Source organism: Roseibium aggregatum IAM 12614 (genome assembly GCF_000168975.1).
GTDB lineage: Bacteria > Pseudomonadota > Alphaproteobacteria > Rhizobiales > Stappiaceae > Roseibium > Roseibium aggregatum.
Map to the genome: position 1 here is coordinate 1 of NZ_AAUW01000008.1, position 56471 is coordinate 56471.

Below are 56471 nucleotides of genomic sequence, written 5' to 3' on the forward strand. Positions count from 1 at the left end.
ACTTCGATCCGGCCACTGAAACGGGACCGAAGGACCTGGTTCCAGGCAAGCTGCGCCTTGAGGCGCTCCTTCAAGGTATCCGGTTGAACACCGCCACTGCGAAGCGCCTTGGATAGCTGGGCCGGAGACATCTTCACATTGCGAGCAATGTTGTTGAAAGCGTTGTCGACTTCCGACTTGCTGACGTCGATGCCGACTCGTTCGGCTTCGGCAAGCTTGACCTGGTCGTCAACCAACTCCTCTTCCGCCTGTTTCTTGGCGATGGATGCAGACTTGCGCTGCGTCATCGTTATCAGTCGGGCACGTTGGCTGATGTCGTAGTCGGTAATCGGCACATCGTTGACGATGATCTTGATCGCTGCATGGGAAGGCGTGGCCAGCGGTGCCGCCAGCATCAAAGCTAGTCCGAAGAAAACCGGAACGATACGAAGTCGCATTTAATAACCATCCGTGCTGGCTTGAGGCCAAACCGAAGTTCGTTGTTTTGTGACATGATGTTTCGCATATCATGCCCGAAATTTCAAAGGTTCCCCGCATCATGCCTTTTTTCGTGGCGGCATGATGACCTGTGACCGGCGATAAAGACTAGTTGAGAGCGCCGCTCGAAACCTGTGTCGTGCCGATGGTCCTCAAACCGATACGGAAATAGAGCGTCCGGTTGACTTCATCGCCGTCGTTGCGGCTGCGGTCTTCCGCATAGGTGACAGACAGCGAAAAGCCTTCGTCGTCATACCCGACGCCAAGGCCGTCCTGCACAATATTGCTGTTTTGCAGATCGTACCGCATAGAGCCGAAAATACGCCAGTTTTCTTCCAGACGAAGGCTTGCCGAGCCGAGCAGTTCCTCGCGCGGATCATCGATACCGACATCCGGCTGTGCGTTCAGGAACGCATAGGCGAGGGAAGAAACCACCGGTCCGTAGATACCGCTGGCCTGCGCCTGGATCCGGTTTACGGAGAAATCTTCCTTGTCGAGCCGGGCCTGAGCACCGACCTTGATGCCGTATTGCGTGTCCAGGTAAAGGCTGCCGACGTAATCGGACAGGTTGGTTTCCAGACCGGAATCCTGTGTCGCGCCGAGAATATCCGGAATGGCATACGAGTTGTCGCCGGCAAGTTGATAGGACCGGCCGAACAGGCCGCTGACGTAGTAGCCACTATCCAGTTGGAGCTTGTAGTTCAGACCAACGTTAAGGCGCGTGCCGCCTTCGGCGCGGTCAAAGCCAGAGAACTTGTCATAGTCGAACAGGGTTGTCGTATCGAAGACAATGCTTTGTGCGTCGTCGTTCGGTAGTTCGCCGATCCGTTGTTCGTTCGGACGGGCAACGATCTGAGCCACAGGCTCCAGGATCTGGTTGCCGCCGTCGAACGTCGCAATGAACGGGTAGCGATATTCCAGACCGATCGCCGGCATCGCACGGCCGACGAAGCTTTCGCCGGTCAAGGCGGTTACGTCGGAATCGGGGGAGGCCAGAAAGAACAGATCGCCGCGCATATAGGCAAATGGCGTGAAGGACTGTCCGAGCGGATCGATAAACGTCCGGCGCCAGTTGCCCTTGACGGATACACGCGAGAAGGTGCCGTCGATGCCGCGGAATTTCGCAGTCGATCCGCCATCGATGGAAAAGGCGTCCGTTTCATCCCGTGTCAGCGAGGTGAAATTGGCCGTCAGCGCCAGTTCCCCGGCAAGAATCGGATCTGCGAACACATAGTCATAATCGATGACAGGCAGCACGAGGGGCTGCTTGTCCTGCAAGGAACTTCCGACGGGAGAGAAGCCGTTGGCGTTGAACTGGCTGTCCGTGTAGTCCTCCTGCGAGATCTGATAGGCATAGGCTTTTACCGACAGCGCGTTGCGATCCGTCCTGCCTTCAAGATAAATCGTCGAAGTTTCGCTATTACCACCGAAACTAGAAAAAGAATAATCACTGAAGAACTGACGGTCGCTCTTGTAGGTCAGGTTCCAGCCTAGGGTCCAGTCGCGTGCAATGTTGAACGAGGCCGTGGAATTGACAGCACCGCGCCAACGGTCATCTGCGCGATCTGTCGTGAAATTGTCTGGCTGCGCCTGGAAAAGGCCCGCTGCGGACACGCTGACTTCGCCGGCCACGAACCTGTGCCGGTATTCGACATCACCGAACACGCCCTGCTTTGTCAGCGGGGTGAGGATCGTGGTGACATCGTAATAAGGGCTGAGAGCCCAGTAATAGGGAACGCTGACGCCGTAACCGAGTTTGTCGGAAACAATACCGCTCGGCATCAGGAAACCGGATTTTCGTTTGACGGACGGGTCCGGTATCGAAAGAAACGGCAGATACGCAATCGGCTGACCATAAACCTCGAAGGCTGCGTTTTCGAACCGAATGATCTTTTCCTGCTGATTGTGGATGATCTTCTCGGCCCGCACGCGCCAGAGCGGCGGCTTGTTCGGCGGGTTGGTCGGTTTGGTGTAGACCGTGTAGACACCGTTATCGATGGTCGTGACGTTGTTGCCTTCACGCCGTGCTTGCTCGGCCAGGAAACGGGTGCGCCGCGTCGTATCGATCTGCAAGGCGCGCGCAAAGCCTTCCGAGAAATCCTCTGAAAGGACCATCTCTTCCGTACGCACGACATTGCCGTTCGATTCGATGAAGATCACGTTGCCCGACGCTTTGAGCTGCTGGCTCTTTCGGTCAAACACAATCTGTTGGGCCTGGACGGTGCTGCCGTCGTAATAGACCTGCACATCGCCGGTCGCGACGATGAGGTCGCGGTCAAAATCGTAGGTGATCTCGCTGGACTCGAGCAGCAATTCGGCTTCGGGATCAAGGTTCCCGGCCAGGCTGCTTGTCAGGTCCTGCGCGGCAGCAGGGACTGTGTACCCATGGCAAAGGGTTGCTGCAATGGCGCATACGCTCGCCGCAGCCAACAATCTGCCTTTTTTGGCCCAAGTCTCTGTTGTCAGAAAAACTGGAAAAGTCATCGCTTTATCCGTCTTCCTGATTCAAGAGAATTGTCAAACCCATGAGTACTCCAAATATTCCCGGCGCCCATGCCGCCACCAAGGGAGGGACAATACCCGCGCCCCCGAAGTCCTTGGCAAGTTCGGTTAGAACGTAAAGCACGAACCCGGAAAGGATTCCACCCAGAATCATACTTCCCAAACCGCCAAACCTCGAAACTTTAAGGGAAACCGCCGCTGCTATCAAAATCATAGCGACCAAAAGAAGCGGGCGGGCGAGGAGAGTCTGATACTGCAAATTGTAACGGTAAGCAGGTAACCCAGCGTTTCTGGCCAATTCGATGAAACGCGGCAAATTCCAGAACGAAATCGATTCGGGTGATCCGATGCTTTCGCGAACTTCAGTTGCTGTCAGGAATGTGCTGATCTGATACTGCCCGTAAGGCTGTGGATCCTGTTCGGTCGTATAGACGATGGCATTTTCCAGGTACCAGATCTGGTCCCCCAGCCGTGCTTCATCGGCCTCGATCCGCTCGCGGAAAGTGCCATCCTTGTCGAAGGTGAAAATGGTAACGCCCCGAAGGAGCGTGCCCCCCTCCAGCAATTGCTTGGCAAGCAACACCGATTCTCCGTCAAGGCCGTCCTGGCGAACCCAGACATCGTTTGAGGATTGAAGCAGAAAACTCTGCTCCGAACCGAACAGCCCGGCCGCTACCTCGTCGGACTTCTGCTGAAACCAGACGGCGGCGGGATTGTAGACCGTGATGGAGAGGATGCCGAGGATGATCCCGACGAGGATCGCAGGAAGAGAAAACTGCCAGACGGAGATCCCGGAGGCGCGTGCTACCACCAGCTCAAGCGCGCGGCTCAGCGTTACGAAGGCTGCAATGGCTCCGAAGAGCACGGTGAAGGGAATGACCTGCTCAAGAAGCAGCGGCACCCGAAGCGCGGAAATCATCGCAACGCGCAAGACCGAAAACCCCTCACGGTCACCGCCGCGCCGCACCAGTTCCAGGACGTCGAACAGATAGATCAGAACCGCCGCAAACAGGAAAAGACCGAGAATGGCTTTCAGAAAGCGGCCAGAAAAATACAGCGACAAAGTCCGTCCCAGGATCATGCGACACCTCCTGGTTTGCGTCCGTGCAAACAGTCGCTCAGAGCGTCCAGTCTATCCTGAACGGAGTGTTGCAGATCTGTGAGCCAACGCGGCTGCGAGCCACCTTGTTCCCGGAAAATCGAGATAAGCGCAAGCACCGCGCCGGTAATCGGAACGACATAAAGCAGGCTGAGAAGCACAGTCGAAGTGCCCGAAATTGCGGTGACTCCAAAGCCGGTCGTCCGCAGCAGCACACAGGAGCAAATCGCTCCAAGGACAGCAAAGCCGCGGCCTTGACGCGTGGTTCTTGCCTTGCCCAGAAACGCAAACACGATCAGGCCGAAGGCCAGGCAATAAAGCGGCTGGCTGAAGCGTTCGTGCAGTTCCTGCACCAGTTTGTCCGGGTTCTTCAGCGCGTATTCGTCGTGCCTGCCTGGCGACATCAAATTCAGGGTGCTTCGCTCGCTGGCTTTGTAGACCGGTTCGCCGGCTTCCGGAATGAGGTTTGAAAGATCGAACGCATAGGACTGGAAACGAACGATTGAAATATCGCCCTGCTGTTTCGGCCGTCTTTGTATCGTACCGTTCTGCATGACGAGAAGCGTGCGGTCCGCGGCCTCTACGATCTGGCCAGTGTCGGCCTGATAGGTAAAGGCGGTCTCCGGATCGCGCGTGTCATGCATCAAGAGACCGTCCAGCGTGCCTTTGCCGGAGCGGTTGCGAATGTGAAAGGTCAGCCCGTCTTCAACTGTGATGAAGCGGCCGGGCTTCACGATATTGGCGACAAGATCTGCGCGCACGCGGGTGATCTCGGTGCGCAGTTGTGCCAGGCCTGCCGGAGCCACGTAGAGCGACATGCTGGCGGTCAGCAGCATGACCACAAGGGAGAAGAGCATGACCGGCTTCAGAACCAGAAACCTGGAGCCGCCGCTGGCGTCGATGACGATCAGCTCGCTGTCTCCCGACAAGGAGTTGAGAACGAGTATCAGGGCGATCATCAGGGCAAACGGAGCAACAATGACGATCAGGAAAGGCAGGGCGAGCATCGTAATGCCGATGAACTGGACGATGGTCTGACCCTTTGAGGTCACCAGGTCCAGTTGTCGCAAGGCCTGGGTTGCCCAAACCACTCCCGTCATCGCTGCAATCGTGAGGGTGAAAGCATAGACAGTCCGGCGAATGATGTAACGTTCAATCGTTTTCATAACAGTGCCGGCACATGTCCCTGCAAAAATGACGATAATCGGCCTGGGACCGAATAACACGGAATGTGGTGAATGGCCCATGAATAAGAATGGTAAATATACATTAATTTTTGTCGCCCTTGCCGAAAAGCTGTTGAAACCCCATGATTTGACAGGAAAATCACAATTCACGGGATAGGGCATTTTTTCTTGCCACCGCCCAACCGCTCCGAACAGAAAAAGCAACGGGACCGAAGCATGACCAAGCTTGCAAAACTGAACTTTTCCAAGGCTGAAGCGCCGCAAGGCGGGGTGGCCGTAATCCTGGCCGGCAGTGACCTCAGCCTCGGCCCGATTGCAGAGGAGGTTGTTTCGGGCATCGAGGGCGGCCTGAAGCGTCCGGCCGGTATCGCAGGTTTTTCCGGAAAGAAGAAGACAAGTCTCGATCTGGTCGCGCCTGCAGGGTCCGGTCTCGACCGGCTGATCGTCTTCGGTATCGGCGACGCTGCCGAATTGACCGGTGACGACTGGCGGGCTTTCGGCGGCGCCGTCTTTGCCGAGCTGCAGAAAACTAAGGCCGAAGCAGCGACGGTGCTTCTGGACGCGCCGGGCGATGCGGATCCATCCGGTGCATCGGCTGCAGAATTCGCTATGGGAATTAAGCTCCGCGCCTACGCCTTCGACGCCTACAAGACCGTCAAGAAGGACGATGACAAGCCCAAGAATATGAAGGTGACGCTGTCCGTCGCCGATCAGAAGTCTTCGAAAAAAGCCTGGTCTTCCGCCGAGGCCATTGCCGATGGCGTGATTCTGGCCCGTGATCTTGTGAATGAACCTGCAAACGTCCTGGGGCCGGTGGAGTTTGCCGCAAAAGCCAAGGAACTGGAGGCTCTGGGAGTCGAAGTCGAGGTTCTCGGCGAAAAGGAAATGAAGAAACTGAAGATGGCGGCCTTGCTTGGGGTTGCCCAGGGGTCGACCCGCCCGCCCCAATTGGCCGTGATGCGCTGGAATGGTGGCAAGAAGGGGGAGGCCCCGGTCGCTTTTGTCGGTAAGGGCGTGGTGTTCGATACCGGTGGTATTTCGATCAAGCCGGCAGCGGGCATGGAGGAGATGAAAGGCGATATGGGTGGCGCCGCCGCCGTTGTCGGTGCCATGCACGCGATCGCAGGCCGCAAGGCCAAGGCGAACGTGATCGGTATCATCGGTCTCGTCGAAAACATGCCGGACGGCAATGCGCAGCGTCCCGGTGACATTGTCACCGCCATGTCCGGAACCACCATCGAGATACTGAACACGGATGCTGAAGGCCGTTTGGTCCTGGCAGACGCGCTCTGGTACACTCAGGAGAAATACAAGCCTGCGATCATGATTGATCTGGCAACGCTCACAGGCGCGGTGCTTGTTGCTCTCGGCAATCTCAACGCCGGGCTTTTCTCCAACGACGATGCTCTTGCTGACAAGCTGCTGGCATCGGCCAAGGCAAGCGGCGAGCCGCTCTGGCGCCTGCCACTGTCGAAGGAATATGACAAGATCATCGACACGCCCAACGCGGACGTCAAGAACACCGGTGGCCGCTGGGCCGGGTCCATCACCGCGGCTCAGTTCCTGCAGCGTTTTACAAACGACGTGCCTTGGGCACATCTGGACATCGCAGGAACCGCATTCGGTGCGCCGAAAGACGACATCTGCCAGAGCTGGGCGTCAGGCTACGGCGTTCGTTTGCTGAATCAGCTTGTCGCGGATCACTACGAAGGCTGAGACCAACGTTGTCGGCCCTTCGCGCTGTCTTGGCAGGGAGGGCCGCATCGGGTTCCACTGCCATGAGGCAAAGAAAAACCCGCCGTAAAAGGCGGGTTTTTCGAAATAGACTGTCGACCCTGGATCAGCAGGTCTTGTAGGTCTGGCAGGCCGTTGCCGGTTCAACCAGAAGCCCCATACCCAGTGTCGCGCCTGCAACGACAGCAACCAATGCAAAAAACACAACGACACGCGCAAGCATTCACCAAATCCCTTTTTGCGCTGGCTCCAGAAAACCGGTCACCAGCCACATTACTGATCCATGGCCAAATCAGTTGATCATTGGATCGTCCCCGGGGACGAAACCTAGCCAATCGACATTTTCGAAGGGTTAATGATACGAGTCTTATGGCCTGTCCATGTCATGTTTGTCCCTGGGGAAATTTGGACACACGGGTGTTGCAGGCCTGCACCACATTCCGGTAGGCCAGTGGATAACGGAAAGCGAGAGTGCAAATGAAGCGTCGAAACAGGGTCAAGCATGAGCGTTGAAGTTGTATTCTATCACCTTTTGCACAAGCCGCTGGAAATGGCGCTGCCGCAGCTTCTGCAGAAGTGCCTGGAACGGGACTGGAAGGTCGTCGTCCAGACGGGAACCGAGGAGCGATGCAGCGCTCTGGATGCCCATTTGTGGACCTTCACGGACGATGGTTTTCTTCCGCATGGCACCAAGGCGGACGGGTATTCCGAACACCAGCCGATTTATCTCACGGCAGACCAGGACAACCCGAACGACGCCGATGTGAGGTTTCTGGTCGACAGGGCGACACCACCCCCGCTGACCGCCTACAAGCGTGCGATCTATATGTTTGATGGCAACGACACTGACGCCGTTCAGGAAGCACGTAACCGCTGGAAAGAAGCCAAGGCGGAAGGCTTCGAAATCGCTTACTGGCAACAGACCGAAGCCGGCGGCTGGGAACGCAAGGCCTAGGCTGGCGCGGCTTCAGGGGCGGATGAGCAATTGGGAATAAGTTCGGCCGTGATGCTTTGCGATGCCGGCAGTGGAGGAAAGTCTCATGAAAAAGCTGAAAATGTCCTCGGCGGATATGGTTGCCAAAGCCAGGGCCCGGATCGAGGAAGTCGATACCGGCGCTGCCATTGCGCTAGTGGGTGATCCCGATGTCGTCTTCATCGATCTGCGCGATGTGCGCGAGCGTCAGAAGCTCGGTTTCATTCCCGGCAGTGTTCACTGCCCGCGTGGCATGATCGAATTTTGGGTAGATCCGGAGAGCCCCTATCACAAGGAGGTCTTCTCACAGGACAAGCGCTTCATCTTCCACTGTGCCGCAGGGTGGCGCTCTGCGCTCACAGTCGCAATGCTTCAGGATATGGGCTTTGAGGCCGCACATCTGAAAGACGGTTTCGCGGATTGGGTCGAGCAGGGCGGTCCTGTCGAACAGAAAGACTGAAAGGACCGCCCCGCCTGAATGAACTAGTTGGAACTCGAAATCAGGCGAAGGTCATCCGGATTGGTGTCTGACCCGTCCGATCCGTCACTGGCGTCAGCGGTTTCATCCGGATCGAGCGGATCCGCGCCGTCGTCCTGGGCTTCGGTTGCTTCGCGGATTTCATCGATCTTGCCGACGTAGTCGCCGACCCCGAGAACCTGCTTGGCCCAGTCGAGCATTTCCTCGTCGACGTAGTCGTCGCCATATTCGCGGACACGGTTCTCGTTGGCCATTGCCAGCAACGCTTCTTCAAGCGCTTCGTCAGAGACATCCCCGGAAAGTCCGTCGAGTGTGGTCTTTTCTGCTTCATATTGGGCTTCAGCCGTTTTGAAATCCGAATAGGCGTCGCTTTGCAGGGCGTTTTCAAGCGCCAGTCGTTCGGTTTCGAGAGCGGTCAGCTCGTCTTCGGTCAATTCGGTCGTATCGAGGCTTTCAAGCTCGGAGAGCCGGTCTTCAAGCTGTTGAGCCGTGAGGCCCTCATAGGCAAAGCCATCATAGCTGTCCACATCCTGCAGCAGACTGTCGAACAAGGTACGAGCCGTCAAAAGGTCCTGCTCAAGCCCTTGCAGATCCGCGGACAGACGCTCGTAGGCGAGGTTGTCGTTGATGTAGGCCTGGATTGCGGCCAGGTGCGGGTCGTTGGAATTGAGATAGGCGTGGTAGTTCCGGTTCAGGGAATTCAGCCGGCCAAGTTTGGCGTTGAAGTTCTTAGGTTTGCCTGCCGGGCTTGCCTGCGGAGTTACGGCAATGCTCGCCAGTGTAGCGCGCTCGGCTTTGGGCAGCCGGTGGCTTGCCGTGCCGCTCTTGCCCTTCGAGGCGGTCTGACGCTTGCCGGACGTCTTTGAGTTCTCGGTGCCGAAAACGGAATTCAGGAAGCCTCCGAGGCCGTTCCCGTTGCCGTTGTTCGATTTGGCCTGCTTTGAACCGTTGCCGCGGTTGAAAATGCCAAAGCTCTTGTTGCCGTTACCGTTGGAAGCGGAGTTTCCACCCCGGTTGGAGTTTCCGCTGTTGCCCTTGTTGCCGGAATTTCCCTTGTTTCCGCCACCGTTGCCATTGCCGCCGGAATTTCCGTTGCCGCCACCGCCGTTTCCATTACCATTCTTGGCAAATGCCTTGTCCACTTGGAAGGAAAGGTGAGGCACGTCGGGGGAAAGGGAAGGCGCAACCACGAGCGCAGTAGCACCGAGAAAAAGTGTGACGGTTCTGGAGAGGGGCATTGCATATCCTGATCGGAGGCGTGCGAAAAATCTAACCCTGCGAAAACACTCGCGGCTGTACCGCAAAGGTGCCGTCAGGGTCTGAATGTTCATTTACGACAACCCGTCAGAATTTATTTGTTTTCACCTCTGGTCAGATTTTTCAGCCACTTAGCTTTGCTTTAGCTCAGACGAGCGAGTAACTGCGGCACCTTGCCGATATGGTCCAGCCGATAAAATCTGTCGTGACCACGCGGCTCGTCCGCGTCTTCCAATGCCCAGGTGAGTTCATAGGGAACATGAACGCCATAAGCACCCGCATCCAGCGCCGGCAGGATGTCCGACTTCAGCGAGTTGCCGACCATCAGAGCTTCGCCTGGGCCGCTGCCGTGGCGGGAAAACAGCGAGCGGTAAGTCTCGTCGGTTTTTTCCGACACGATCTCGATTGCATCAAAATAGACATCGAGGCCGGAAGCCGTCACCTTGCGCTCCTGGTCAAACAGATCGCCCTTCGTGATCAGCACCAGTTTGAAAGACGACTTTACCTTCTGCAGTGTCTCTTCCACGAAGGGAAGCGGTTCCACGGGGTGTGTCATCATTTCACGCCCGGCTTCCAGGATCTCGGCGATGACATCCGCAGGCACCTGCCGGTCTGTCACCTCGATCGCCGTCTCGATCATGGAAAGGGTAAAGCCCTTCACACCGTAGCCGTAGTGAAGGACGTTGCGTTTTTCCGCAGCCAGAAGCCGTTCGGCCAGATGATCCTTGTCGGTATACTCGCCAAGCAAGGCTGCAAAGCGTTCTTCCGTCAGCCTGAACACACGTTCATTGTGCCAGAGCGTGTCGTCGGCATCGAAACCGAGTGTCGTGATCGTGGCCATCAGGAAGCCTCCTCGAATTCAGCGGACAGTTCCAGCCAGTCCTCCTCGGTCTTGATCAGCTTCTTCTCGCAGAAAGCCCGTTCCTTGGCGAATTTGGCAGCCCGTTCGGGGTCTTTGGCAAAGAACTCCGGATCGGCGAGCGCTTCATCCAGCTTGATGATCTTGTCCTGAAGGCGCTTCATTTCCTTTTCGGCGGCATCGATCTTCTGTTTCAGCGGCTTCAAGAGTTCGCGTTTGACGGCAGCATCGCGGCGTTTTTCCTGCGCGGTTGCCTTGTCGGCTTCCTCGGCGGCCTTGTCGCGGGCTTTCTGGACCGCTTCGGGTCCCTGAAGGATCAGCCGGCGATAGTCTTCCATGTCGCCGTCATAAGGCTCCACCTTGCCGTCGGCCACCAGCCAAAGCCGGTCGGCGCAGGCCTCGACGAGATGCCTGTCGTGGCTGATCAGGACAACTGCACCCTGGAAGTCGTTCAGCGCCATCACCAGCGCCTCACGGCTGTCGATATCCAGGTGGTTGGTCGGTTCGTCGAGGATCAGCAGGTGCGGACCGTCGAAGGTTGCCAGTCCCAGAAGCAGGCGTGCCTTTTCACCGCCGGACAGGTCTTTCGCGGGCGTATCCATCCGATCTGTCGGAAGGCCCATGCGGGCAACCCGGGCTCGCACTTTTGCCTCGGGGGCATCCAGCATCAGTTCGCGGACATGCGCGACAGCACTTTCCGCCGGTTTGAGTTCATCAAGCTGGTGCTGGGCGAAAAACGCGATCTTGAGTTTCGATGCCTTGGTGATCTCGCCGTCCATGGCGCCCAGACGGCCGGATATCAGCTTGGCGAATGTCGATTTGCCGTTGCCGTTGGCTCCCAGCAACGCAATCCGGTCATCGGTGTCGATGTTCAGTGTCAACCGTGACAGGATCTTGGTATCGCCATAGCCAGTCGACACGCCTTCCAGTTTCAGGATCGGCGGTGCAAGCTGGTTCTCCGGATCGGGGAAGTGGATCGGCTTGCTGCTCTCGTCGGTGAGGGCGGCAATCGGCTGCATCTTTTCAAGCATTTTCAACCGGGACTGCGCCTGCCGCGCCTTGCTGGCCTTGTAGCGGAACCGGTCGACAAACGCCTGCATATGCTTGCGCTGGGCGTCCTGCTTTTCTTTGGCCTTTTCGGCCAGGATCATCGCTTCGCGCCGTTGCCGGTCGAAGCTGTCATACCCGCCGGAATAATAGGTCATCTTGCCCCGGTCGAGATGGACGATGCTGTCGACGGCTTTGTTCAGAAGGTCCCTGTCGTGGGAGATCAGAAGCACCTGATGCGGGTAACGGGCGACATAGTTTTCCAGCCACATCGTGCCTTCCAGGTCGAGATAGTTCGTCGGCTCGTCGAGCAGAAGAAGATCGGGCTCGGAAAACAGAACCGCAGCCAGCGCGACACGCATGCGCCAGCCGCCCGAAAACGACGAACACGGCCGCTGCTGCGCGGCGGCATCAAAGCCGAGACCGGACAGGATCGCACCGGCTCTGGCTTCGGCCGTGTGGGCGCCGATGTCGGCGAGCCGGGTGTGGATCTCCGCAATCCGGGCCGGATCTGTCTGCGTTTCTGCTTCCGCCAGCAACTGGCTGCGTTCCTTGTCCGCTGCCAGCACGACTTCCATCAGGGTTTCTTCCGTTCCTGGCGCTTCCTGTGCCACCTGACCGATGCGCGCACGCTTCGGGATCTGCACAGAGCCTGTCTCGGTGGCAAGATCACCGGTGATGATCTTGAAAAGTGTCGATTTGCCCGCACCGTTTCGACCGACAAGACCTGTCTTGGCCTTGCCGGGAAGCGTAACGCTGGCTCTGTCGATCAGGAGGCGGTCTCCGATCCGATATGTAAGGTCCGTAATCTGCAACATGAGGCGGATGTTTGGCGGAGCGCCCTCGAGGATGCAAGTGGAAACCGGAGCAAAACCTCGTTCGGGCGGCGGGCTGTGGCATTGCTGCACTTTTGAGCCCGCCGCGCCCTGTCTCAAGGTTCCAGGAAGGCAAGAATTTCCGCCAGGATACGTTGATGTTGCTCTTCGCGTTCCTTGCTGCCTTTGATGCATACGATTTCGTCACCCGGCTCATATTCTTCCAGGATGGCAAAGCCTTCCGGCTTGCACACACCCATGAAGTCGAAATGTCCGGCATTAGCCAATTCCACATGGTGGACCTTGTCGGCCGGCAGGGCAGCGGCCAGCGCACGCGACTCGATTTCCTGATTCAGCATGTCGGCACGCTGCGAACCCAGAACGAGAACCGGGATGTCGATGGCGCTCAGGCTGTCGCGGGAAAGGACCGGCGTTCCGCCAAGATCCAGGCTGATGACCTTGGTCAGCCGTGGGTCCTTTCGGGATTTTGCCATCTCGCTCCGGTCGTCCTCCGTTTTTGCGATGGACCAACCGGTCAGCACCTGGCAGGCAAGCGGCAGTTCCTCACCCGAACACTCACGCTCATACCGGTCAGGTTCGAATTCAGCACCAGCTAAAAGCAGGACTGTGAAGCCGCCGAGGGAATGGCCGGCCGCATAGATCCGTTCCGGGTCGATCCTGTCCTTGTAAGGGCTGTCCTCGATCAGGAAGCTGATAAGGCGAGACAGGTCGACGGGCCTGTCCCAGAGCTTGCGGGTTTGGTCGGGATCGCGCAGGAAAGAGCTGGTGCCCGGATGATTGACCATGGCAACGAAATAGCCGCGCCGGGCAAGTTCGGAGCCGAGCCAGGCCTGGTTGAACGTGTTGCCGTACATACCGTGCGATACGACAACGAGCGGAAATATGCCTTCGGCGGCTTTGCCGTCAGGATCGGCCAGCGCCATTTGCCAGACTTTGCTCGTGTCTGCCCGGGGCAGAATGTCTGGCGTTGCGGTTGGATACCAGATGTCACCTTCAAGGGGCCGGTCCTTGCGTGCATCCCCGATGGTGATCTTGGTGACACCCGGCCCGTAGCGAAGTGTATCCTCGGCAAGCGCACCTGTCGCGAGACTCAGCGCACCGGCAAGTGACGCAGCAAACCAAAACAGCCGAATGGGCCGAACGAGGCGGTTGGATGACGGATACATGGAACCTCCAGGGGTGTTAGCAGGAAGTCCTTGAGATGCGCTTCGCCAGACCTGTTGACAATTGCCTCGGAGGCGATGTCCTGTCCTCAAACGTGATAAAGGACAGGATCTGCAAGGTGTTTTGTCACCACAGCCGAGCGCTTTGGACCAAAGATGATCAGCATTCCGGTGTCTTTCCTGCTTGCCGCACTGTTCGCAGGGCTCGCCCTGGCGACCCTGGCCTGGCGGTCTCTGCCTGGACATGCACGCGGAATGTTTGCCGGCGTGTTTTGCCTGATGGCGGTCGAGGCGTCCTTGGTTGGAATGCGTTTTGCCTATGGGCATTTCGAGTTTCTTGCGGTTCAACGGATTCTGCCCGTGTGGATAGCGCCGCTCATTTATCTGGCCTTCATTTCCCTCACGGTTACCGCCGAAAGAGCCCGGCAACTGATTGCATGGAACCTTGGGGCGGCGGCCATTTTGACGATAGCGTTGAATTTGCCGGTGCCGGTGACCGGGTATGTCGATGGGGTGATCGGGATGAGCTACGTGGTCTATTCGCTGGCTCTCGCACGGATCTGGATCAACGGGCAGGACGTCTTTGCCGAAGCGCCGACCAACATGGGCGGTCTGCTGCACAAGCTGCTTCTCTTCTCCATATTGGTCATGGTGGCCACGCTCCTGATCGATGCTCTCGTCGCGTATCTGTTTGCCCAAGAAAGACAGGGGGCAGCAGCTCTGGCAATTTCCGGGGCAAGCCTGTTTTTCCTGGTGATCGCAGTTGGAGCCGCCATCGGATTTCTGGGCACTCGGTTCGGGCGGTCCGGGAATACTGGGAAGGAGTTTGCTGCAGGCGATGCGCAGCAGGCAGAACTGGTTGAAGCTGCCAGAAGGGTTCTGATCGCTCAGGAGTTTTTCAGAGACCCTTCGCTAACACTCACGCGCCTTGCCCGCCGGGTGGGCGTGCCGGACCGGGATCTGTCCAGGGCAGTCAATGCCGTTGAGGGTGTCAACGTCAGCCAGTTCGTCAATCTGGTCCGCCTTGCCGAAGCGGAGCGACTGCTGGTGACGACGGAGGAACCGATCGGCAAGATCCAGGAACAGGCCGGGTTTCTCACCCGTTCAAATTTTTACCGGGAGTTTCAGAAGGCGTATGGCGCGGCGCCAGGTGTCTACCGCAAGAACGCTCAATCCGCTTTCTGAGCGTTTTCATCCTCGTCCGGTACGCTTAGATAGATCTCCGCCAGACCGGCAAGCAACTCGTGGCAAAGGATGACTTCACGTTTGTCCGGATCCCAGAAGGCATTTTCCTCGCCGCAGGCCGCCGCGCGGAAGGTGACGGACCTGGGCAGATCGTAGAACGTGTCGAATTCTTTGGCGACCAGTTCCATCAGCCCGCTTTCCTTCAGAAACAGGGCCATAGGCCCCATATCCCGGGATGCCGGATCATGGACAACCTTGATCTTACCCCCGGGCGTATCGCTGTCTCTCAGGTAGGGATCGGTCACGGATTCCCAGGAAGCTGACGCCTGTTCATAGTCGAACGCGCAGCTTTCGATCCGCTCTTCGGGCAGATCCAGATCTCGGGCGAAGTCCAGAAAGGCGTCCTCATCGGCGCCCACCATCAGACACAGCATCTTGTAACCGCGCTGCTGGTCCAGATCGTGTTCATCGTAGAAAACGAGATCGTCGTAATTTTCTTCCGCGATCAGGAACCAGCCGATCATCGCCTGGGTGAGGTAGAGGTCCATGTCGTCGGTGTCAGCCCCGAGCATGGAAACGGTCGCCAGATTGTCGACTGCGTCTTCTTCCTGCGCCAGAACGGGAAGTTCCAATTCCGAAATCAGCATGTGTCCGCTCTCGTGGTAGAGCGTGAACAGCGTGTTGCCTGCCACGAAGACAAAAAGCTCTTCAAGCTGTTCGGGAGAGAGAGCTGCAAGCTTTGCGGATAGCGTGGGGTATGTCTGCGGAGTGTCGCTTGCCTGTGCATTGGCAACTGCCGGCGCGGCAGCAAAGCTGAGCCAGAGCGATGCGGCTGCGCCGAAAAGGAGCGTCGGCAAGAGCGCGAAGCGTTCGATCATGGTGTCATTCCCGAAAAAGAGCGCCGCAAACCAACCGCGCGAGCTTTGCCACTGCAAGCCAACTTAGGCAGCCGCCTGAGTGTTTGCCAGCACCATATTCAGACACAAAGCGGTTACCGACATCAAAATGTCATGCCCTGGCCCCCTTGCGGGCGTGACAGTGCCCCGGTATTAAGGCCGCGAAATTTTAAAAATCCGGAACCGGCACTCCGCCGGTCCGCTGCTGAAACGAGAAAGATGAAACCATGGCGATTGAACGCACGTTTTCCATGATCAAGCCGGACGCCACCAAGCGCAACCTGACCGGCGCCATCACCGCCAAGCTTGAAGAAGCCGGCCTGCGCGTCGTTGCATCCAAGCGCGTTTGGATGTCCCTGCGCGAAGCAGAAGCATTCTATGCGGTTCACAAGGAACGTCCGTTCTTCGGCGAACTGACCGAATTCATGTCTTCCGGCCCGACCGTCGTTCAGGTTCTGGAAGGCGAAAACGCCATTTCAAAGAACCGTGAAGTCATGGGCGCGACCAACCCGGCTGACGCTGCAGAAGGCACGATCCGCAAGGAATACGCGCTGTCCATCGGCGAAAACTCCGTTCACGGTTCCGATGCGGCTGAAACCGCTGCCGAAGAAATCGCTTTCTGGTTCTCCGGTGTCGAACTCGTCGGCTAATCTTCGGACAATCAGTTGACTTTAAAGCCGGTCCCCTGGGGCCGGCTTTTTTCGTTTTCCAGCCTGTCTCCCGTTACATCACGTTACACTTTGATGCGATTGTCTGACAGCGTCTTGCTCTCTTAAGCCCCATACTCTGCTTGTGGGCGAAGAGATCGGGAGAAAGCGATGCGCATATCCATAGCGCTTGCCGGCGTATTGATTGCGACACCGGCTGCCGCGCATGACAGCACGTCACCGCTGGCGGGTGAAGAAGCCGTCGAACATGCCCATATTGCAGACGAGATCTGGAACCTGTTTTTGCCGAAGGCGGAAGCCTCGGCCGACATTTTCCGTCGACGGTAACTACCGCCATATCCATGCCGATGGCTATCCGGTGCAACCACCCGGGCAATTTCCCAACCGCGGCAACCCGCACGCCATTTCAAGGAAGAACTACAATCTGAAAGTCCCTCTGGTTCCACACAAGAACGCTGGCGCGACCAAGGCGCAGGAGCGGTGTTCGGCATCGCCGTGAACGGTGTCGTCATGGATCCCGGCACTGCGGAGTACTGGCAGAACGACCGGCGGTCAGGGTGGAACTACGAGGCGCTGGGCGGTGCCTGCAAGCTGGGGCTCGACAAATACAATGCCCACGTCCAGCCGAATGGCACCTACCATTATCACGGCATTCCGAACGGGGTCCTGGCTTCGGAAAATGGCACGTCGGTTCCTGCCTTGCTTGGCTTTGCCGCCGACGGCTTTCCGATCTACGGCCCCTATGGGTATTCCGATCCAAAGCAGACCTCAGGCCTGAAGACGCTGAAGAGCAGCTACAGTCTGAAGTCAGGCACCCGGCCGGGCGGACCGGGCGGCCGATACAATGGCAAGTTCACACAGGACTGGGCCTATGTTGCCGGCGCCGGCGACCTCGACCAGTGCAACGGCCGTTTCGCGGTTACGCCGGAATATCCCAAGGGCACTTATCACTATGTGCTCACCGATACGTTTCCGTTCATACCGCGCTGCTGGATGGGCAACCCCGACAGCAGTTTCCTGCGCCTGAAGCGCGGCGGTATGCGGGGAGATCTTCAAAACGAAAACAACCTTCCAACGGTCGATTTTGCCGCGCTGTCGGACAACAGCAAAGCTGCGGCCACGCTTGTCCAGGCCCAGGGCGGGCACCCGCCGAGATTTTTGCCGGGAGGCCGTCCGCCGCCTCCGGGGCAGGGTCCGGGATTTGGTCCGCGCAATGGCGGCCCGCAACCCGGCGGACGCCCGGGTGCCGGGCAAGGAGGACGGTCGCCCTGTAGCGGCAGTTGACTGGAAACAGAAAGTGCGTGGCCGCCACGCACTTTTTTTGAAAGAATAACATTCAAGAATTCGAACATTATAAAGAAAGGAAAGAACATGAAAACGATCACTCTCGGAGCGGCTCTCATTCTGGCAATCTCCGGCGCTGGTTGGGCCGCAGAAGGCCCGGGCGCTCACTTCGTTGAAAACTGGGACCTGGATGGCGACGGTGCAGTGACGGTTGTGGAAGCGCGTGAACGGCGCAGCGACGTCTTTGCCAGCTTTGACGCCAATGAGGATGGCTTTCTGGATGCGGAGGAATACGTCCTGTTCGATGAGGCAAGAGCGCAGGACCAGGCTGCAAATGAACCCCAGGGAATGGGGCGGGGAGCCGGCAACCCTGCAAACGGCATGGCGCTGGACGTCAATGATACCGATGGTGACGGCAAGGTCTCCGAGGCCGAATTCCTCGATAATGCACAGGCATGGATCGAAATGATCGACCGCAATGGCGATGGCGTTGTGACCATGGCGGATTTCGGTCAGCGCAGGTAAAAATTCCCGCGTCGATAGCGGGTAAAAGCGGCCATCTGACTTGACAGGTGGCCGCGCTGGGGGAACCTTGCCGGCCTCACGTTCGAGGAAATTCAGTAAGGCATCATGACCCAGCAGCCGCCCAAGAGCACTTTTTCCGCCTGTCCGCACGATTGCCCGTCGACCTGTGCGCTCGAGGTGCATTTCTATCCGCATGGAGACGTGCGACGGCTCAACGGTGCCAAGGACAATGATTATACCGCAGGCGTGATCTGCGCCAAGGTCGCACGCTATCCCGAACGGCTCTACCATCCAGAGCGCCTGTTGAAGCCGTTGCGGCGCACCGGCAAAAAGGGAGAGAGCTGTTTTGAGGAAATCTCCTGGGATGCGGCGCTGGACCTGATTGCCGAAAAGTTTCTGGCAGCAGAAGCTGAATTCGGCGCCGAAAGCGTCTGGCCCTATCACTACGCCGGAACGATGGGCATGGTGCAGCGGGACAGCATTCACCGGCTCCGCCACTCCAAGGGCTACTCGCGCCAGTTCGACAGTTTCTGCACCAACATGGCCTGGACGGGCTACGTTGCTGGCACCGGCAAGCTGGCAGGCCCTGATCCGCGTGAGATGGCTGTTTCCGACCAGATAGTCATCTGGGGCACCAACCCGGTTGCGACCCAGGTCAACGTGATGACCCACGCCATTGCTGCCCGCAAGAAGCGAGGCGCGCGTATCATAGTCGTCGATGTTTATGAAACCGAGACGATGAAGCAGGCAGACCTGGGCATCATCCTGAAGCCCGGCACGGATGCCGCGCTTGCCTGCGCTGTCATGCATGTGCTGTTTCGTGATGGTTACGCTGATCGAGACTATCTGGAAACCTACACGGACTGTCCGGCCGAGCTGGAAGCGCATCTGAAGACCAAGACACCGGAATGGGCTGCGGCGATCACGGGTCTCGACGCCTCCCGGATCGAGGAGTTGGCGCGCCTGATCGGGACAGTCAAGAAGACCTATTTCCGCCTCGGCTACGGCTTCACCCGGTCTCGCAACGGGGCCGTCGGCATGCATGCCGCCAGTTCCATTGCCGCAGTCACCGGCTGCTGGAAGGAAGAAGGCGGCGGGGCCTTCCACAACAACGGGGCTATCTACCGTCTCAACAAGGAAATGATTGAAGCCGGTTCGCTGAAGGATCCGGCTGTGCGTGCCCTCGACCAGAGCCTGGTCGGCCGCATCCTGACGGGGGACGAGGCGGCGCTGCTTGGCGGTCCTCCTGTCAAGGCAATGCTGATCCAGAACACCAACCCGGCGTCGGTGGCACCGGAACAGGATCTGGTGAAGCAGGGCTTCGCCCGCGAGGATCTCTTTACCGTTGTCCACGAACACTTCCTGACCGAAACAGCGCAGATGGCTGACATCGTGCTGCCGGCAACCCAGTTCCTGGAGCATGACGATCTCTATAAAGGGGGCGGTCACCAGTATCTGATGCTGGGGCCAAAAGCTGTCGAGCCGCCGGAAGGGCCACGCGAGAACATATTTGTTATCAATGAGATCGCCCGGCGCGTTGACTCAAAATCTCACCCCGGGTTCGATATGAGCGCGCGCGACCATATCGACTGGATGCTGCGCAACTCCAACTATGGAACGCTTGCGGATCTCGAGGCTGGAAAGTGGATCGACTTGCAGCCCGACTTCGAGACGGCGCATTATCTCAGCGGCTTTGGTCATGCCGACGGCAAGTTCCACTTCAAGGCTGACTGGGGCCGGTCGACAGCGCCCAACAAACCGGAAGACGGAACTGTTTTTGGCCCCTGGCAGACAATGCCCGAGCTACCGGACCAATGGGACAGCATCGAACTTGCCGACGAGCAGCATCCGTTCCGTCTGGTGACATCGCCGGCCCGCTCGTTCCTCAATTCGACGTTCAACGAGACAGACGGATCAAGGAAGAAGGAAGGCCGACCGGAAGTCTGGCTGCGTCCGGAAGAGGCGGAGCGCTTTGGCATTGAAGACGGTGCCAAAGTGAAGATGGGCAACCGGCGCGGCGTCGTCACGCTGCACGCGCGGCATGTCGCGACCGTCGCACCTGGAACCGTGATCTCGGAGGGTATCTGGCCGAATGATGCCTTCGAGGACGGCCGCGGCATCAACACGCTTACCGGTGCCGACCCGGTGGCACCTTATGGCGGCGCGGCGTTTCACGATACGGCGGTCTGGGTGAGGTTGAGCTAAGTGTTATGCTAAATGTTCAAGTCTAGCTCTGAAATTAACGCTTTTGGTGTAAAAGACGAGTACTTTAAGATTAAATTCTCTGAAAATTCAGATGAATATCCATATTTTCTGTCACTTGAAAATCCATAATTTGTCAGCATTGATTTAAGCCTTCTTGATCTTTCTTCTTCGTTTCTTCCCCATATACTTTGTATGATTTTCATTTTGTTTTTAGAGGTGATGTTAACATGATTTTTAATCACTTCTCTCAAGTAAGGCTCCGGATTGAGTTGGTTCAATTGAAGTTCATCTAAAACTTCGATGTATTTATGAACCGCTCTGATAATTGATGTAATTTCTTTCAAAGTTGGCGGATTTTCCTTTCTAAAGTCATTCACCAAGCGACTTGTGTCCATGCCTTGAAAGGTGTTTTTATACCATTGTAAGTTTTCTTCTAGAGTGTTCAAGTGTACGGTGTCTAATCTTTCTTCGCTAGTGGAGTGTACAAGTTCATTTCTCCAGAAAATCATAATATTAATAAGTGCGGTTAGGCAGATATTTGGTTGAGAATAGTATTTATCTAGACTGTTGAAACGTTTGGCTACGCTTCTTCCTGATGTGTCGATTGACTTCTTTGGGGTTTCACATTGAATTAGGGCGGGTTCTCTGCGTGACCAGATTATGTACGCGTCAAGAGAGTCGGTTGCTCGCACCAAGGCCATTTCTAAAGTCATTATTCGGCTTCTTGCCGCGGAAGTAGCTGCGTCTTTTGGAGCCCAAGTTGTTCTAAGGTGTTCCGGGCACTCGGTGATGAGTTTATTTTCAACCGCGTCCAAACCAACTAAAATTGTAATTATGAGATGGTTAGCTTGACCGAGAAGTTGCTTGAAGCGACTTCTTGCGGGAGTTTGATTAAGATATAAATTCATTTCAGCAATTTCTTGGTGCATCGGACACGATTTGAACGCGTATCTATCACTTTTATAGAACCCTCCTCGGTGAGAGGGTTCACTGAAGGTGATCGCTTTACCAATTAAGCTACCGATGCTCATCCTATTTTATTTAGAGGCTTGCGTTCGGTCAATATTTCTCCCCAAAGATTTAATTTTTCTGAAGAAAAAGGCGGTGCATCCCCGTCCGATGTCACCGCCTGCCTCGGAAAAACCAGATCCTTGCCCGGCTTGGGGCTTCCGGATGTCAGACCTGGCTTTCCGGGGATTGGGAAACGGGCGTGGCAAGCTTGCCTTCTTCCGCCTTGTAGAAATACTGGCTGGAGACCAGCCATCCCTTGAGTGGCCTCAACAACGGGATGCAGGTCACGAGGATCAGCGGCAGGGTCGTCACCAGATGCACCCAGTAGGGGGCAGTGAAGGCGATTTCGAGCCAGATCGCAAAGGCGACCGCTGGAATGCAGCCAAAGCAGATGACGAAAAACGCGGGCCCGTCCGCAGGGTCGGCAAAGCTGTAATCAAGCCCGCAATGGTCGCATTGCGGTTTCAGCTTCAGGAAGCCGTCGAAGATCGAACCTTCACCGCAACGCGGGCAGCGGCCCTTGATGCCGGTGCGGATCGGCGGAATTTTCGGCCAGCTTTGTTGAGTGGTCATGGAACACCTTTTCCTGCGAGAGGTCTTCCGGTAAGTGCCGGAGACGTTTATCCAGTCAATTAGAGAATGATTGGATTTATTTGCAGTCAAAGATAAAGCAATTTGCCGACATGGCAAGTCACTCGCCTGCGGCAGATTGGCCGGGGGCGTACGCAGTCATTTTGGTTTCACTCAGAAGTAGGTGGAGGTTTTGTCCGGCGTTGAGGCCAGCGCTTCGGAAATGACCCTCAGCGCGCTGTCGATCTGTGCACGGTCATGTGGCCCGCCGAGACACAGCCGCACGGCTTCGTCGGCTTTGCCGTTGATTGTAAATGCATCGCTTTCGACAACGCCAACCGGCTGGTTTCGCATCTGGCTGACGAAGGCCGGGCGGGACCAGCCATGCGGCAAGGAAAGCCAGAGGTGAAAGCCGTCCGGGTCGGCCTCGAACTTCAGGCCTTTCAGATGGCGTGCAGCCAGTTCCTGCCGGGCCGCGCTTTCGCTGCGAATGTGCCGAAGCAGGGCCTTGGCGGTGCCGTCTTCGATCCACCGCGTGGCGAGGGCTGTGTTGAGAGGTGAAATCATGATGCATGACGTGCGTTGCGAGCGGCTGAACTGCCAGGCCGCGCTCCGGTCAGGTGCAAGGACATGGGCCAGCCGCAGGCCAGCTCCAACGCTTTTGGAAAGAGAGCCGATATACCAGGTCACGTCCGGAGCGAGGGCGGCAATCGGCGGCATTTCCTTGCGGCTGAGCTGGCCGTAGGGGTCGTCCTCCAGGATTGGGACAACGTGGCGCTGCGCGACGGCTGCAAGGTCGCGGCGCCGCCGCTCCGTAAGAGTTCGGGTGGTGGGATTGTGAAGGGTCGGGTTGAGATAAAGCGCTTTCAAACGCCCATCGAGACAGGCGTCCTGAAAGGCGGCAGGGTCGATGCCTTCATCATCGCTCGGCAATCCGCGCAATTCCAGGCGAAGTTGCCCGCAGATGGAGCGGATCCCGGGATAGGTGACGGCTTCACAGGCGATCCTGTCGCCCGGTTCGCAGAGCGTTGCAAGAATATTGGCAAGGGCAGCCTGAGCGCCCGGAGCATACAGGATATCTTCCGGAGCGGGCTTGAGGCCAACACCGGCAAGCCATTGCGCTGCCGCCTGCGGATCCGGGTCTTTCTCGGCAATTGTCTGGTAGCGCAACAGCGGGATGAGATCGGCTGACAGCGCGGTAACGCCTTCTCGCATGCGTGCGATCAGGTTCGGATCGCTGACTTCCGGGGGCAGGTTCATTGAAAAATCGGGTGCTGACAGGCGTCTGGCGTCACGTGCCGCAAGGCCACCGCCCAGCTTGGCGCCGTTGAGATGCCTGTCCGGACTGGTAACGAAAGTACCGCTGCCGACCATGGAGGAAATCACACCGCGCCGCCGCGCCTCGGTATAGCCGCGGGCAACGGTCGTGAAATCGAGCCCCAGCCGGGCCGCCAACTGGCGTTGCGCGGGCAACCTGTCTCCAGGGGAAAGGCGTCCGGCGCGGATATCCGCTTCTATGGCGTCAGCGATCGCGGCATAGCGCGGGGCATTGCTGGCGGAAAGATCCGGGCACCATTCGGTCATGACGAATTGTCTTTCAAATTGACTGGATAATGACTGTATACAGATGAGGGGGCTGATTGTCATCAGTCATTCGCACAAAGTGCGTCGACCTGCGGGGGCTTGCGCAAGACTGGCGATAGACGCACCGCAGTATGCCCGCGAACACTGGAGGCTCCGGGGAAGGCTAGTGTTTTTCGCGCGTCATGCCGCCCTTTGGAACAAAGCGCCATGAAGATCCGATTGGTCAGCCGCGGTCGAGCACTTCCACTGCCAGAACCGTTGGCAGGTGGCGGGCGATTTCCTGCCAGGTTTCGCCTTCGTCCAGACTGGCGAAAACCGAGCCGGAGTTTGTGCCGAAGTAAAGCCCGGCAGGGTCCCGTCTGTCGCCACCCATCGCCTGACGCAGAACCGTGAAGAAGCAGGCTTCCTGAGGCAGGCCGCTGCGTTTGTCCCGCCAGGTTCTGCCGCCGTCTTCTGATTTCCAGACGGCTGCTGCCGCGCCTGGCGGAAACCGGCCTTCGGTGTCGCCATTCAGCGGCAATGTCCAGAGCGTGTCCGGATCACGCGGGTGAACCCGGATCGGAAAGCCGAAAGTGGAGGGAAGGCCGTCGGTGATATTGTCCCAGTTGAGCCCGCCGTCTGCGGAGCGCCAGACGCCGTGGTGGTTCTGCTGATAGAGCAGGTCGCCGGTGCCTGGCGCGCGCATCATGTTGTGAACGCAATGGCCCGTTTCGCCGTCACGTGGGGAGGCGGGGTGGTCGTGTCCTTCACAGGCGGCGGCGTTGGACAACCGGTTGCGCCGCTCCCAGGTGACGCCGCCGTCCTCGCTTGCAAAAACGCCCGCGGCGGAAATGCCGATCCAGAGTTTGTTCGCATTGTCCGGATCGGAAACGATCGTGTGCAGCACCAGGCCGGCTGCACCCGGGTTCCAGCTGTCTGCGGACGGGTGATTGGCAAGGCCTTCCAGATGCGTGAAGCTTTTGCCGCCATCGCGGCTGGCGAGAAACCGTGCCGGTTTGGTGCCGGCGTAGAGCGTGCCGTGAGCATAGCCAAGCGACCAGACCTGCGAGAAGTCTTCACCGAAAGGCAGCTCCTGCGGCGTCCAGTTGAGAAACTTGGCCGTTTCAGGATCGTTGGCTGCCCAATCGTCGATCGTGCCCTTGGTCAGCCGGGTGACTTCCCAGGTCTTGCCGCCGTCGACCGAGCGCCAGACGCCGGCACCGGACCATTCGCCGCCGCCACCGGCCCAGATCGTGCCGCTGTCCGCGTCGCCGACCACATGATTGATCGGCCATCCATCGCAGAACGGACCACTCACGGTCCAGCCTTCCCGGTTATCTCCACCGTCCAGCAGAAATGCACCCTTGGTGGTCCCGACAAGTATAGTCACACCCGAAGTCATGGCTTGCCTCCTCGAAAGAGACGCTGAGATTAACACGAGTTCGGTTGGGAGTAGATGGGGTCCTTTGCTCCTATTGCGAGTGGTTGGGGCTGGATCTGCCAGTCTCAAAGGCAACTGGTTCTCTCGCTCTCGTATAACTGGATCTTTTCGCAATACCAGTGACGCGCTAGACAGATGGAACCTGCCGGTAGCAAACTACCGGTCCCTGCAAGTCGTGCCTTTTCCGGAGTTGACCATGCCTGAAGACCTGAGCCGCTGGACAGCGCGTCCCCGGCCGGAGCACACGCCGATAGACGGCCGTTACGTTACCCTCGAGCCGCTTGATCCGGAGCGTCACACGTCTGGTCTTTTCGAGGCTTCCAACGTGCCGGACGGAGATGAGAAATTCCGGTGGCTGCCTGAATATCCCCCCGAGACGGAAGAAAGCTTTCGTCCCTGGGTGGAAACGGCAGCGGCCAGCAAGGACCCGCTTTTCTTTGCCGTCATTGACAGGGACACCGGCAAGGTCGCGGGCCGTCAGACGCTCATGCGGATCGATGCGGCCAATGGCGTCATCGAAATCGGCAATATCTATTGGGGACCGCTGATGTCGCGCCGGCGCGGAGCAACGGAAGCGCTTTACCTGTTCATGAAATATGTCTTCGACGATCTCGGCTATCGCCGTTTCGAATGGAAGTGCAACAACGAGAATCTGCCGTCCAAACAAGCCGCCCTGCGGTTCGGTTTCACTGAGGAGGGCGTCTTCCGGCAACACCTCGTCGTCAAGGGGCTCAATCGCGACACCGCATGGTTGTCGGTCATCGACAAGGAATGGCCGGCGTTGAAAAAGGGCTACGAGGCCTGGCTGGCGCCGGAGAATTTCGGGCCGTCCGGAGAGCAGAAACGCAAGCTCGGCGAGTGTCTTGCGCAAGCGGCGGCAAGCCGTCAATCATGAGTGCACGGCGTTCGCCGGATTCGCTTCACGAGACCTTTCGATGACTTCCAGACATATCGGCATCTTGCAGCCCGGACACGCTCCAGACGAACTGGCGGAGAAGCTGGGCGACTACGACACCTGTTTTCGGCAGTTGCTGGCAGACCGAGGGTTTTCCTTCACGACCTTTGATGTCGAGGCAGGCGAGTTTCCGGAGGGGCCGAACGTGGCGGAGGCCTGGCTGATAACCGGGTCCCGCCACGGGGCCTATGAAGACCATGGCTGGCTTGCACCGCTGGAAGATCTCATCCGTGCCATTCACCAGAGTGAACGTCCGCTCATCGGTGTGTGTTTCGGGCATCAGATCATCGCACAGGCCCTTGGCGGTCGGGTAGAGCGGTCAGAAAAAGGGTTCACTGCCGGGCCGCAAACCTATCGGGGGTTCGGCCACGAAACGCTGGTGCTCAACGCGTGGCATCAGGACCAGGTGACCATGGCCCCGAAAGGGTTTGAAGTGGTTGCGCGAAGTGAAGGCTGCCCGATAGCCGGGCTGCATCTGCCCGGCCGCATCCTGACCTGCCAGCCGCATCCGGAAATCAGTCCGGATTATCTTGGCGGAATCCTTGACCTGCGTGGATACGTGCTGAACGATACGCAGCGCGCTGACCTGCCGAAACGGATCGATACCATGCCGCTTGATACGGGCAAGGCAGCTGATCTCTTCGCAAGGTTTCTGAAAGGCGAGGAGCTCGGCGCACTGATGGTGGATGCCGTTGAAGCTTGAGCGTCATCGCAGGAAGGCGGAGCCGGTCACGATGCAATGAAGCGCATAAGTAGAAACTGCATTTCGATTAAAACATTAAATTGAATTCCCCCGGCTTGCGGGTGTTAAATGAAGGTGCGGATCGGCATTCGCGCGTCATTGCAGACACAGGCATTTTGAGGGGCATCATGCGCAAGACCATTTCCACTGTCGACCGGACCGCCATCAGCGGATATCCGACCTATTGTGATGGTTATGCCCGGCCGGGCAATCTCGGTAACGGCTATGTTTCGGTGGTAAAGGTGGCCACGGGAACGGTCGAGAAAACGGACGATTTTCTTCTGGACGGTATTGTCGCCTACGACAGGGCAGAGGCGAACGACGCCTATATCGGCCAGATCAACATGGAAACAGCGTCTTCCTTCTGCGGCATCGCCGGCAATGTCTGGGGCTATGATCTTGCCTACAACAGCGCGCTCGACAAGCTGAAGCCCATGTTCAGCGCAAAGCAATATGACGGGTCTGACTTGCCGGTCTACGACGCCGGTCCGCTGATCGATGCCGGCATCGCGTTGTTCGGAACGGAACCGCACCGGCGTTTTCCACCAGCCCCCGGCGCGCATGTGATCTGCGCCAACAAGAGCACCACAAATTTACGCCCGCGAGACCGGAAGCCGGATCCCGACAAGGGCGAGGCCTATGGGGTCTGGTGCTACATCGCTCTGTCGATTACGCGTGACCGCTACAACTCGGCGGATCTGTTTATCGAGGATGCGGGCACCTGGACGAAGAGCGACAATGAAGCCGAGCTGAAAGCGTTTCTGGAGGAGCATCAGAAATCCGTTGCGTGGAGCATCGTTGCCTGCGGCAAGGACCAGTCCGTGCTCTATGACCGGACCTTCATGGCCTACGCCTATGTGATCATGAAGCCCGGGTTCGTCGGCACGGCGCTCACTGTCGCGCCCTATATCACGCTGGCCCAGCGGGCGGTTCCGGCCCCGGGTTTCAACGCGCTTTACGACCTGACCTTGAGCGACTGGGAGCATGCTGTCGGTCTTGCCTGAGCCGGGTCTGTCGACTGGTCAGAGGCTCAAGAGTTTTGTCCGAGAATGAAAAAGGCAATCGGCCGTCTCCGTCCGATTGCCTGACTTGTCTCGACCGAAATGGAAGTGTTGGCAGTATCAGTGGCTCTTTGCTGCGGATTTGCCTCTGACGAGCCGCCAGAGCGGCACGATCACCTTGGTGGTGATCGGGATCAGCACCATGCCGAAAGCGAGTCCGAAGATACCGTCCAGGGTCGCGGTGACTGCCCAGGTGACGAAGCCTTGAGTGACCTGGACTGCGTGAGCAACATTGTGGGCGATGTCATGGATTGTGTCGTAGATCACGCCGAAGCCCAGAACATCCATGCCATGAAGTACGATGGAACCGCCGACCCAAAGCATGGCAGCGGTGCCAACAATCATCAGCAGCTTCATGAAGCCGGGCATGGCTTTGACGATGGCGCGCCCGACGGCGCGGGTCGCGGACAGGCGGCCATAGCGCGTCAGCATCAGGCCGAAATCGTCCGCCTTCACCAGCAACGCGACCGAGCCATAGACGACGGTGGTAATGCCGATGGCGACCAGTGCCAGCGCCGCGGCTTCCAGCCAGATGGTGCTCTCCGGAATCTCCGAGAGCGCGATCGTCATGATTTCAGCGGACAGGATGAAATCTGTCTTGATGGCGCCTGACACCTTCTGCTCTTCCAGGTGCAGGGGATCGGGGACGAAACCTTCCGGTTCGTCCACGTCGTGATGGTGCGGCTTGAAGATGTGATAGATTTTTTCTGCGCCCTCGAAGCACAGATAGGCGCCCCCCAGCATCAAGAGGGGCGTGATAACGCCGGGCAGAAATTCGTTCAGGACAAGACCGGCGGGCAGCAGGAACAGCAGTTTGTTCTTGATCGAGCCTTTCGCGATGCGCCAGACAATCGGAATTTCGCGCGCGGGCGAAAACCCGGCGACATATTTCGGAGTGACAGCTGCGTCATCGATCACGGCCCCTGCCGCCTTCGCACCAGCCTTGGCCGCCTGGCCGATCACGTCATCCGCGGACGCTGCTGCAATCTTTGCAATCGCGGCAACGTCATCGAGAAGGGCAAGCAATCCGCTCATGGCAGCTCCAGGTCAGTGTCCGTCCGGAGAGGAACCTTACATGGTTTTGTGGCCGGTGCTGCCAGCTTTCGTTTTTTCCACAATACTGATGAGAAAGGGCGCCGCGTGGACCAGGAAGTGCGGCGCCATAGCCCCGAGATCGGCCTTCAGCGGAGAAAGCGGTGAGATGGCTATACGGGGTGCGGGCAGCGCCAGGAGCGCTGGTCTCAGGCATGACGCCTGCCTTGTCCTCGCGCGCGTTCTTGAGAAACCTGACCGGTCTTCACTGGCGCATTCCGCTTGGCGTTGCCGTTCGTCGAGAGTGGGGACGAGTGCCGCGGCTGCAGGGCTTCCGTTGAACTGATCGCGAGCTGTCAGGCGCCGTCGCAAAGAGGTCAACACTGTTGAGTTTGTTGCTGCCGAATTCTCATCGAAACCCGCTTCCCTGGTATGACAAATAGGGGGAATAGGCGCCAATTCAGCGCAACTTGCTTTTGTTGAAGGCGAAAATTAGTAATATTATCAATCAGCAAGACGCTGAATAAAATGGAGAAAATTGAAAGAATTATTAAAGTGACGTTACGGCGTTGACACTGGTTAATTCTCTCAGTAGGTATTTCTTGGTCCAACAAATAGATTGCATTGGTCGGTCGGACGACGCACTCAGGAACAGGTGATGGAAGTGGAAACGGGTGGATCCTTGATGCGGTCGGGTCAGGCGGGTGAATCCGCGGTAGATGCTGTCGTGCAGCAGATCCGCGACCTGATCGCGAGTTCCAGGTTGAAGGTGGGCGATAGCCTTCCGACCGAGCGGGAACTCTGCGCCCAGTTCAACGCCAGCCGGAACACCGTGCGCGAGGCGATGCGTATCCTGAAGGCCTACGGGCTTGTGGATGTGCGCCCGAAAATCGGTGCCACCATCATCGACAACCGCATGTCACGCGCCTTCGAACTGTTCTCCTTCAACACGATGGAGCTCTCCCGCAAGTCCTTCAGCGACGTGCAGGCGCTGCGCGGTCTCCTGGAGGTCGGCTCGGCCGAAATACTGGTCGACAAGGTCAACCGGAGCGATCTGAACGAGCTCAACGATATCAATGCGGAACTGGCGGCCAACCACGACCTGAACGAGGCTTCCGAGATCGACTACGCCTTTCACGTTCGCCTGGTGTCGATCCTGGACAACGCAGCCATTCTGGATGTCTACGCGGTCATGAAGCCGGTGATCCTGCGGATCATGCAGAAGGGCAAGACCCGCAGAACCTTCATGACCGAAACCTTCAGCGAGCATCAGGGTGTGATCGATGCGCTCGCGGCCCGCGACAGGCTGGCCTTTCAGTACCGGTTGCGCACGCATCTGATGTTCGGCGCGCGCCACTTCAGTCAGGAGATGGAAGCAACGGCCTGACAGGCTGGCCGGTGGAGCAGAAGACAACAAGCGGTGGCTGGGGGCGTCGACCAGCCAAGAGGAGCCGCGACTTGACGCAAGTACGGGAGGAAGTGCGATGAATAAGAAGTTGAAATTGACGACTGCGCTGACGATGGCACTGCCGGCGTTTGTTCTGTCCACGGCCATGGCTCTTGCGGGCCCAGCCGAAGTGTCCGGACCCGGTGTGAACCCTGAGTGTTTCGCGCCCTGGTCAGCAGACACCAAATTCTTCAAATGGGATGCAAAACCTGGTCCGTACCGGATTGCCGTCGTCAACGGCTTCGTCGGTAATACCTGGCGCATTCAGATGATCAAGACCGCAAAGGCCTTTGCCGAGGATCCGTCGCTGAAGGAGAAGATCTCGGAGTTCAAGGTCGTCTCGACAGGCACGGACGCGCCGGCCCAGTTGGGTGCCATTGAGGATTTTATCAACCAGGGTTATGACGCGATTGTCACCATTGCCGTGTCGCCCGATGGTTTTGACCGGGTCATTCGCCTGGCCGACAAGAACAACGTCGTCATCGTTCCGTTCGACAACGTGCTCGACACCGACAAGGTCATGCAGGTCAATGAGGACCAGCTCAAGATGGGCCGCATGTGGGCGGAGTTTACCGTCAACGAACTGAAGAAAAAGGGTGTGACTTCCGGCAAGATACTCGAGGTGCGCGGGCTGCCGGGCAACTCCGTGGATCGTGACCGCTCCATCGGCATCAACGAGGTTCTGGATGCTTCGGGCGGAGACTGGGAAGTGGTGCAGGTCGTCGGTAACTGGGATGATGGCACCACCCAGAAAGTGGTTGCCGATGCGATTGCCGTTCATGGCGAGTTTGTCGCCGTTGTCGGGCAGGGCGGTTCCAACGGCGTCGTCCAGGCGCTGAAGGATGCCAATCACCCGTGGGTTCCGGTGGCCGGGGAATCGGAAAATGGTTTCCGCAAGGCGATTGCCGAATATTCCGACGACGGACTGAAGGGCATTTCCATCGGCCAGTCACCGGGTCTCGTCGCCATTGCAATGAAGGCGGCGGTCTCCGCGCTGGAAGGCAATGTCATGCCGCAGCTCATCTCCGTTCCGCTGCCGGTCGCGACATACGACCAGCTGGAAGACGGCAAGAACTACTGGTCGGACCTTCCGGACAACTTCTTCACCGTCAACGAGTTCCCGCCCTGCGGCGTCAACATTTCCGGTCCGGAAATCATGTCGCAAACCGAAGAAGACGTGAAGTAACCCGCAAGAGCCAACAGAACCGGTCCCGGGCACGCCCCGGGACCGGTCCGAAAACCATGGACCGGGCTCAAAGCAGGGTGAGCGCACGCGCATGACTGAAGCGATTGTTGAATATCGGGGCGTTTCCAAATACTTCGCCGGGATCCGTGCCCTGGAAGGGGTCGATTTCAAGTGCCGGCCCGGTTCCGTGCATGCGATCCTGGGCGAAAACGGCGCCGGCAAATCCACACTCATCAAGATCATGGCCGGCGTGCTGCAACCCGATGCCGGCACGCTTCTGATGGAAGGCAAAGAGGTTTCCTTTGCCGGGCCGCAGGCCGCGGTCAATGCCGGGATCGTCTGCATGTTCCAGGAACTGTCGCTCATTCCGGATCTGTCGGTCGCGGACAATATTTCCATTTCCAGCCCGCCGCGTCGTTTCGGACTGATCGACCGGCGGGCGCAGGTCAGCCGCGCCGAAGAACTGCTTGCCCGCGTGCGCTGCGAGGATGTCGATCCGAACGCGCTGGTGCGCGAATTGTCCCTGTCCCGACGGCAGATGGTCGAGATCGCCAAGGCGCTCGGGCGGAACCCCAAGGTGCTTATTCTCGATGAGGCGACATCGGCCCTGACGGCACGGGATGTGCGCACCGTTTACGGTCTTCTGGGCGAGTTGAAGGACGCCGGGGTTGCGAGCCTCTTCATTTCCCACCGGATGCATGAAGTCGAGGCGTTGTGCGACACGCTCTCGGTGTTTCGAAACGGCCGGCACATCGAAACCTTCCAGAAGGGAGAGAAGTCCGAACGGGAGATCGTGCGCCTGATGATCGGCCGGGATGTCGACGCTCAGTTTCCGCCGAAACCGGACCGGACAGGGGAGGCGTCAACAACCGAGCCGATCCTGGAGGTGACAGGACTGAAGTGGGGGAACCGGCTGAACGGCATAGATCTTTCCCTGAGGCGCGGCGAAATCGTCGGGCTTGGCGGACTGGACGGGCAAGGTCAGAAGGAACTGCTGCTGGCTCTTTTCGGTGTGCTGAAGGATGTCGAGGGCGATGTGCTCATCGGCGGGCAAAAGGGATTGCCATCCTCGCCGGCCACGGCAAAAAACGCTGCAACCCGCATGGCTCTGGTTCCCGAAGACCGCAAGACGGAGGGGCTCATGCTGGACATGTCGATTGCCGACAATCTGCTTGTCTCCAGCTTCGGGAAGATTTCCAGGGGTCCGTTCATCGATCCGGGCAGGGCGGCGGCCGAGATCCGCAAAGGCATCGCGAAACTGCAGATCAAGATCGGCTCCGCCGATGACCCGGTCATGACACTGTCAGGCGGCAACCAGCAGAAGGTGGTGCTTGCCAAGTGGCTGATGATCGATCCCGACATCATCCTGCTGAATGATCCGACCCGGGGCATCGATGTCGGCACCAAGCAGGAGATCTACCGGCTCATGCGCGAGCTTGCGAATGAGGGCAAGGCCATACTGTTTTATTCTTCCGACTATGCGGAACTGATCGGCTGTTGCGACCGGGTCTCCGTTCTGTACGGCGGCCAGGTCGTCAGCGAGCAGTCAGGCGACGGGATAACCGAGGAAAGCCTTGTCGCAGCCTCTCTCAACATCGGCGTAGAGGCAGCATGAAACAGAGTTCGACACGGTCCTCAGACCTGAAGCGCTGGTTGTCTCAGAATACCGGATTTGCCGCCGCGCTGTTGCTGTTTGCGATCCTTTTCCTGACCTACAACGTACTGCATCCGCGCGGTTTCTCCTCGGCGGTTGCCATTCAGAACGCCAATGAGACAGTCGCCATCGCCTTTGTTGCCATGGCCCAGACCCTGCCTGTGCTCATCGGTGGGCTGGATCTTTCCGTCGGTGCCGTGATGACACTGACCAATTGCGTTGCCTCGGAGCTGTTGACGGGGTCGCCGCTGCAAATTCTTCTGGGCGCGGTCCTGACGTTGCTCACCGGAACGCTGTTCGGTTTCATGAATGGCTGCATCGTCGTCTACGGACGCATTCAGCCGATCATCGCCACCCTGGCAACAGGAGCGGTCGCCATCGGACTGGCCCTGCTGATCCGGCCGAAGCCGGGCGGCAATGTCGATGATGATCTGAGCTGGGCGCTGACCAACTCCGTCTGGGATCTTGCCGATACCTATGGCTTTGCGGATGGGGGAGAGGCCTGGTGGCTGCGGCCCTTTGCCGACATCCCGGTGCCCTTCCTTCTGGTCGTTGTTGTGGCGGTCATCGTGTGGGTGCCATTCCGCCGCTCTGTCACGGGACGAACCGTTTATGCCATCGGCTCTGCGGAAGGCGCGGCCTATATGTCCGGACTGCCCATCCAGCGTGCTAAGATCACCGCCTTCACACTTGCCGGATTTCTGGCAGCCTGCGGCGGCCTCTACCTTGCCATCCAGACCTCATCTGGCAATGCGGATGTGCAGCAGGCGGGCGCCTATACGCTGAACTCCATCGCAGCGGTGGTGCTTGGTGGCACATCGCTGCTTGGCGGAACCGGCGGGGCCATTGCCAGCCTTGTCGGCGCGATGATCCTCAGGGTCATCTCCTTCTACTTCCGCATCCTCGATATAGACCCGCTGTTGCAGCCCTTGATCGAGGGGCTCGTATTGCTGACGGCCGTTTCCTTCGGGGCGTTCCGCACGCTACGGGTCAAAAACCAGCTCGACTTGTTCAGGTAGCCAGGCATGCAGATTTCCCTTTCCAAAGAAAACCGGCCGATTGTCGTTGCCTCCCTGTTCGTGGGCGTCATCCTGATTGCCGGGACCGCCTACACGCTGTCGACAACAGGCACGGCTCCGCTGCTATCGGTCAACTATCTGCTGCAGCAGCTCCAGACGGGTTCCTTCTTGGGGATCTGCGCGGCCGGAATGATGATGGTCATACTGCTGGGCCATATCGACCTGTCCATTCCCTGGACATTGACCGCAGCTGCCATGACGGCGACTGCAGTTGGCGGAGACCTCGCCATTCCGACTGCCCTCGGCGTCGGTGTTTGTGTCGGTCTCCTCAACGGTATCGGTGTCGCCTGGCTGCGCATCCCCTCGATGATCTTCACCCTTGGTGTCGACACCGTGCTGCGTGGATTGATGGTTGCCCAGACGGGTGGGTTCGCACCTCAAGACAGGGCGACGCCGGTCATGCTGTTTCTTGCCAAGGACAGGATCTTCGGCATTCCAGCCGCCATTCTCGTCTGGGCGGCGGTTTCAATCGTGATTGCTACGCTGCTGACCCGGACAGGCTTCGGCAAGTCACTGTATGCCACCGGCTCACGGGAGGGGGCGGCCTATCTCTCAGGGATACGCACACGTTGGGTCATCATCGGAGCCTTTGTCATATCCGGTGTCTGCGCCGCGATCGCCGGTGTGCTTCTGACCGGTTATTCCGCCAAGGCCTACCAGGGCATGGGCAACGCGTTCCTGCTGCCGGCGATTGCCGCGGTCGTTCTCGGCGGTACGCATATTCTGGGCGGCAAGGGCCGATATGTCGGCACGCTTGTGGGTGTCATTCTGATCGTGCTTCTCAATTCCGTTCTGTCGATCATGCAGATGCCGGAAGCAGGCCGGCAGATCATATATGGTGCGGTGATCATCGGCATGCTGTTGGTCTATGGCCGCAATCAACGCGTCACGTCCTGAAGATGGCTTGCGTCGCCCTTTCGGGTTTTTACGGGAACGGTTTCCGGCAGTAACGCTTTCCTACTGGGCCGCCTCAGGCGAGAGCTGCCAGCGAAGCGAGTTCCCTTGGAAGCGGGACTGAGGGATGAGAAGACATGCCTCTTTTCTTCGGTACCGGGCTCGGGACAGCGGACAGGAGGCGGCGCGTATAGGGGTGTTCCGGGTTCTTCAGAATTCGGTCTGTCGGTCCGGTTTCGACAATCTCGCCCTTATACATCACCGCAATGCGGTGACTGACCCGCTCGACCACGCCGATATCATGTGAGATGAACAGGAACGACAGGCCCTCCGTGCGCTGCAGTTCCAGCATGAGATCGGTGATCTGCCGGGCAATGGACACATCCAGCGCGGAAACCGCTTCGTCCGCGATGATGAGCTTCGGCTCCACCGACAGGGCACGGGCGATGCACAGGCGTTGGCGCTGTCCGCCGGAGAACTGGTGCGCAAAACGATTGATGGCGTCGCGCTCAAGCCCGACCCTTTCAACCAGATCTGCAGCGAGCTCCTTCTGGTTCTTGCGTGAGACCATGCCGTGGATCCGGGCCGGTTCCGTGATCAGCTCATGAACCGGAAGCCGCGGGTTGAGGCTCGCATAGGGGTCCTGAAACACCATTTGCATGTCTTTTCGTGTTTCCCGGAGCGCCTGTTTGGAGGAGCTATTCAGGACCTTGCCGTCAAGCCACACCGACCCGCTTTCAGGCTCGATCAGATGCAGGATGGAGCGCGCCAGGGTCGACTTGCCGCAACCGGATTCGCCTACCAGGCCGAGCGTCTCACCATGGGCCACCTTAAGGGAAACGCTGTTCACAGCCAGAACGCCATCGGACTTTCTGGAAAACAGGCGGGATTTACCGGCAAAGCGAGTCGACAGACAAGCCACTTCCAGCACGGTGCCGGTTCCGGCTTGCCGGGTACTGCTGCCGGACCCGGGTTTGGGTGTCGCTGCCATCAGTGCCTTGGTGTAGGCAGCCTTCGGCCGTTCGAAGAGATCGTGAACGCTCGCTTCTTCCATCATTTCGCCGTTGCGCAGGACGACCACCCGGTCGGCAATTTCAGCAACAACGCCCATGTCGTGGGTGATGAACAGAACACCCATGCCGATCTCGGCCTGAAGGTTCCTGATCAGTGTCAGGATCTCCGCCTGGGTGGTGACGTCTAGTGCCGTTGTCGGTTCGTCGCAGATCAGCAGTTTGGGCCGGCAGGCGAGGGCCATCGCGATCATCACCCGCTGACGCAGACCGCCGGAAAGTTCATGCGGATACTGGTGGAGCCGCCGCGCCGGTTCCGGAATGCGCACCTGATCGAGGGCTTCCTGCGCGGCTTGCATGGCCTTGCGCCTGTCGAATTTCCGGTGGCGCATGAAGACCTCGCCAACCTGGTCGCCGATTTTCAGAACCGGATTGAGAGAGGTCATCGGTTCCTGAAACACCATGGAAATGGCATTGCCGCGCAGCGCGGTCAGTTGCGCATCCGTCAGGCTTCGCAGATCGTGGGAGCTGGTACCATCGTTCAGGACGATGCGGCCCCCGCCAATCGTTCCACCTTCGCGTTCGATCAGCCGCAGGATCGATAGCGCCGTGGCCGATTTGCCGGAACCGGACTCCCCGACCAGCGCAAGTGTTTCCCGCGCATGAATGGCAAAGGAAATCCCCTTGACCGCTTCATGGGCACCGAAAGAAATCTTGAGGTCCTGAACGTCCAGTACCGGCTTGGTCATTTGAGGTCTCCGCGGCGTCTTGCTGCAAATTCCGGGTGCTGGTTGAAATCCGGCAGCGGCGGTGTCCAGCGGTCGGCATGCGGTTTGAAGGAGTGGGCAATCGGATCGAGCCCCTGCACCTGCCAGGAAACGGTTTCGCCGAGTTCGATCAGCCCGAAGGCACCGGCGGGTTCGCCCTTGGTGGTGAAGCTTTCGGTGAGCGACTGCTGTGTCAGGTGGGTAATGCCGTCCACCGTGGTGATTGTGTTCCAGTGAACGTGGCCAGACAGGCAGACCACCGGATGCCGGGATTGCGCCAGTGCCGCGCGGGCGCGCTCGGCCATCGGGTAGGTCGATGCCGACGGATTGCGCTCGAAATAGTAATTGCCGATCTGGCCATGACCTGACACCGGCACGTGGCTGAGGACCAACAGCGGCCTGTCCGTGTTCTGTGCAACCCGTGACAGCCACAAGAGATCGGCTTCGTGCAGGATGAAACCGGAATGGTCCGGCGTGCGATGGATCTTGCTGTCCGCGCGCCACAGGGCAATTCTCCAGTCGCCCGCATCGATGGTCGTGTGGGCGAGCGACTGACCGAGGATTTCCTCGTTGTCTGAAACGTCCAGGTGATCGCGGTCGTGATTGCCGTTGATGTGGTAGATCGGAGCGTTGATTGCCTTGAAGGCCTCAGCGACCTCGCGCTCCAGCCGAAGGTCCGTGTCCCGGTCTATATCGGAAATACGGTCGCCCAGATCGACGACGAAGTCGGGGGCGGCATCATTGGCGAAACGGGCAAACTCGGCCATCAGGTCGAGGGCGGTGTCACCGCGTTTGGTTGCGGAAGGTTTGCCGTGGTGGATGTCGGCGACGACTGCAATACGTACGGACACGTTGAATTTCCTGAATTGATCGGAGGTTCGGGAAGGCGCCGCCGGCGAACCGGCGACGCTTCTTTGCTTAGTTGAAGGAGATGGACCCGGCGCGGAAGTCGAGCACGTAGGGGATGTGACCCGGCTTCGGTGCCCAGTTGACGTTGGTCTTCATCGCCCAGCTTTCATAAGGACGATACAGCGGCAGCACCGGCGGATCCTGCTTGATGCGTTCCATCAGCTCGGCATAGGCCGCGCGGCGCAGCTCGACATCACCGGAATAGCGGAACTGCTCCCAGCTCTTGGCGTAGTCTTCGTCGGTGTTGAACCGACCTTCGGATTCAGACGGACCGTTCGGAGCCCACATGACGCCGAAGCTGCCGAACGGGTCGGCGAAATACATCGGGTTGGACCAGTTGCGGGTCATCATGTCCGGAGAGTTGCCGCTCCATTTGTCCTGGACGTTGACCTTGCCGTTGATGCCGACTTCGGCCCACATTTCCATGATCGCCTGGGCAGCCAGAAGACCGTTCGTGTAGTAACCCGGAGCGGTGTCATAGGTGAGCTCGAAGCCGTCGTAGCCTGCTTCCTTGAGGAGCTCGCGGGCTTTTTCCGGATTGTATTCGAAGGTGGTCAGCTCCGGCTGGTAAAGTTCTCCGAATTCCTCAAGCGTATGCGTCGAGGGTACCACCGCCTTGCCGCCCCACAGGGCCTCGTTGAGCGTGTCGCGGTCGATAGCAAGCGACAGGGCCTGGCGGATGCGGGCGTCCTTCAACTTCGGATGGTTCACGTTCATGATCATCACGTGGAAGAGCGCGGTGGCGCTGCCGGCGGCCTTCATGTCCGGATCGTTCTCGATGAGCTGGAGCTGGTCCGGTGCGATGTTCGTGACAATGTCGGCTTCACCGGTTTTCAGCGCCGTAATGCGCGACGCGGTTTCCGGCATGTGCCTGACCGTGACCTTGTCGAGCGGTGCCTTTTCACCCCAGAAATCGTCGAAACGTTCCCAGACAACCGTTTCGCCCGGAACGAATTCGGAAACCTTGTAGGGACCTGTGCCGACAGGCTTCAGGGAAAAGGCTTCAAAGTCGTCATGCTCCAGCTTGTCCGGGTCGCCGGCAAGGCCCTTGGTGTAGTCTTCCGGAATGATCATGACCTGCTGCAGGTTCAGCAGCGTTTCCCAGAGCGGCTCCGGACGTTTTGCATGGATGCGGACGGTAAGGTCGTCGACCTTCTCAGCCTTCTCGAAGTTCTCAAGACGGTCGCGGGCTCGCACCTGATAAGGCGGGAAATCGGCCTGATACATCCGGTTCAGCGAGAACACCACGTCGTCGGCGGTCATGTCGGCGCCATTGTGGAACTTCACGCCTTCACGCAGTTTCAGTTCCATGATCGTCGGTTCGATCAGTTTCCACTCTGTCGCAAGGCCCGGCTGCCATTCAGTGTCGGTGGTGTCGTGGTTCTTGGCGATCAAGGTATCGAAGGCGTTGTAGTAGAACTGCGAACCGACATTCGAATGGTCGCGGCCCGGGTCAAGGTAGCTGGACACGTTGGCGGCACCAACGGTGATTTCGGTTGCGAAGGCGCTTGTCGCCATAAGCGATGCAAGAGCGGTGGTTGCCAGTAGTTTGGTCATATCGAGCCTCCAAGGCTGCTAGGGTGGAGCGTTGGCCGTTCCGGCTTCTGTGGTTGGGTTCGGTCAGCGGGACCTGAGACGGACATCCGCCTTGTCGCGCAGCCAGTCGCCGAGGATCTGGACTGCGAATGTGAGGAGCAGGATCACCATCGCCGGGGCGAGGACGATCCACGGGGCCGTCGGTAGATAGTCCCGGCCGATACCGACCATGGATCCGAGCGTTGCCGTTGGCGGTTGAACGCCGAGACCGAGGAAAGACAGCGTCGATTCCAGAATGACGATGTTGGAAAAGTTCAGCGTGAACTGGACGACGATCGGCGAGACGACATTGGGTAGGATGTGCCGCACTGCGATCCGGGCCGGAGTTGCGCCGGCTGCTCGTGCCGCTTCGACGAAGGGCATCTGGATCAGTTTCTTCACTTCGCCGCGCACGATCCGTGTGTATTGCTCCCAGCCGTAGACGCCGAGCACCAGGATCATCACGTCCAGAGACGATCCCATGGCGGCCAGGATGAGAAGGGCGATCAGGGTGAAGGGAATGGCGATCTGAGCATCGACCAGACCCATGACGATCTCTTCGAACATACCGCCGATGATGCCGGCCATCAGCCCCAGTGTGCCGCCGATCAGAAGACCGATGACGGCGCCCGCCAGCGCTAGCGCGAAGGTCAGTCGGAGGCCGTAGATGCAGCGGGAGAAGATGTCCCGGCCGAGCTCGTCCGTGCCGAAGTAGAAGCCGTCCTTGTAGCGGTCGAAGCCAATCGGCGGCCGCAGCCTCGAAATAAGGCTCTGTGCATTCGGGTCGAAAGGGGCAAGCCATGGGGCGGTGAGCGCGGTCACGACCAGGATCAGCCCGATCAGCAGCGCGATCCGGACGATCCAGTTCGCATCCGACCAGATCGGAATGCGGAATGTCTTTGTTGCAGTATTACGGGGCGAAGACAGGTGATGCGTTGCGTCGGTCATGCGCTTATCCCTTGGCAAGACGGATGCGCGGATCCGCGAAGGCGTAGGCGATGTCGACCGCTGCGTTGATCGCGATGACCGCAACAGCGACGGACAGGACACCGAACTGGAGGACGGGGTAGTCGCGCAGGATGGCGGACCGGACGAGAAGATCGCCGATGCCGGGCCAGGCAAAGATCGATTCCACGACAACGCTGCCCGCCGCCGCTAGGCTGGCAATCTGCAGGCCGACCACGGAAAGCAGCGTGATCGAAGCGTTGCGCAATCCGTGCTTCAGGATGACGATCCACTCCGGCAGGCCTTTGGCACGAGCTGTGCGCATGTAGTCCTGGCTGAGCACGTCCAGCATGGCGTTGCGGGTAAAGCGGGTGATTGCGGCGACCAGCGTGCCGGAAATGGCGAGCGTCGGCATGATGAAATGCAGCGCCGTTCCATCGCCAATGACGGGCAGCCAGTTGAGCGTATAGGCAAAGATCAGCACCAGCAGGATGCCGATGATGAAGGACGGCACGGCATATCCGAGAAAGGCGATCACCATCACAACGCTGCCGATGATGCTGGTGCGGTAGATGGCGGCCAGAATGCCCAGAGGAATGGAAACAATGAGCGTGAAGCAGACGGCGCTGAGCAGCAGTTTCAGGGACGGCCACGCCCGTTCGAGGACGATTTCCGAAACCGGTCGTCTTTCCAGGAAGGACAGTCCGAACTCGCCCGAAAACACTGAGCTGAGATAGCGCCAGTATTGGGTGCCGATGGATGAATCCAGACCGTAGTAAGCGATCAAGAGAGCCCGGTCTTCCTTGGTGATGCCTTCGCCGAGAACGAAATCGACCGGATTTCCGGAAAGCCTGGTGGCGAAGAAGACCAGCGTCACGATGAGGAACAGGGTGATCGCCATCCGCAAAAGGGTTCGAAGGACGTAGGTCAGCATGCGCTCGCCTCCAAGTTGGCAGGTTGCGCCGGTCCTGTGGTGTCCGTCACGGCGTTCGCGTTTGCCATCAGGGAAGGCGGTGCGACGAGGTGAATGAAATCCAGGCCGGCGAGAGCGGCCGCGGCCCCGTCGGTGGTGGCGTTGTCACCCACAAAGGCAGCGTCGCTTGCTCCAACACCTGCGGCAGTGAGGGCAGCGTCGATGAGGAACGGTTGAGGTTTGCCAATGACACGGGCCGAAATGCTGGGGGCACAAGCTTTAAAGGCAGCCAGCAGCGACCCGGTTTCCGGAACGGGGAGACCATCCGCGTTCGGGTGGGAAAGATCGGGATTGGTCACCACCAGCTCGGCGCCTTGCTCCAGCAGCCGCAACGCCTTTTCCAGTCCATTGAGTGTGAAGCGGGTGTCTCGGGCCAGAAGGACGGTGTCAGCCCGCGCATCTGCATGCTCAAGACCAAGGTCGGTTGCAAGTTGGTGAAGCGGTTGCTCGGCAATGACGTGGACGCGCGCACCCGGCTGTTCGGCGGCGATCATGCGCACGGTCAATTCGCCGGCGAGAAAGATGCTTTCCTGCGGCAGAGGCAGGCCGATTGCAGTCAGCTTCCGGGAAAGGGTGACGCTTGTATCGGCCGAGTTGTTGGAGACGATCGACAGTCTTTTACCAGCGGCCCGGACAAATTCTTTCGCCCCCGGCAAGGCGCACCCGGCTGCAATCAGGCAACCATCCAGATCGCACAGGATTGCGGCATAGTCATCAATTTCTGCGGCGCCAAGCCATTGGATCGTTGTTGTTTTGCGAGCCCGCATTGCGAAATCCATATCTGTCCGTTTGCCTGCCGGTCCTGCCGCCAGCCATTGAAGAGCCGCCGAAAACTCGGGCGGTTTGTTCTGATCAGGGAAGGCCGTGCTCCGTTGCTCCGGCCCGCTGAAGCCGCCATCAAATTGTCTTCACTCTGTGACGCTGCCGTAACAGAGCAAACCTATGGTTTGAGGCGATGAAACCTTTGGCTTTGCTATTCGGAGAAAACTCGGAATGACCCTTTCCCTGTCGCGCATTCGGGCCGTCAATGCGGTCGCGTCCGGTGGCTCCTATGCTGCCGCGGCAAGGGCCCTGAAGATTTCGCAGCCGGCAGTCGCGCGGCATGTGAAAGACCTGGAAGCGGAATTCGGCGTGCGCCTGTTCGACCGGAAGAACGGCATCTTGTCGCCAACGCCGCTTTGCAACGAACTCTGCGATGTTGCTGAACGCATGGCGGAAGCCGAACGCGCGGCGACCCGGCTTCTGACCCGGCACAACACCTTGCTGAACGGTCGATTGAAAATCGGGCTGGGAAATTCCATGCCGGGCATGGCGCTGATCGCCCAGTTCCTCAAGCGCCATCCGGGCATCGAGATCGCGGTGGAAACGGGTTCACATGAACGCATCACGCGGGCAGTGCTGACGCGAGATGTTGATATCGGCGTTCTGCCGGATGTGCCGGCCGACGGAAGGTTCCGGCGTGCCTTGCTTGCAAGGCAGAACGTCGTCGCCATTGTCCATCCGGACAGCCCGCTTTCGCGGGAGACTGCCGTGACCTGCGAACGGCTGATGGCCGAACCCCTGATCTTCCGCACAAAGGGATCCTCCACCCAGCGCGTGGTCGACAAGGCCTTTCGCTCCGCCGGGTTCGAGCCGTCGCCGCTTTTGACACTGGACACCCGCGACGCGGTCTATGAAGCGGTGGTCAACGGTCTCGGGGTAGGGTTCATGTGGCGGTTCGGCACAGGGCGTACGGACGTCGTGCACCGTGTTGCTGTCTCTGACATGCAGCGTCAATACGAGGAAGTGGTGTTCTCACTCGGTGACGAGCGCAGCATGCTGTTCGACGTTTTCTTTTCCGCTGTCGACAGCTTCCGGACGGAAGCGGACGCGCTTCTGGATCACTAGAAGGCCAGTAGTTTATCCTGCGATTGCTTCGGTGAGCCGCACCGCGGACGCCACACCATCGATGACTGGCACCTTGAACCGAGCTGTAAGGTCCGCTGCCAGATCGGCCATGCCTGCGCAGCCGAGCGCAATCGCGCCAATACCGTCTTGCCGGAGGGCCGTTTCGATTTCCGCCTCGATCTTGCGGCGGGCATCGCTCTCAGGGTTCTCCAGCTCGAGAACCGGCACATCCGAAGCCCGCACTCTGGCACAGCGGGCCGCAAGACCGGTACGTTGCAGATTGTCTTCCAGCACGGGCACGGAGACGGAAAGGGTGGTGACTACGGAAAACCTTTCAGCCGCGACGGACGCGACGTGGTAGGCAGCCTCGCCGATGCCGACCACAGGCACGCGCGCTTTTGCCTTCAGCTCCCACAGGCCGGTGTCGTCGAAGCAAGCGATAATGACGCCGCTGATGCTCGGATCGGACTTGAGGGATTTTTCAAAGAGATCGAACAGACCGGGCAGGGCGGCCTCGCCGTCGGCGGGCCCCTGGATGGCTGCCGGTCCCTCCAGTGGATTGATGGCCGTAATCCGGCTGAAGGAACCGGCTGCGGCGCGAGCAGCCGCCGCGATCTTCTGCGTCATTGAAGCCGTGGAATTCGGGTTGATGACGAGGATATGTGTGTCGCGCATGTAAGGCCTTAGACCATGCCCTTGCCGGCGTCCGAACCGTGTCGGGACCTGCGTTTGTTCAAGATCACCACAATGGCCAGGAACAGACCGATGATGCCGAAGGAAAAGGCGGTTGTCAGAGTGCCGAGGGCAAAGATCACAGGCGTCGTGACGTTTGTGGTCATGCCGTATATTTCCAGAGGCAGGGTGTTGTAGCTGCCGGCAGTCAGAAGCGTTCGGGCAAACTCGTCATAGGACAGGGTGAAGCCGAAAAGGGCGACCCCGATCAACATGGGCGCGATAATCGGCAGCACGACATACCGAACGGTCTGCCAGGCGTTCGCGCCCTGGTCGCGTGCAGCTTCCTCGTAGGATTTGTCGAAGCGGTTGAACACCGCGAACATGATCAGAAGGCCGAACGGCAAGGTCCAGGTGAGCTGTGCGCCGAAGCCCGAGGTCGACCAGTGCACGGCGAGGCCGGATTGCGAGAAGATCAGCCCGACGCCGAGCGAAACCAGGATCGACGGGATCACCAGCGAGGTGATGATCAGATAGAAGATCGCCCCGGAGCCCGGAAACCGCTTACGGAAGGCGAGGCCGCCCATGACGGAGACAACGACCGTTGTCACCATGACCATGAGGCCGAGCGTGAGCGAGCGCGAAAAGCTTCCCCAGATATCACCGACGGCCTGTTGCTCGAAAAGATCGCGGAACCAGTGCAGCGAGACACCGCGCATCGGAAAGGTCAGTCCGCCTTGTGGCCCCTGAAAACTCAGGATCGCGATGGTGATTGTCGGACCATAGAGAAACACCAGGAACAGGGCGAAGAATGTGGCGAGCACGTAGAAGGAGCGGGACCGTTTTTCCATGATCAAAGCTCCTTCCGGATGTCGACATAGCGCAGCAGGATCGAGATCACCAGAAGCACCGTGATGAGCAGAATGACCGCCGTTGCCGCGGCAGAGGGGTATTGCAGAAGCGCGATGTCGTTGGAGATCAGCCTGCCGACATTGGCTTTCTGGCTGCCGGACATGAAGCGCACGGTGATAAAGTCGCCCATCACCAGTGTGACCACGAAGATGGAACCGATCATGATGCCGGGCTTCGTCAGCGGGATGATGACGTTGGTGAGCGTCTGCAGTCCACTCGCGCCATTATCATAGGCCGCTTCGATCAGCGAGCGGTCGATCCGCATCATGGTGTTGAAGATCGGAACCACCATGAACAGCGTGTAGAGGTGGACGAAAGCCAGGATCACCGAAAAGTCGGAAAAGAGCAGCCATTCCAGAGGCTCGTCGATGACCCCCATCGAGATCAGGGTGGAATTGGCGATGCCGTTGCGGCCCAGGAACGGGATCCAGGAAATCATGCGGATGATGTTGGACGTCCAGAACGGGATCGTGCACAGCAGAAACAGAATGATCTGCCAGGTGAGCGTGCGCACGTGAAAGGCAAGGAAATAGGCAACGGTGAACCCGATCACCAGCGTGATCGCCCAGGTGATCAGCGCGTATTTCACGGTGTTGAAGAACACCTGATAGGTCACCGGAGACGTGAGAAGGAATTCGTAATTGTCGAACTGGAAGGCCGGGTAGATCGAGAATTCCGTCGCCCCCCAGAAACTCACCACGACGATCATGGCAATCGGCAGAACCAGAAAGAAGAACAGTACCAGCGCCAGGGGCAGCGACAACAGCCAGCCGGTCACGGCATCGGGCAGGCGGCTGAGGCTGAAGGGCGACTTTGCGCGGGCTTTCGCAGCCGGGGCCACGCTGGAAATGGACTGTGTCTGATCCGTCATGAAGGTCGGGTCCGGTAAATAGAGAAGGACGATGTCTTGATCGCCGGAATATTGAGGTGCCCGGAGAAGGTTCCCCGGGCTCCCGTGTTCCGGTTCAGCCTCAGGCGGCGATGAACTCGTTCCATTTGCGAACCATGTACTGGTTCTCGTCCATGACAGCGTTCCAGCAGGCAACTGCACCCATGCGCTCGTAGAAAGAGCCGCCGTCGCGGGTTTCGCCGGCTTTCGCCAGAACATCGCCGAACGGGTTGGTGATGTCGCCGGTGGCTTCCTTGCCCTCGAACCAGTAGCCCCACTCGTTCTCGTCCATGTGGTTCTTGGAGGTTTCCGGCACGGCCGAGTAATAACCCTGGCGCATCAGGAAGCCGCCAACCCAGCCGTCGAGATACCAGTTGATGTATTCGTAGGCAGCGTCCAGTTCGAGGCCGGTCAGGCTCTTGGAAAGACCAATGCCACCGCCCCACGACCGGTAGCCTTCTTTCAGCGGCTGGTAGACGCACTCGATGCCACGGGACTTCACGGCGGTGATCGCCGGAGACCACATGGACTGGATCACCACTTCACCGGACGCCATCAGGTTGACGCTTTCATCGAAGGTTTTCCAGAAGGCACGGAACTGGCCGTTCTTCTTGGCTTCGGTGAAGATCGCCATGGTCTTGTCGATCTCTTCGCGGGTCATGTTGCCCTTGTCGCCATACTGGATCTCGCCCATGGCTTCGCAGACCATGGCCGCATCCATGATGCCGATGGACGAAATGTCGAGGATCGATGCCTTGCCCTTGAATTCCGGGTTCAGCAGCTCGGTCCAGCTTTCGATCGGGCGGCCGATCAGGTCCGGGCGGATGCCGAGCGTGTCGGCGTTGTAGATGGTCGGTATAAGCGTCATCCAGCCGGTTTCTTCGGTGGCAAATGCCTTGCCGTCCGGACCGTCGACGAAGCCGACCGTGTGCGGAGCGGTGCCCTGGGCAATCACGGATTCCGGCGTCAGCTTTCCGCTTTTGAAGATGCCGACGATCTTGTCGTAATTCTTGATCTTGGACGTATCCATTGCCTGCAGGTTGCCGGTCGGCCAGACCTTCTTGCAGATCCAGTATTCGATGTCGGCAATGTCGAAGCTGTCTGGCTGGGTGGCGGCACGCTGGGTGACAGCGTCACTGTCCAGAGCGGTCATTTCCAGGGTGAAGCCGAGATCTTCCTTCACCTTCTGCGCCACTTCGTTAAGGTTGGACACGCCGGTGCCGAACTGGCGCAGGGTCACGTCCTTGATGTTCTGCGCCCAGATGGTCGGGAAGCCGGTGATGGCTCCGGAACCCAGGGCTGCACCTGCAGCGGCAGCGCCGCCTTTCAGGATGCTGCGGCGGCTGACACCTTTTTTGGTCATCTGTTCAGTTTTTCCCACTGTATCTGTCATATTCTTACTCCTGTTCCCCTCTGGAGTTTGATCGGCCTCGGGAGAAGGCCTGCGATTGGCAGCCTTCAGGCCGCCAGTTGGTGCGCGTCTTCCGGCTTCCAGGTCAGGAAGACGGTTGCGCCGATCTCGATCGGATCCTGGAAGAAGACTTCGTCGGTGAGTGCGGCCGTCAGGTCGCCTGCGCCACCGGCATCAAGCGCCAGGTTGACGGTAGAACCGAGGTATTCGACATCCTTGACGAAGGCGGTCAGCAAGGCTCCGTCATCGCCCGCGGCTTTCTTCACTTTCAGCCGGTCTGCCCGCAGCGCGACTGACGCACCTTTCTGCTGCAGAACGTTGTGACCGCCGATGAAGCGGGCGACAAATTCTGTGGTGGGCGCGTTGAACACGTCGCGGGGGCTACCTGCCTGCTCGATCCTGCCGCCGTTCATGACGATGATATCGTCGGCAAGCGCGAGAGCTTCGTCCTGGCTGTGGGTGACGTGAATGAAGGAAATGCCGAGCTCACGCTGAAGCTTCTTCAACTCGAGCCGCATCTTGATGCGCAGGAAGGGATCAAGCGCCGACAGCGGTTCGTCGAGCAGGAGCACGGAAGGTTCGGTGATCAACGCACGGGCCAGGGCGACGCGCTGCTGTTGACCGCCAGAAAGCTGCGCAGGCAGACGTTCCGCATAGGCTGCCATATCCACCAGCTCAAGCAACTGACGGGCCTTCTTGAGCCGCACCGGTTTTTCGACGCCTTTCATCTTCTGGGAGAAGGCGACGTTATCGACCACGGACAAATGCGGAAACAGCGCGTAGTTCTGGAACATCATCGCCGTGCCGCGCCGGGCGGGCGGGAGGTCGGTGATGTTTGTGCCGCCCAGCACGATATCGCCCGTCGAGACGCTTTCATGCCCTGCAATCATCCGTAAGGTAGAGGACTTGCCGCAACCGGACGGGCCGAGCAGGCAGGAGTAGGTGCCGGCGGCGAATTTGTGATTGATCGCGTCGACCGCGATGGTCTCGCCGTAGATCTTGGTGGTGGCTGCCAGTTCAAGGTCCAGGGACTTCGCCATGACCGGACGTCTCCTTCAGAAAACCGTTTTCGGGTCCTGAAACAGCAAGTGCCGTGCCAATGCGAAAAATCAGCAGAAACTCTTGGATTTTGAGCAATCACCGCGGAGGTGAGCCAGGATTTTCCGTCGAAAGTGCACAATATTTCGGCAAATTAAATACGATGTGAATAAAAATTGTATACGATCTCTGATTGCCGGTCAGGGTGCCGGGGAGTAGGATCAGGTCACCGCTCAACCCCCATTGGGCACTTCAAGAAAAATGACCAAACCTGTGACCTCCGCCGAACTCGATCAACGCAGCAAGCTGCACGAAGTCTTTGCCCTGCCACAGGGCCGGGCACTTGATATTTGCCTCAAGCTTCAGAAAGCCATTCTGGAACACAGACTGTCACCGGGGCTGAAACTGTCAGAAGACGAGGTGGGTGAAATCTACGGTGCCAGCCGCACCGTCGTACGCGCGTCTTTGCAGGCGCTTGCCCACTCCGGACTGGTTTCCATGGAAAAGAACCGGGGGGCCTTTGTTGCAAAACCCTCGATCCGCGAGGCGCATGAGGTGTTTCAGGCACGAGCCTTGATAGAGCCTGCCGTGGCACGCCTGGCGGCAGCCGTCATCACCGATCGGCAGTTGGCCCAGTTACACGCGCATCTGGATGCCGAGCATGCCGCGCTCCATGCGAGCGACATGGGAAAGGCGCTATTTCTGTCCGGAAACTTTCACACGGAAATTGCCGACATCGCAGATCATCGTATCTTTGCCGGCATGATCCGTTCTTTGATCTCGCGTTCTTCGCTGATCATCGCCCTTTACTGGAAGCGTTCGGACACTGCCTGCGAAAGCCATTCTCACCATGCTCTGATGAACGCCTTCGAGAAGCGGGACAGCGCGGCAGCCGAGAGCATTCAGAAGAGCCACATCATCGACCTTCATTCAGGTCTGGACCTGAAAGAGAAGCCGGCAGGGGGCACATCGTTGAGTGAGGCGTTGCAGGGCTGACATCTGTCTCCCTTCGCCTCAGCTGTCCTGTCCTCCCTGGCCACCTGTCCTGGACCCGGCTACCGGTGTTTCGACGAGGGCGTCAATGAAAGAGGACACGAAATGTCCCCTGTTGTGCGTCTGTGATTTCGCATAAATGCTGGCCTGCTGTGCTCTCACCGTGCTTGTGGCCGTCTTTCGGAGCCGCGCAATTTCTTCCACGTCGAAGCCCTTGAGGGTCAACAGCGCCACGTCTCTTTCGGACGCCGACAGGGACCAGGTCTCGAAGCGTTCCGTGATCATTTCGCCAAAGGCATTTGCGGCGATCTTGAGCGAACTCTCGGCCATGCGCGCCGAGCGTTGAATGCGCCCCATTTCAACAACACCGAACAAGACACCGGAGACGAGTCCAAGCGTTGCAAAACCTTCGAACGCGGTATGGCTCACCAGGCCGGACAGGTGAAACTCCCAGAAGAAGTCACCGATGAAAAAGATCGCGCTCGCAGCTTGTAGCAGGATGACGGCAATCAGAGTCGTCATCCTCACAGATGAGGTCAGGTAACCGGGGATGACCTTGTCCAAAGAATTATGCACCTCCAGGATCGAAAAACGACACGTTTCGCGCTGAATAAGCATCTGCTTATAGACAAATCTAACAGAAGTCGGATTTTGGGAGAACATATTCGCAGTTGAAAGTTCAAGTTAAACGGGAATTCAAGCCGGGATATTAATAAAAATATGCGAGTATGTGGAAATACGTAAGTAAAAATATAGGTATTTGTCTGGTTTTTGCTTGCATTCTTGAAGCTGTCCTCGTGCGGTTTGGTGTGGCGAAAAATCGTCGCTTTCGAAGGCAAGGTGGTTGGCTCTCAAGCGAGACGTTGAACCCGCATTAACAGAACTGTTGGGGTCACGGGGACACTGGGGTGGAAAATCGCAAGGAGAATGAAAATGAAACTGGTGCATGTGGTGTTGGCAAGTGTGTTGTTGTTCTGCGGATCCTCCGGGGCCATGTCGGCGGAACGTGGGTTTTTACATAAGCTGATCTCCGGCGACTTTTCCGGTTCCAGTGCCGGGAATGCCCGCAATGGCGAAGGAAGAGACAGGAGTGGAGAAACCAGGTCTGCGTCCTACAATGATGACCGGGGGCGCCGGGATGACGACCACGACAGGCGCGGCAATGACGACAACGGGCATGACCGAAATGATGACAATGGCGGAGACCATGACAACGGTCGCGGGGACGACAATGGCCATAACGATGACAACGGCCGTGACAACGATGACGGCGGTGATGATGACAACGGCCGGGACGATGATTGAAGCCGCTCTAAAATGATCGGCATCTCAGACAGTCGAGCTTGAGCGAGAGGTGTGGATGCCGTGACCCTTGGCATCCACACCGCGTATTCGTGGGATGCCTCAATGCTTTTCAGCGCCTGCCTTCTTTCCCTTGAACACCCCCACGACCGCTAGGATGATTTTCCCTGTCACCGGGATTGGCATCAGGCCGAGACCCAGGCCGATGGTGTCATCGAGAGCCGAGGTCACGGCCCAGGTGATGAAACCCTCGGCAAAATGGACGGCATATGCTGCGTCATGAGGAATGTCGGGGATGATCTGGTAAAGCGGATCGAAACCGGGTGCGGCAGCTCCGTGAAGGGCCATGGAGCTGTCTGGGATCTCTGCGTGCGCAATGGTCATGTTTTCCGCCGACAGGATGAAATCGGTCCAGATTGCCCCGAGCCTTTTTGTTTTTCCAGATGAACGGGCGGCGGAGCGAAACCTTCCTGCTCGTCGGCCTCGCGATGGCGCTGCAGCGGAATAGATCCGGAAAAGTCCTATCGGCGATTCGCATTCGGGACTGGATATGCGCAAGAAACCGGCACTCGGGTGTTCACTGGGCGAGGCGCTCGGCCATGTTTGAAAACCAGCGGCCAGGAGGTCGTTAGCGTCCCGTGGAGACGCTACCACCGCCCACATTTGCACTGGCACCGCCGGCACTTACAGAAGCCCCTGCGCTGATTCCGCCTGCCGAAGCATTCGCACTCGCGCCACCATTTCCCGCAGAAGCTCCCGCGCTGGCTCCTCCGGCCGAAGCCCCAGCACTCGCTCCGGCAGACGAAGCACCAGCACTCGCTCCGGCAGACGAAGCACCGGCGCTTGCGCTCCCGCCGTGGGAAGAACCGCTGGAACCGGAATTGTCAGAGGAGTTACCTGACGAGTTGCCTGAACCTGAACCGTGGTTGCCGGCGGCGTTTCCGTTGGAGTTTCCACCCGATCCATAATTGCCGCCGTTGCCCGAAGAGCCGCCGTAGCTATGGTTATTCGACAAATTGCTACGTCCGCCGAAGATGCTCTGCCGGGTGTTTTTTCCGACGGGGGAAGGGGGGCTCTGGACTTTGCCGAATGTCGGTTTGCCCGGTGTGCCTTGCTGGATAGCCGCCGGTGTCTTGCCGACGGATTTCAGGCCAGCGTATTTGTCCGGTGCGCTGCGCACGCTTTGGCCGGATTGAACGTCGCTTCGCTGGCCCGACGCAAGATCCTGGACACCAACGACGCCGCGGCGAACCGATACCTGACTTTCCTTGTTCCGAACGCTTACAGAAAACCGGGTTCCCTTTACGACGGCCGCAAGATAGGGCGTTTCAACCTTGAAAAACGGCCTGCCGCGTTTTGCAACATCGACTTCAATCGTGCCTTTACGCTGCAGGAGCGTGGTCTGCGTGTCGTTGCTTTGATACTGAGACAGTGCAAATTCCGTGTTTGGTCCTACGGTGATGGAACCATTGTCTCTTTGCAGGACAACGCGCGCACCCTTTCGGGTCGCAATCGTATAGCCCTTGTGCAAGGCCATGCCCTTGCGGGCCCGGTGCGCCTCAATGCCAGGGGCGACGAGATAGACCGTTCCGGAAAGCCGTGTGATCAGCCAGTCAGCGGCAATCGCCTTGGATAGTCCGCCGGACAGGGGAACGAGCAGTAATGTCAGCAAAAGAGCTGAAATAAATAGGGTCAACGACTTGCGTTCGGCCGCTAGGCTGTTGAAGGAAAACTGGAAAACAGCGCGGCCAGTATGCATAGGAAGTACCCAGTATTTGTGATGTAATGAACCCTAATCGATGTCGGATTAACGCTGGGTGAAGAATATATGTTCAATCTATTCTTGCAAGCGCTGGTTATTCTGGTGCCTGGGTAGTCATCATGGGTTGAATTTGTTCGTTTTTGTTCGCAGTCAACTGATCAATTTTTCCAGTATAGAAGTATCATTTTACTGCGCGGATCGCGTAGCGGTGCTGCGTGGCTCTTTCCAACCCCTTGAAGAAGGGCAGGTGGCGCCTCTGCGCCTTGTGAATAGCCTTGAGATCTGTGTCGACGACAATCTGTCCGAAGCCTGCTTCGCGCAAAAGTTCCACCACTGCTTCTGCCCTTGCGCCGTTTGAAAAATGGACGCGGGACAAGATGCTGCGATGGGTTTCCATCATGGCAGCCGGCTTTGCGTCCGCTTGAGGACGGTTGCCGAGAAGACCTCTTGCTTGCGACAGTGAGGAGAGCAGTCTTGCAAACCAGCTCGGATTGACGAAATCTCCGTCGACAATCAGCAGCCGGCCTTCCGGTTTCAGCACCCGGTGCCATTCAGCAAAAGCCGACGCTGGGTCGACCAGCGTCCAGACGAGGTGTCGGCAGGTGATCGCGTCATAGCTACCGGCCGGTTCCATTGTGCGTTCGGCATCGCCAAGCAGAAAACGGATCTTCCGCCCCCGTGCCTTCGCCTTTTCACGCGCCTTGGCCAACATTGGCTCTGCCCAGTCCATACCGGTAACGTCGAAGTTCAGATCATCAAGGAGGTGCGAGATCACGCCGGTTCCGGAGGCAAGATCGAGAACGCTCCGGGAATTGCCGGCGCCCAGATGTTTTCTGAACAGGTCTTTCCACGCTGTGTGCTCCTCGGTGGAAAAAATTTCGTGGCCGGGCTGGCTGTCGAAGGTCTCCGCCCGCTTGCCCCAATATTCCTTGATTTCCTCACGCAGATCGAAATTCGAAAGAGTGTCCGCGTCGCTCATAAGGGCTCTCGCTCCGGTTGGTTGGAACCATTCCAAAAGATATTTCTTGACTCATATACTCAGGAAAAATACCAAAAACAAGAATTTAAAACTCAACTTATAACCTCTGGAAAAATCGAGGCGGATGTGAGCAAAATCAAAGGCTTGGCAGTCTCTGTGCTGATGACGACAACTCTTCTACCCGTGTCGGCTTTCGCTGGCGACCTGGTAACGGTCACGGATATTACCGGCCGTGAGGTCGAGGTCGAAGTGCCGGTGGAAAAGGTCATTCTGGGCGAAGGGCGTCAGATCTATTTCACAGCGGCACTGGACGGCGAAGATCCGTTCAAGCGTGTCGTCGGCTGGCGGGATGATTTCGAGAAGGCCGATAACGACGGCTACCATCAGTATCTCGAAAAGTATCCGGAAATGGCCGACCTGCCGACCTTCGGCGGCATGAAGAACGGCACCTTCGATGTGGAACAGGCTGTCGCACTTCAGCCGGACGTCATCATCCTGAACCTGGATGCCAAGGTTGCCACCGAAGAGGGCGGTTATATCGAGAAACTCGGCAAGGTCGGTATTCCGGTTGTTTACGTCGACTTCCGTGAAAAGCCGATGGAAAACACCGAGACCTCCATGCGCCTGATCGGCAAGCTCTACGGCAAGGAGGACAAGGCCGAGGAATTCATCGAGTTCCGTGCGGCGGAAATTGCCAAGGTGACCGACAAGCTGGCAGCGCAGAAGGATCTCGTGAAACCGATCGTGTTCATGGAACGCGCTGGTGGGTATTCCGACGATTGCTGCATGTCGTTCGGGAACGAGAACTTCGGCAAGATGGTCGAAATGGCCGGTGGCATCAACATGGCTGCCGACATCATTCCGGGCACCTTCGGCACAGTTAATCCGGAACAGATCATCGCGTCCGATCCGGACCAGATCATCGTGACCGGCGCAAACTGGGAACTCTATGTTCCTGGTGGAAACTGGGTCGGCGTCGGATCTGGTGCTGATCCGGAGGTCACTGCGGACAAGCTTGCAAACCTGATGAAGCGTCCAGGTTTCACCGGCGTCAAGGCCGTGAGCGAGAACAATGTGCATGCCATATGGCACCAGTTCTACAACAGTCCTTACCAGTTTGTGGCGATCCAGCAGATTGCCAAATGGCTGCATCCCGATCTCTTTGCCGATCTTGATCCGGATGCCACCTTCAAGGAACTGCACGACCGTTTCCTGCCGATCGATTACCGGCCCGGTTACTTCGTGTCGCTGAAATCGAGTAACTGACATGGCGGTTTCGGAACTCATTCCGGCTGAGGAGGGGCGCGGTCTTTACCGCGCCCTTGCGTTCAGACGCATTCTTGTCATTTGCGGCCTGATCGTTGCATTGGTGTTCAGCTTTTCATTTGATCTCGCTCTCGGCCCGGCCCGCTATCCCTTGTCGGAAGTGCTTGCTGCCCTGATCAATCCGTCCGGCGCGGACCTGCAGACCCGTGTGGTCCTGTGGGACATCCGCATGCCGATCGCGCTGATGGCGATCAGCGTAGGGGCGTGCCTGTCATTGGCAGGGGCACAGATGCAGACAATCCTCGCCAATCCGCTGGCAAGTCCGTTCACGCTCGGCATCTCTGCGGCGGCCAGCTTCGGCGCGGCCCTGGGCCTTGTTGCCGGCGTCGCGATCTTTCCGGCCGCGGTTCACTACATGGTTCCGCTCAATGCCTTTCTGATGGCGATGGCAGCTTCGCTGTTCATCTATCTGATGTCGACGGTCCGGGGCGTCACCGTCCAGACCATCGTGCTTCTCGGCATTGCACTGGTATTCACCTTCAACGCGCTGCTGTCCTTGCTGGAATATCTTGCATCCGAACAGGCGCTTGCTGCCGTCGTCTTCTGGACCATGGGGTCGCTCACCAAGGCGACATGGGGCAAGGTCTTTGCGACATTCGCGATTCTTATCGTCTGCATCCCGTTCTTCGCGCGCCATTCCTGGGCGTTGACGGCGCTGAGGCTCGGCGACGTCAAGGCAGCCAGTTTCGGCGTGAACATCAAGTCGCTCCGGTTAAAGACGCTGCTTGGCGTCAGCCTCCTTGCTGCCATACCGGTTTCCTTTGTCGGCACCATCGGCTTTGTCGGGCTGGTCGGTCCGCATATCGCCCGCATGCTGGTTGGTGAAGACCAGCGGTTTTTCCTGCCAGCGGCCATCCTGTGCGGAGCGTTGATGCTGTCGGCAACATCCGTCGTTTCCAAGATCATTCTGCCGGGGGCGATCCTGCCTATCGGCGTCATTACCGCGCTAGTTGGGGTGCCGTTCTTCTTCGTGCTCATTTTCGCGGACCGGAGGCAGTCATGGTAACGTTGCAATTGAAGGGCCTGGGTGCACGCTACGGCTCTACTCTTGCGGTGGAAGGGGTTTCGACACCGGTTTTTTCCGGCGGGGAACTGACTGCGGTCATCGGCCCCAACGCTGCGGGCAAGTCGACGTTGTTCAAGCGCATCGCGGGGCTGTTGAAAGGGCCCGGCGAGGTGGTTCTGGAAGGCAACAAGGCTGCACCGCGCGACGCGATCCGCTACATGCCCCAGGACACGCATGCCAACGCCGTGCTGACGGTTTATGAATCCGTACTGCTGGCAGCCAAGCAAGGCGAAGGCTGGCGTGTGAAAGACGCCGAACTGGTCGAAATCGATCAGATCTTGAAGGCTCTGCAAATCGATGGACTGGCCTTCCGCAACCTCGGCGAACTGTCCGGCGGCCAGCGTCAGCTCGTTTCAATTGCACAGGCTCTGGTGCGCCGCCCGGAAGTGCTGATGATGGATGAACCCACATCCGCGCTGGATCTTTACCGGCAGGTTGAGGTTCTGAACTTCATGCGCGACCTGGCGCGCCGTCAGGGCACCCTGGTGCTGATCGCCTTGCACGATCTCAATCATGCACTGCGGTTCTGCAAGAACACCATGGTGATTGCCGGTGGACGTCTGATGGCCGCCGGTCCGTCTGAGGACGTCATCACGTCCTCGATGCTGCGTGACATTTACCGTGTGGAGGCGCGCGTGGAAGCCTGCTCGCGCGGTGAAAATCACGTCATCATCGACCGGTCTGCCGCCTGATGGCAGACGACAGCCCGCGTTGATCAGTCCTGGTCGACGTCGATGCGGGCTTCCTCGACGGTCGAGGCCAGATTCCGGTTGGCATCTAGAAGCACATTCTGGTGCAGCTTGATCCGCCAAAGGTGATAGGCGACCCTGTGCAACCAGCGCAGGGCGTCCAGTTTAAGCCAGACGGTTTCCGCCGGTACCGTGTCCGCCGCAGCCATCGCAATCAGTCGGTCACGGTTAAGCCGCCGTTGCCGCCGCATCATCAGCCGGAGCCTGTCGAGTGTCTTTTCCTGTGTCTTGACGTCCTGCTGTCTGGCGGATGTGCCAACACCCAGGATCAGGCCCGCCAGGCGCCGGAGCCGGTG

General features: G+C 58.5%; 53 protein-coding genes and 1 tRNA gene (1 of these 54 running past the window's edge). 23 read left to right on the forward strand and 31 right to left on the reverse strand.

What is annotated here, in order from left to right; all coding sequences use genetic code 11:
• From SIAM614_RS12030 to lptF, 4 genes are all read right to left on the reverse strand, one after another.
• Window positions 1-437: SurA N-terminal domain-containing protein (locus tag SIAM614_RS12030; RefSeq protein ID WP_198137313.1), on the reverse strand; the 437-nt coding region annotated here is incomplete at its 3' end.
• Window positions 438-585: 148 nt separating this feature from the next.
• Window positions 586-2907, reverse strand: coding sequence for an LPS-assembly protein LptD (locus SIAM614_RS12035; RefSeq protein ID WP_006934786.1), 2322 nt, complete (start codon window positions 2905-2907; stop codon window positions 586-588).
• Window positions 2908-2965: 58 nt separating this feature from the next.
• Complete coding sequence (gene lptG, locus SIAM614_RS12040; RefSeq protein WP_006934787.1) at window positions 2966-4060, reverse strand: LPS export ABC transporter permease LptG; 1095 nt, start codon at window positions 4058-4060, stop codon at window positions 2966-2968.
• Window positions 4057-5244 carry an LPS export ABC transporter permease LptF gene (gene lptF / locus SIAM614_RS12045; protein WP_006934788.1) on the reverse strand — a complete coding sequence of 396 codons (1188 nt, stop codon included), beginning with the start codon at window positions 5242-5244 and terminating at the stop codon, window positions 4057-4059. Before lptF ends, lptG begins: the two co-directional genes overlap by 4 nt.
• 237 nt (window positions 5245-5481) lie before the next feature.
• On the opposite strand from lptF, the gene SIAM614_RS12050 reads away from it, so the two are divergent.
• The 3 genes from SIAM614_RS12050 to SIAM614_RS12060 all read left to right on the forward strand — a co-directional run bounded on the left by SIAM614_RS12050 (window position 5482) and on the right by SIAM614_RS12060 (window position 8432).
• Window positions 5482-6981: a leucyl aminopeptidase gene (locus SIAM614_RS12050; protein WP_040440088.1), complete on the forward strand. Its 1500-nt coding sequence runs from the start codon at window positions 5482-5484 to the stop codon at window positions 6979-6981.
• 520 nt (window positions 6982-7501) lie between these two features.
• Complete coding sequence (locus tag SIAM614_RS12055; RefSeq protein WP_006934791.1) at window positions 7502-7954, forward strand: DNA polymerase III subunit chi; 453 nt, start codon at window positions 7502-7504, stop codon at window positions 7952-7954.
• Between the two features lie 85 nt (window positions 7955-8039).
• Window positions 8040-8432 (forward strand): rhodanese-like domain-containing protein, encoded by a 393-nt coding sequence (locus SIAM614_RS12060; protein WP_040440027.1) that lies wholly within the window; start codon window positions 8040-8042, stop codon window positions 8430-8432.
• A 23-nt stretch (window positions 8433-8455) separates the two neighbouring features.
• On the opposite strand, the gene SIAM614_RS30540 is transcribed toward SIAM614_RS12060, so the two are convergent.
• From SIAM614_RS30540 to SIAM614_RS12080, 4 genes are all read right to left on the reverse strand, one after another.
• Window positions 8456-9688 carry a hypothetical protein gene (locus SIAM614_RS30540; protein ID WP_006934793.1) on the reverse strand — a complete coding sequence of 411 codons (1233 nt, stop codon included), beginning with the start codon at window positions 9686-9688 and terminating at the stop codon, window positions 8456-8458.
• A 161-nt stretch (window positions 9689-9849) separates the two neighbouring features.
• Entirely contained in the window at window positions 9850-10548 is a 699-nt protein-coding gene (locus SIAM614_RS12070) for an HAD family hydrolase (RefSeq protein WP_006934794.1), read from the reverse strand.
• On the reverse strand, window positions 10548-12431 hold the full coding sequence (locus SIAM614_RS12075; RefSeq protein ID WP_006934795.1) for an ABC-F family ATP-binding cassette domain-containing protein: 1884 nt from the start codon (window positions 12429-12431) through the stop codon (window positions 10548-10550). Before SIAM614_RS12075 ends, SIAM614_RS12070 begins: the two co-directional genes overlap by 1 nt.
• Window positions 12432-12544: 113 nt before the next feature.
• Window positions 12545-13615: an alpha/beta hydrolase family protein gene (locus tag SIAM614_RS12080; RefSeq protein WP_006934796.1), complete on the reverse strand. Its 1071-nt coding sequence runs from the start codon at window positions 13613-13615 to the stop codon at window positions 12545-12547.
• A gap of 153 nt (window positions 13616-13768) precedes the next feature.
• Between SIAM614_RS12080 and SIAM614_RS12085 the strand changes: the two genes are divergently transcribed.
• On the forward strand, window positions 13769-14797 hold the full coding sequence (locus tag SIAM614_RS12085) for a helix-turn-helix transcriptional regulator (protein ID WP_006934797.1): 1029 nt from the start codon (window positions 13769-13771) through the stop codon (window positions 14795-14797).
• Here SIAM614_RS12085 and SIAM614_RS12090 read toward each other — a convergent pair.
• A complete protein-coding gene (locus tag SIAM614_RS12090; RefSeq protein ID WP_006934798.1) occupies window positions 14782-15675 on the reverse strand; it encodes a DUF4344 domain-containing metallopeptidase in 894 nt (297 codons plus the stop codon). The two genes, SIAM614_RS12085 and SIAM614_RS12090, sit on opposite strands and share 16 nt — an antisense overlap.
• A gap of 245 nt (window positions 15676-15920) precedes the next feature.
• Here SIAM614_RS12090 and ndk point away from each other — a divergent pair, with 245 nt between their 5' ends.
• From ndk to SIAM614_RS12110, 5 genes are all read left to right on the forward strand, one after another.
• Window positions 15921-16343 carry a nucleoside-diphosphate kinase gene (gene ndk / locus SIAM614_RS12095; protein WP_006934799.1) on the forward strand — a complete coding sequence of 141 codons (423 nt, stop codon included), beginning with the start codon at window positions 15921-15923 and terminating at the stop codon, window positions 16341-16343.
• Between the two features lie 168 nt (window positions 16344-16511).
• A complete protein-coding gene (locus tag SIAM614_RS32735; RefSeq protein ID WP_006934800.1) occupies window positions 16512-16688 on the forward strand; it encodes a hypothetical protein in 177 nt (58 codons plus the stop codon).
• Window positions 16689-16736: 48 nt separating this feature from the next.
• Window positions 16737-17645: a YHYH protein gene (locus tag SIAM614_RS12100; RefSeq protein ID WP_267871943.1), complete on the forward strand. Its 909-nt coding sequence runs from the start codon at window positions 16737-16739 to the stop codon at window positions 17643-17645.
• Window positions 17646-17732: 87 nt separating this feature from the next.
• Complete coding sequence (locus tag SIAM614_RS12105) at window positions 17733-18170, forward strand: EF-hand domain-containing protein (RefSeq protein ID WP_006934804.1); 438 nt, start codon at window positions 17733-17735, stop codon at window positions 18168-18170.
• 105 nt (window positions 18171-18275) lie between these two features.
• Window positions 18276-20375, forward strand: coding sequence for a molybdopterin-containing oxidoreductase family protein (locus tag SIAM614_RS12110; RefSeq protein WP_006934805.1), 2100 nt, complete (start codon window positions 18276-18278; stop codon window positions 20373-20375).
• Between the two features lie 8 nt (window positions 20376-20383).
• On the opposite strand, the gene SIAM614_RS31980 is transcribed toward SIAM614_RS12110, so the two are convergent.
• From SIAM614_RS31980 to SIAM614_RS12125, 5 genes are all read right to left on the reverse strand, one after another.
• Window positions 20384-21283, reverse strand: a complete 900-nt coding sequence (locus SIAM614_RS31980) for a hypothetical protein (RefSeq protein WP_157139822.1) — start codon at window positions 21281-21283, stop codon at window positions 20384-20386.
• A 13-nt stretch (window positions 21284-21296) separates the two neighbouring features.
• Window positions 21297-21402, reverse strand: a tRNA-OTHER gene (locus tag SIAM614_RS31985).
• Between the two features lie 149 nt (window positions 21403-21551).
• Window positions 21552-21959 carry a DUF983 domain-containing protein gene (locus tag SIAM614_RS12115; RefSeq protein WP_006934808.1) on the reverse strand — a complete coding sequence of 136 codons (408 nt, stop codon included), beginning with the start codon at window positions 21957-21959 and terminating at the stop codon, window positions 21552-21554.
• Between the two features lie 171 nt (window positions 21960-22130).
• Window positions 22131-23540 (reverse strand): aminotransferase-like domain-containing protein, encoded by a 1410-nt coding sequence (locus tag SIAM614_RS12120; protein ID WP_006934810.1) that lies wholly within the window; start codon window positions 23538-23540, stop codon window positions 22131-22133.
• 223 nt (window positions 23541-23763) lie between these two features.
• Window positions 23764-24921 (reverse strand): WD40/YVTN/BNR-like repeat-containing protein, encoded by a 1158-nt coding sequence (locus SIAM614_RS12125; RefSeq protein WP_006934812.1) that lies wholly within the window; start codon window positions 24919-24921, stop codon window positions 23764-23766.
• A gap of 235 nt (window positions 24922-25156) precedes the next feature.
• Between SIAM614_RS12125 and SIAM614_RS12130 the strand changes: the two genes are divergently transcribed.
• From SIAM614_RS12130 to hdcA, 3 genes are all read left to right on the forward strand, one after another.
• Window positions 25157-25855 (forward strand): GNAT family N-acetyltransferase, encoded by a 699-nt coding sequence (locus SIAM614_RS12130; protein WP_006934813.1) that lies wholly within the window; start codon window positions 25157-25159, stop codon window positions 25853-25855.
• A 40-nt stretch (window positions 25856-25895) separates the two neighbouring features.
• Window positions 25896-26618, forward strand: coding sequence for a type 1 glutamine amidotransferase (locus SIAM614_RS12135; protein WP_006934814.1), 723 nt, complete (start codon window positions 25896-25898; stop codon window positions 26616-26618).
• Window positions 26619-26785: 167 nt separating this feature from the next.
• A complete protein-coding gene (gene hdcA / locus SIAM614_RS12140; protein WP_040440031.1) occupies window positions 26786-27661 on the forward strand; it encodes a histidine decarboxylase, pyruvoyl type in 876 nt (291 codons plus the stop codon).
• Between the two features lie 117 nt (window positions 27662-27778).
• Here hdcA and SIAM614_RS12145 read toward each other — a convergent pair whose 3' ends face one another.
• Complete coding sequence (locus SIAM614_RS12145; protein WP_006934818.1) at window positions 27779-28753, reverse strand: DUF808 domain-containing protein; 975 nt, start codon at window positions 28751-28753, stop codon at window positions 27779-27781.
• Window positions 28754-29408: 655 nt separating this feature from the next.
• Between SIAM614_RS12145 and SIAM614_RS12150 the strand changes: the two genes are divergently transcribed.
• From SIAM614_RS12150 to SIAM614_RS12170, 5 genes are all read left to right on the forward strand, one after another.
• The gene (locus tag SIAM614_RS12150; protein WP_006934820.1) at window positions 29409-30137 is read left to right on the forward strand and encodes a FadR/GntR family transcriptional regulator; all 729 of its coding nucleotides are present in this window, start codon (window positions 29409-29411) and stop codon (window positions 30135-30137) included.
• A gap of 97 nt (window positions 30138-30234) precedes the next feature.
• On the forward strand, window positions 30235-31383 hold the full coding sequence (locus tag SIAM614_RS12155; protein ID WP_006934821.1) for a sugar ABC transporter substrate-binding protein: 1149 nt from the start codon (window positions 30235-30237) through the stop codon (window positions 31381-31383).
• A gap of 91 nt (window positions 31384-31474) precedes the next feature.
• Window positions 31475-32998, forward strand: a complete 1524-nt coding sequence (locus SIAM614_RS12160; RefSeq protein WP_006934822.1) for a sugar ABC transporter ATP-binding protein — start codon at window positions 31475-31477, stop codon at window positions 32996-32998.
• Window positions 32995-34056, forward strand: a complete 1062-nt coding sequence (locus SIAM614_RS12165) for an ABC transporter permease (protein ID WP_006934824.1) — start codon at window positions 32995-32997, stop codon at window positions 34054-34056. Before SIAM614_RS12160 ends, SIAM614_RS12165 begins: the two co-directional genes overlap by 4 nt.
• A 6-nt stretch (window positions 34057-34062) precedes the next feature.
• Window positions 34063-35013 (forward strand): ABC transporter permease, encoded by a 951-nt coding sequence (locus SIAM614_RS12170; protein ID WP_006934826.1) that lies wholly within the window; start codon window positions 34063-34065, stop codon window positions 35011-35013.
• Window positions 35014-35086: 73 nt separating this feature from the next.
• On the opposite strand, the gene SIAM614_RS12175 is transcribed toward SIAM614_RS12170, so the two are convergent.
• From SIAM614_RS12175 to SIAM614_RS12200, 6 genes are all read right to left on the reverse strand, one after another.
• A complete protein-coding gene (locus SIAM614_RS12175) occupies window positions 35087-36769 on the reverse strand; it encodes an ABC transporter ATP-binding protein (RefSeq protein WP_006934834.1) in 1683 nt (560 codons plus the stop codon).
• Entirely contained in the window at window positions 36766-37638 is an 873-nt protein-coding gene (locus tag SIAM614_RS12180) for a metallophosphoesterase family protein (protein ID WP_006934836.1), read from the reverse strand. Before SIAM614_RS12180 ends, SIAM614_RS12175 begins: the two co-directional genes overlap by 4 nt.
• Window positions 37639-37705: 67 nt before the next feature.
• Window positions 37706-39253: an ABC transporter substrate-binding protein gene (locus tag SIAM614_RS12185; RefSeq protein ID WP_006934839.1), complete on the reverse strand. Its 1548-nt coding sequence runs from the start codon at window positions 39251-39253 to the stop codon at window positions 37706-37708.
• 63 nt (window positions 39254-39316) lie between these two features.
• Window positions 39317-40219 carry an ABC transporter permease gene (locus tag SIAM614_RS12190; protein WP_006934847.1) on the reverse strand — a complete coding sequence of 301 codons (903 nt, stop codon included), beginning with the start codon at window positions 40217-40219 and terminating at the stop codon, window positions 39317-39319.
• A 4-nt stretch (window positions 40220-40223) separates the two neighbouring features.
• A complete protein-coding gene (locus SIAM614_RS12195; RefSeq protein ID WP_040440034.1) occupies window positions 40224-41150 on the reverse strand; it encodes an ABC transporter permease in 927 nt (308 codons plus the stop codon).
• Complete coding sequence (locus SIAM614_RS12200; RefSeq protein ID WP_040440100.1) at window positions 41144-41956, reverse strand: HAD-IIA family hydrolase; 813 nt, start codon at window positions 41954-41956, stop codon at window positions 41144-41146. The genes SIAM614_RS12195 and SIAM614_RS12200 overlap by 7 nt, the downstream gene beginning before the upstream one ends.
• A 226-nt stretch (window positions 41957-42182) precedes the next feature.
• Here SIAM614_RS12200 and SIAM614_RS12205 point away from each other — a divergent pair, with 226 nt between their 5' ends.
• Window positions 42183-43076 (forward strand): LysR family transcriptional regulator, encoded by an 894-nt coding sequence (locus SIAM614_RS12205; protein WP_006934850.1) that lies wholly within the window; start codon window positions 42183-42185, stop codon window positions 43074-43076.
• 12 nt (window positions 43077-43088) lie between these two features.
• Here the strand turns inward: SIAM614_RS12205 and SIAM614_RS12210 are convergent, their stop codons facing one another.
• The 5 genes from SIAM614_RS12210 to SIAM614_RS12230 form a co-directional block, all read right to left on the reverse strand.
• Window positions 43089-43751 (reverse strand): aspartate/glutamate racemase family protein, encoded by a 663-nt coding sequence (locus tag SIAM614_RS12210; protein ID WP_006934852.1) that lies wholly within the window; start codon window positions 43749-43751, stop codon window positions 43089-43091.
• Window positions 43752-43759: 8 nt separating this feature from the next.
• A complete protein-coding gene (locus SIAM614_RS12215) occupies window positions 43760-44599 on the reverse strand; it encodes an ABC transporter permease (protein WP_006934853.1) in 840 nt (279 codons plus the stop codon).
• 2 nt (window positions 44600-44601) lie between these two features.
• Complete coding sequence (locus SIAM614_RS12220) at window positions 44602-45531, reverse strand: ABC transporter permease (RefSeq protein ID WP_006934854.1); 930 nt, start codon at window positions 45529-45531, stop codon at window positions 44602-44604.
• A 100-nt stretch (window positions 45532-45631) separates the two neighbouring features.
• Window positions 45632-46942, reverse strand: coding sequence for an ABC transporter substrate-binding protein (locus SIAM614_RS12225; RefSeq protein ID WP_006934855.1), 1311 nt, complete (start codon window positions 46940-46942; stop codon window positions 45632-45634).
• A 65-nt stretch (window positions 46943-47007) separates the two neighbouring features.
• The gene (locus SIAM614_RS12230) at window positions 47008-48000 is read right to left on the reverse strand and encodes an ABC transporter ATP-binding protein (protein ID WP_006934856.1); all 993 of its coding nucleotides are present in this window, start codon (window positions 47998-48000) and stop codon (window positions 47008-47010) included.
• A gap of 259 nt (window positions 48001-48259) precedes the next feature.
• Here SIAM614_RS12230 and SIAM614_RS12235 point away from each other — a divergent pair, with 259 nt between their 5' ends.
• A complete protein-coding gene (locus SIAM614_RS12235; RefSeq protein ID WP_006934857.1) occupies window positions 48260-48994 on the forward strand; it encodes a GntR family transcriptional regulator in 735 nt (244 codons plus the stop codon).
• A gap of 18 nt (window positions 48995-49012) precedes the next feature.
• Here SIAM614_RS12235 and SIAM614_RS12240 read toward each other — a convergent pair whose 3' ends face one another.
• Window positions 49013-49513 carry a helix-turn-helix transcriptional regulator gene (locus SIAM614_RS12240; protein ID WP_157139823.1) on the reverse strand — a complete coding sequence of 167 codons (501 nt, stop codon included), beginning with the start codon at window positions 49511-49513 and terminating at the stop codon, window positions 49013-49015.
• A gap of 411 nt (window positions 49514-49924) precedes the next feature.
• On the opposite strand from SIAM614_RS12240, the gene SIAM614_RS12245 reads away from it, so the two are divergent.
• The gene (locus SIAM614_RS12245) at window positions 49925-50296 is read left to right on the forward strand and encodes a hypothetical protein (RefSeq protein WP_157139824.1); all 372 of its coding nucleotides are present in this window, start codon (window positions 49925-49927) and stop codon (window positions 50294-50296) included.
• 99 nt (window positions 50297-50395) lie between these two features.
• On the opposite strand, the gene SIAM614_RS12250 is transcribed toward SIAM614_RS12245, so the two are convergent.
• The 3 genes from SIAM614_RS12250 to SIAM614_RS12260 all read right to left on the reverse strand — a co-directional run bounded on the left by SIAM614_RS12250 (window position 50396) and on the right by SIAM614_RS12260 (window position 53034).
• Complete coding sequence (locus SIAM614_RS12250; RefSeq protein WP_006934860.1) at window positions 50396-50677, reverse strand: hypothetical protein; 282 nt, start codon at window positions 50675-50677, stop codon at window positions 50396-50398.
• 244 nt (window positions 50678-50921) lie between these two features.
• Complete coding sequence (locus tag SIAM614_RS12255) at window positions 50922-52052, reverse strand: FecR family protein (RefSeq protein ID WP_006934861.1); 1131 nt, start codon at window positions 52050-52052, stop codon at window positions 50922-50924.
• A gap of 184 nt (window positions 52053-52236) precedes the next feature.
• On the reverse strand, window positions 52237-53034 hold the full coding sequence (locus tag SIAM614_RS12260) for a class I SAM-dependent methyltransferase (RefSeq protein ID WP_006934862.1): 798 nt from the start codon (window positions 53032-53034) through the stop codon (window positions 52237-52239).
• A 162-nt stretch (window positions 53035-53196) separates the two neighbouring features.
• Here SIAM614_RS12260 and SIAM614_RS12265 point away from each other — a divergent pair, with 162 nt between their 5' ends.
• Genes SIAM614_RS12265 through SIAM614_RS12275 form a run of 3 tightly spaced genes read left to right on the forward strand, consistent with a single transcriptional unit; the run spans window position 53197 to window position 56118 of the window.
• Window positions 53197-54300 carry an ABC transporter substrate-binding protein gene (locus SIAM614_RS12265; protein WP_050789379.1) on the forward strand — a complete coding sequence of 368 codons (1104 nt, stop codon included), beginning with the start codon at window positions 53197-53199 and terminating at the stop codon, window positions 54298-54300.
• A gap of 1 nt (window position 54301) precedes the next feature.
• Window positions 54302-55366, forward strand: coding sequence for a FecCD family ABC transporter permease (locus SIAM614_RS12270; RefSeq protein ID WP_006934864.1), 1065 nt, complete (start codon window positions 54302-54304; stop codon window positions 55364-55366).
• Window positions 55360-56118 (forward strand): ABC transporter ATP-binding protein, encoded by a 759-nt coding sequence (locus SIAM614_RS12275; protein ID WP_040440039.1) that lies wholly within the window; start codon window positions 55360-55362, stop codon window positions 56116-56118. The genes SIAM614_RS12270 and SIAM614_RS12275 overlap by 7 nt, the downstream gene beginning before the upstream one ends.
• 23 nt (window positions 56119-56141) lie before the next feature.
• On the opposite strand, the gene SIAM614_RS12280 is transcribed toward SIAM614_RS12275, so the two are convergent.
• Window positions 56142-56471, reverse strand: partial view of a Na/Pi cotransporter family protein gene (locus tag SIAM614_RS12280; protein ID WP_006934866.1) — the final stretch only. It continues 1284 nt past the right edge of the window; the window shows 330 of its 1614 coding nt (coding positions 1285-1614); the start codon falls outside the window, past its right edge; its stop codon occupies window positions 56142-56144.

Excerpts from the sequence above, each read along its gene's own strand:
- lptG (WP_006934787.1), bottom strand. The coding sequence starts at position 4,060 with ATGATCCTGGGACGGACTTTGTCGCTGTATTTTTCTGGCCGCTTTCTG.
- lptF (WP_006934788.1), bottom strand. The coding sequence starts at position 5,244 with ATGAAAACGATTGAACGTTACATCATTCGCCGGACTGTCTATGCTTTC.
- SIAM614_RS12050 (WP_040440088.1), top strand. The coding sequence starts at position 5,482 with ATGACCAAGCTTGCAAAACTGAACTTTTCCAAGGCTGAAGCGCCGCAA.
- SIAM614_RS12055 (WP_006934791.1), top strand. The coding sequence starts at position 7,502 with ATGAGCGTTGAAGTTGTATTCTATCACCTTTTGCACAAGCCGCTGGAA.
- SIAM614_RS12060 (WP_040440027.1), top strand. The coding sequence starts at position 8,040 with ATGAAAAAGCTGAAAATGTCCTCGGCGGATATGGTTGCCAAAGCCAGG.
- SIAM614_RS30540 (WP_006934793.1), bottom strand. The coding sequence starts at position 9,688 with ATGCCCCTCTCCAGAACCGTCACACTTTTTCTCGGTGCTACTGCGCTC.
- SIAM614_RS12070 (WP_006934794.1), bottom strand. The coding sequence starts at position 10,548 with ATGGCCACGATCACGACACTCGGTTTCGATGCCGACGACACGCTCTGG.
- SIAM614_RS12075 (WP_006934795.1), bottom strand. The coding sequence starts at position 12,431 with ATGTTGCAGATTACGGACCTTACATATCGGATCGGAGACCGCCTCCTG.
- SIAM614_RS12080 (WP_006934796.1), bottom strand. The coding sequence starts at position 13,615 with ATGTATCCGTCATCCAACCGCCTCGTTCGGCCCATTCGGCTGTTTTGG.
- SIAM614_RS12085 (WP_006934797.1), top strand. The coding sequence starts at position 13,769 with ATGATCAGCATTCCGGTGTCTTTCCTGCTTGCCGCACTGTTCGCAGGG.
- SIAM614_RS12090 (WP_006934798.1), bottom strand. The coding sequence starts at position 15,675 with ATGATCGAACGCTTCGCGCTCTTGCCGACGCTCCTTTTCGGCGCAGCC.
- ndk (WP_006934799.1), top strand. The coding sequence starts at position 15,921 with ATGGCGATTGAACGCACGTTTTCCATGATCAAGCCGGACGCCACCAAG.
- SIAM614_RS32735 (WP_006934800.1), top strand. The coding sequence starts at position 16,512 with ATGCGCATATCCATAGCGCTTGCCGGCGTATTGATTGCGACACCGGCT.
- SIAM614_RS12105 (WP_006934804.1), top strand. The coding sequence starts at position 17,733 with ATGAAAACGATCACTCTCGGAGCGGCTCTCATTCTGGCAATCTCCGGC.
- SIAM614_RS12110 (WP_006934805.1), top strand. The coding sequence starts at position 18,276 with ATGACCCAGCAGCCGCCCAAGAGCACTTTTTCCGCCTGTCCGCACGAT.
- SIAM614_RS31980 (WP_157139822.1), bottom strand. The coding sequence starts at position 21,283 with ATGAATTTATATCTTAATCAAACTCCCGCAAGAAGTCGCTTCAAGCAA.
- SIAM614_RS12115 (WP_006934808.1), bottom strand. The coding sequence starts at position 21,959 with ATGACCACTCAACAAAGCTGGCCGAAAATTCCGCCGATCCGCACCGGC.
- SIAM614_RS12120 (WP_006934810.1), bottom strand. The coding sequence starts at position 23,540 with ATGACCGAATGGTGCCCGGATCTTTCCGCCAGCAATGCCCCGCGCTAT.
- SIAM614_RS12125 (WP_006934812.1), bottom strand. The coding sequence starts at position 24,921 with ATGACTTCGGGTGTGACTATACTTGTCGGGACCACCAAGGGTGCATTT.
- SIAM614_RS12130 (WP_006934813.1), top strand. The coding sequence starts at position 25,157 with ATGCCTGAAGACCTGAGCCGCTGGACAGCGCGTCCCCGGCCGGAGCAC.
- SIAM614_RS12135 (WP_006934814.1), top strand. The coding sequence starts at position 25,896 with ATGACTTCCAGACATATCGGCATCTTGCAGCCCGGACACGCTCCAGAC.
- hdcA (WP_040440031.1), top strand. The coding sequence starts at position 26,786 with ATGCGCAAGACCATTTCCACTGTCGACCGGACCGCCATCAGCGGATAT.
- SIAM614_RS12145 (WP_006934818.1), bottom strand. The coding sequence starts at position 28,753 with ATGAGCGGATTGCTTGCCCTTCTCGATGACGTTGCCGCGATTGCAAAG.
- SIAM614_RS12150 (WP_006934820.1), top strand. The coding sequence starts at position 29,409 with ATGGAAGTGGAAACGGGTGGATCCTTGATGCGGTCGGGTCAGGCGGGT.
- SIAM614_RS12155 (WP_006934821.1), top strand. The coding sequence starts at position 30,235 with ATGAATAAGAAGTTGAAATTGACGACTGCGCTGACGATGGCACTGCCG.
- SIAM614_RS12160 (WP_006934822.1), top strand. The coding sequence starts at position 31,475 with ATGACTGAAGCGATTGTTGAATATCGGGGCGTTTCCAAATACTTCGCC.
- SIAM614_RS12165 (WP_006934824.1), top strand. The coding sequence starts at position 32,995 with ATGAAACAGAGTTCGACACGGTCCTCAGACCTGAAGCGCTGGTTGTCT.
- SIAM614_RS12170 (WP_006934826.1), top strand. The coding sequence starts at position 34,063 with ATGCAGATTTCCCTTTCCAAAGAAAACCGGCCGATTGTCGTTGCCTCC.
- SIAM614_RS12175 (WP_006934834.1), bottom strand. The coding sequence starts at position 36,769 with ATGACCAAGCCGGTACTGGACGTTCAGGACCTCAAGATTTCTTTCGGT.
- SIAM614_RS12185 (WP_006934839.1), bottom strand. The coding sequence starts at position 39,253 with ATGACCAAACTACTGGCAACCACCGCTCTTGCATCGCTTATGGCGACA.
- SIAM614_RS12190 (WP_006934847.1), bottom strand. The coding sequence starts at position 40,219 with ATGACCGACGCAACGCATCACCTGTCTTCGCCCCGTAATACTGCAACA.
- SIAM614_RS12195 (WP_040440034.1), bottom strand. The coding sequence starts at position 41,150 with ATGCTGACCTACGTCCTTCGAACCCTTTTGCGGATGGCGATCACCCTG.
- SIAM614_RS12200 (WP_040440100.1), bottom strand. The coding sequence starts at position 41,956 with ATGCGGGCTCGCAAAACAACAACGATCCAATGGCTTGGCGCCGCAGAA.
- SIAM614_RS12205 (WP_006934850.1), top strand. The coding sequence starts at position 42,183 with ATGACCCTTTCCCTGTCGCGCATTCGGGCCGTCAATGCGGTCGCGTCC.
- SIAM614_RS12210 (WP_006934852.1), bottom strand. The coding sequence starts at position 43,751 with ATGCGCGACACACATATCCTCGTCATCAACCCGAATTCCACGGCTTCA.
- SIAM614_RS12215 (WP_006934853.1), bottom strand. The coding sequence starts at position 44,599 with ATGGAAAAACGGTCCCGCTCCTTCTACGTGCTCGCCACATTCTTCGCC.
- SIAM614_RS12220 (WP_006934854.1), bottom strand. The coding sequence starts at position 45,531 with ATGACGGATCAGACACAGTCCATTTCCAGCGTGGCCCCGGCTGCGAAA.
- SIAM614_RS12225 (WP_006934855.1), bottom strand. The coding sequence starts at position 46,942 with ATGACAGATACAGTGGGAAAAACTGAACAGATGACCAAAAAAGGTGTC.
- SIAM614_RS12230 (WP_006934856.1), bottom strand. The coding sequence starts at position 48,000 with ATGGCGAAGTCCCTGGACCTTGAACTGGCAGCCACCACCAAGATCTAC.
- SIAM614_RS12235 (WP_006934857.1), top strand. The coding sequence starts at position 48,260 with ATGACCAAACCTGTGACCTCCGCCGAACTCGATCAACGCAGCAAGCTG.
- SIAM614_RS12240 (WP_157139823.1), bottom strand. The coding sequence starts at position 49,513 with ATGACGACTCTGATTGCCGTCATCCTGCTACAAGCTGCGAGCGCGATC.
- SIAM614_RS12245 (WP_157139824.1), top strand. The coding sequence starts at position 49,925 with ATGAAACTGGTGCATGTGGTGTTGGCAAGTGTGTTGTTGTTCTGCGGA.
- SIAM614_RS12250 (WP_006934860.1), bottom strand. The coding sequence starts at position 50,677 with ATGACCATTGCGCACGCAGAGATCCCAGACAGCTCCATGGCCCTTCAC.
- SIAM614_RS12255 (WP_006934861.1), bottom strand. The coding sequence starts at position 52,052 with ATGCATACTGGCCGCGCTGTTTTCCAGTTTTCCTTCAACAGCCTAGCG.
- SIAM614_RS12260 (WP_006934862.1), bottom strand. The coding sequence starts at position 53,034 with ATGAGCGACGCGGACACTCTTTCGAATTTCGATCTGCGTGAGGAAATC.
- SIAM614_RS12265 (WP_050789379.1), top strand. The coding sequence starts at position 53,197 with ATGACGACAACTCTTCTACCCGTGTCGGCTTTCGCTGGCGACCTGGTA.
- SIAM614_RS12270 (WP_006934864.1), top strand. The coding sequence starts at position 54,302 with ATGGCGGTTTCGGAACTCATTCCGGCTGAGGAGGGGCGCGGTCTTTAC.
- SIAM614_RS12275 (WP_040440039.1), top strand. The coding sequence starts at position 55,360 with ATGGTAACGTTGCAATTGAAGGGCCTGGGTGCACGCTACGGCTCTACT.